The 57671-nt window shown below is 70.8% G+C and carries 47 protein-coding genes and 3 pseudogenes (2 of these 50 cut by a window edge); 17 read left to right on the forward strand and 33 right to left on the reverse strand.

Going from position 1 to position 57671, the window contains the following annotated elements; all coding sequences use genetic code 11:
• Together ku and Pflav_RS19940 are read right to left on the reverse strand one after the other, a co-directional pair.
• Positions 1-291, reverse strand: partial view of a non-homologous end joining protein Ku gene (gene ku / locus Pflav_RS19935; RefSeq protein ID WP_173037500.1) — the 5' portion only. It extends 600 nt beyond the left edge of the window; the window shows 291 of its 891 coding nt (coding positions 1-291); the start codon lies at positions 289-291; the stop codon falls past the left edge of the window.
• A 62-nt stretch (positions 292-353) separates the two neighbouring features.
• Positions 354-1211, reverse strand: a complete 858-nt coding sequence (locus tag Pflav_RS19940) for a winged helix-turn-helix transcriptional regulator (protein WP_232071653.1) — start codon at positions 1209-1211, stop codon at positions 354-356.
• A gap of 82 nt (positions 1212-1293) precedes the next feature.
• Here Pflav_RS19940 and Pflav_RS19945 point away from each other — a divergent pair, with 82 nt between their 5' ends.
• The 5 genes from Pflav_RS19945 to Pflav_RS19965 all read left to right on the forward strand — a co-directional run bounded on the left by Pflav_RS19945 (position 1294) and on the right by Pflav_RS19965 (position 7346).
• Positions 1294-2103 (forward strand): ABC transporter permease, encoded by an 810-nt coding sequence (locus Pflav_RS19945; RefSeq protein ID WP_173037502.1) that lies wholly within the window; start codon positions 1294-1296, stop codon positions 2101-2103.
• Positions 2100-3080, forward strand: a complete 981-nt coding sequence (locus tag Pflav_RS19950; protein WP_173037503.1) for an ABC transporter ATP-binding protein — start codon at positions 2100-2102, stop codon at positions 3078-3080. The genes Pflav_RS19945 and Pflav_RS19950 overlap by 4 nt, the downstream gene beginning before the upstream one ends.
• A complete protein-coding gene (locus Pflav_RS19955) occupies positions 3077-3898 on the forward strand; it encodes an ABC transporter permease (RefSeq protein WP_173037504.1) in 822 nt (273 codons plus the stop codon). The genes Pflav_RS19950 and Pflav_RS19955 overlap by 4 nt, the downstream gene beginning before the upstream one ends.
• Before the next feature lie 1425 nt (positions 3899-5323).
• A complete protein-coding gene (locus tag Pflav_RS19960) occupies positions 5324-6676 on the forward strand; it encodes an ATP-binding protein (protein WP_173037505.1) in 1353 nt (450 codons plus the stop codon).
• 121 nt (positions 6677-6797) lie between these two features.
• Positions 6798-7346 (forward strand): HdeD family acid-resistance protein, encoded by a 549-nt coding sequence (locus Pflav_RS19965; protein WP_173037506.1) that lies wholly within the window; start codon positions 6798-6800, stop codon positions 7344-7346.
• 54 nt (positions 7347-7400) lie between these two features.
• Here Pflav_RS19965 and Pflav_RS19970 read toward each other — a convergent pair whose 3' ends face one another.
• The 4 genes from Pflav_RS19970 to Pflav_RS19980 form a co-directional block, all read right to left on the reverse strand.
• A complete protein-coding gene (locus Pflav_RS19970) occupies positions 7401-8093 on the reverse strand; it encodes a DUF1996 domain-containing protein (RefSeq protein ID WP_332107878.1) in 693 nt (230 codons plus the stop codon).
• Entirely contained in the window at positions 8015-8494 is a 480-nt protein-coding gene (locus tag Pflav_RS45910) for a hypothetical protein (protein ID WP_232071654.1), read from the reverse strand. Before Pflav_RS45910 ends, Pflav_RS19970 begins: the two co-directional genes overlap by 79 nt.
• A 190-nt stretch (positions 8495-8684) precedes the next feature.
• Positions 8685-9926 carry a hypothetical protein gene (locus Pflav_RS19975; RefSeq protein WP_173037507.1) on the reverse strand — a complete coding sequence of 414 codons (1242 nt, stop codon included), beginning with the start codon at positions 9924-9926 and terminating at the stop codon, positions 8685-8687.
• 11 nt (positions 9927-9937) lie between these two features.
• A complete protein-coding gene (locus Pflav_RS19980; protein WP_173037508.1) occupies positions 9938-10462 on the reverse strand; it encodes a SigE family RNA polymerase sigma factor in 525 nt (174 codons plus the stop codon).
• A gap of 106 nt (positions 10463-10568) precedes the next feature.
• Between Pflav_RS19980 and Pflav_RS19985 the strand changes: the two genes are divergently transcribed.
• Positions 10569-11564 carry a magnesium transporter CorA family protein gene (locus Pflav_RS19985; RefSeq protein WP_173037509.1) on the forward strand — a complete coding sequence of 332 codons (996 nt, stop codon included), beginning with the start codon at positions 10569-10571 and terminating at the stop codon, positions 11562-11564.
• A 7-nt stretch (positions 11565-11571) separates the two neighbouring features.
• On the opposite strand, the gene Pflav_RS19990 is transcribed toward Pflav_RS19985, so the two are convergent.
• A complete protein-coding gene (locus Pflav_RS19990) occupies positions 11572-12381 on the reverse strand; it encodes an FHA domain-containing protein (RefSeq protein ID WP_173037510.1) in 810 nt (269 codons plus the stop codon).
• Positions 12382-12629: 248 nt separating this feature from the next.
• Positions 12630-13475 (reverse strand): SDR family NAD(P)-dependent oxidoreductase, encoded by an 846-nt coding sequence (locus Pflav_RS19995; RefSeq protein WP_173037511.1) that lies wholly within the window; start codon positions 13473-13475, stop codon positions 12630-12632.
• Positions 13476-13555: 80 nt separating this feature from the next.
• Between Pflav_RS19995 and Pflav_RS20000 the strand changes: the two genes are divergently transcribed.
• A complete protein-coding gene (locus Pflav_RS20000) occupies positions 13556-14104 on the forward strand; it encodes a TetR/AcrR family transcriptional regulator (protein WP_173037512.1) in 549 nt (182 codons plus the stop codon).
• Position 14105: 1 nt separating this feature from the next.
• Here Pflav_RS20000 and Pflav_RS20005 read toward each other — a convergent pair whose 3' ends face one another.
• Positions 14106-15416: a M20/M25/M40 family metallo-hydrolase gene (locus Pflav_RS20005; protein WP_173042538.1), complete on the reverse strand. Its 1311-nt coding sequence runs from the start codon at positions 15414-15416 to the stop codon at positions 14106-14108.
• 14 nt (positions 15417-15430) lie between these two features.
• Between Pflav_RS20005 and Pflav_RS20010 the strand changes: the two genes are divergently transcribed.
• Genes Pflav_RS20010 through Pflav_RS20020 form a run of 3 tightly spaced genes read left to right on the forward strand, consistent with a single transcriptional unit; the run spans position 15431 to position 18394 of the window.
• Positions 15431-15937, forward strand: coding sequence for a hypothetical protein (locus Pflav_RS20010; protein ID WP_173037513.1), 507 nt, complete (start codon positions 15431-15433; stop codon positions 15935-15937).
• Between the two features lie 50 nt (positions 15938-15987).
• Positions 15988-17457, forward strand: coding sequence for an HNH endonuclease signature motif containing protein (locus Pflav_RS20015; protein ID WP_332107775.1), 1470 nt, complete (start codon positions 15988-15990; stop codon positions 17455-17457).
• Positions 17458-17500: 43 nt separating this feature from the next.
• Positions 17501-18394, forward strand: a complete 894-nt coding sequence (locus Pflav_RS20020; RefSeq protein WP_173037514.1) for a TIGR04222 domain-containing membrane protein — start codon at positions 17501-17503, stop codon at positions 18392-18394.
• Between the two features lie 64 nt (positions 18395-18458).
• Here Pflav_RS20020 and Pflav_RS20025 read toward each other — a convergent pair whose 3' ends face one another.
• From Pflav_RS20025 to Pflav_RS20040, 4 genes are read right to left on the reverse strand one after another with little or no spacing between them, the layout of a single operon-like run.
• Positions 18459-19307, reverse strand: a complete 849-nt coding sequence (locus Pflav_RS20025; protein WP_173037515.1) for an ABC transporter permease — start codon at positions 19305-19307, stop codon at positions 18459-18461.
• Positions 19304-20272, reverse strand: a complete 969-nt coding sequence (locus Pflav_RS20030; RefSeq protein ID WP_173037516.1) for an ABC transporter ATP-binding protein — start codon at positions 20270-20272, stop codon at positions 19304-19306. Before Pflav_RS20030 ends, Pflav_RS20025 begins: the two co-directional genes overlap by 4 nt.
• The gene (locus Pflav_RS20035) at positions 20269-21351 is read right to left on the reverse strand and encodes a hypothetical protein (protein ID WP_173037517.1); all 1083 of its coding nucleotides are present in this window, start codon (positions 21349-21351) and stop codon (positions 20269-20271) included. The genes Pflav_RS20030 and Pflav_RS20035 overlap by 4 nt, the downstream gene beginning before the upstream one ends.
• Positions 21335-21979 carry a sigma-70 family RNA polymerase sigma factor gene (locus Pflav_RS20040; protein WP_232071656.1) on the reverse strand — a complete coding sequence of 215 codons (645 nt, stop codon included), beginning with the start codon at positions 21977-21979 and terminating at the stop codon, positions 21335-21337. Before Pflav_RS20040 ends, Pflav_RS20035 begins: the two co-directional genes overlap by 17 nt.
• A 58-nt stretch (positions 21980-22037) precedes the next feature.
• Here Pflav_RS20040 and Pflav_RS20045 point away from each other — a divergent pair, with 58 nt between their 5' ends.
• Positions 22038-22394: a YciI family protein gene (locus tag Pflav_RS20045; RefSeq protein WP_173037518.1), complete on the forward strand. Its 357-nt coding sequence runs from the start codon at positions 22038-22040 to the stop codon at positions 22392-22394.
• A gap of 6 nt (positions 22395-22400) precedes the next feature.
• On the opposite strand, the gene Pflav_RS20050 is transcribed toward Pflav_RS20045, so the two are convergent.
• Complete coding sequence (locus Pflav_RS20050; protein WP_173037519.1) at positions 22401-23855, reverse strand: glycoside hydrolase family 43 protein; 1455 nt, start codon at positions 23853-23855, stop codon at positions 22401-22403.
• Positions 23856-23968: 113 nt separating this feature from the next.
• On the opposite strand from Pflav_RS20050, the pseudogene Pflav_RS20055 reads away from it, so the two are divergent.
• The 4 genes and pseudogenes from Pflav_RS20055 to Pflav_RS20070 all read left to right on the forward strand — a co-directional run bounded on the left by Pflav_RS20055 (position 23969) and on the right by Pflav_RS20070 (position 30589).
• A pseudogene (locus Pflav_RS20055) lies at positions 23969-25395 on the forward strand (RICIN domain-containing protein).
• Positions 25374-27719, forward strand: coding sequence for a glycoside hydrolase domain-containing protein (locus Pflav_RS20060; RefSeq protein WP_232071662.1), 2346 nt, complete (start codon positions 25374-25376; stop codon positions 27717-27719). Before Pflav_RS20055 ends, Pflav_RS20060 begins: the two are co-directional and overlap by 22 nt.
• Positions 27720-27728: 9 nt before the next feature.
• Entirely contained in the window at positions 27729-29003 is a 1275-nt protein-coding gene (locus Pflav_RS20065; protein ID WP_173037520.1) for a glycosyltransferase, read from the forward strand.
• A 188-nt stretch (positions 29004-29191) separates the two neighbouring features.
• Positions 29192-30589 (forward strand): glycoside hydrolase family 30 protein, encoded by a 1398-nt coding sequence (locus tag Pflav_RS20070; protein WP_173037521.1) that lies wholly within the window; start codon positions 29192-29194, stop codon positions 30587-30589.
• Here Pflav_RS20070 and Pflav_RS20075 read toward each other — a convergent pair.
• The 5 genes from Pflav_RS20075 to Pflav_RS20095 form a co-directional block, all read right to left on the reverse strand.
• The gene (locus Pflav_RS20075; protein WP_173037522.1) at positions 30581-31906 is read right to left on the reverse strand and encodes a M1 family metallopeptidase; all 1326 of its coding nucleotides are present in this window, start codon (positions 31904-31906) and stop codon (positions 30581-30583) included. The two genes, Pflav_RS20070 and Pflav_RS20075, sit on opposite strands and share 9 nt — an antisense overlap.
• Positions 31903-35745 (reverse strand): Pls/PosA family non-ribosomal peptide synthetase, encoded by a 3843-nt coding sequence (locus tag Pflav_RS20080; RefSeq protein ID WP_173037523.1) that lies wholly within the window; start codon positions 35743-35745, stop codon positions 31903-31905. The genes Pflav_RS20075 and Pflav_RS20080 overlap by 4 nt, the downstream gene beginning before the upstream one ends.
• A gap of 144 nt (positions 35746-35889) precedes the next feature.
• Positions 35890-36276, reverse strand: coding sequence for a DoxX family protein (locus Pflav_RS20085; RefSeq protein ID WP_173037524.1), 387 nt, complete (start codon positions 36274-36276; stop codon positions 35890-35892).
• Positions 36273-37214, reverse strand: a complete 942-nt coding sequence (locus tag Pflav_RS20090; RefSeq protein WP_173037525.1) for an RNA polymerase sigma-70 factor — start codon at positions 37212-37214, stop codon at positions 36273-36275. Before Pflav_RS20090 ends, Pflav_RS20085 begins: the two co-directional genes overlap by 4 nt.
• A gap of 5 nt (positions 37215-37219) precedes the next feature.
• Positions 37220-38164 (reverse strand): NAD-dependent epimerase/dehydratase family protein, encoded by a 945-nt coding sequence (locus Pflav_RS20095; RefSeq protein WP_173037526.1) that lies wholly within the window; start codon positions 38162-38164, stop codon positions 37220-37222.
• 92 nt (positions 38165-38256) lie between these two features.
• Between Pflav_RS20095 and Pflav_RS20100 the strand changes: the two genes are divergently transcribed.
• Entirely contained in the window at positions 38257-38568 is a 312-nt protein-coding gene (locus tag Pflav_RS20100) for an NIPSNAP family protein (RefSeq protein ID WP_173037527.1), read from the forward strand.
• 61 nt (positions 38569-38629) lie between these two features.
• Here Pflav_RS20100 and Pflav_RS20105 read toward each other — a convergent pair whose 3' ends face one another.
• Both Pflav_RS20105 and Pflav_RS45920 read right to left on the reverse strand, forming a co-directional pair.
• On the reverse strand, positions 38630-39454 hold the full coding sequence (locus Pflav_RS20105) for a TIGR03560 family F420-dependent LLM class oxidoreductase (protein WP_232071664.1): 825 nt from the start codon (positions 39452-39454) through the stop codon (positions 38630-38632).
• A gap of 132 nt (positions 39455-39586) precedes the next feature.
• A complete protein-coding gene (locus tag Pflav_RS45920; protein ID WP_232071666.1) occupies positions 39587-39877 on the reverse strand; it encodes a hypothetical protein in 291 nt (96 codons plus the stop codon).
• 9 nt (positions 39878-39886) lie between these two features.
• Here Pflav_RS45920 and Pflav_RS45925 point away from each other — a divergent pair, with 9 nt between their 5' ends.
• Positions 39887-40081 (forward strand): hypothetical protein, encoded by a 195-nt coding sequence (locus tag Pflav_RS45925; protein WP_232071668.1) that lies wholly within the window; start codon positions 39887-39889, stop codon positions 40079-40081.
• Between the two features lie 109 nt (positions 40082-40190).
• On the opposite strand, the gene Pflav_RS45930 is transcribed toward Pflav_RS45925, so the two are convergent.
• The 12 genes and pseudogenes from Pflav_RS45930 to Pflav_RS20160 all read right to left on the reverse strand — a co-directional run.
• Positions 40191-40655 carry a DUF916 domain-containing protein gene (locus Pflav_RS45930; protein ID WP_232071670.1) on the reverse strand — a complete coding sequence of 155 codons (465 nt, stop codon included), beginning with the start codon at positions 40653-40655 and terminating at the stop codon, positions 40191-40193.
• Between the two features lie 62 nt (positions 40656-40717).
• Positions 40718-41230, reverse strand: a complete 513-nt coding sequence (locus Pflav_RS20115) for a hypothetical protein (protein ID WP_332107777.1) — start codon at positions 41228-41230, stop codon at positions 40718-40720.
• A gap of 159 nt (positions 41231-41389) precedes the next feature.
• Positions 41390-44488: an OmpL47-type beta-barrel domain-containing protein gene (locus Pflav_RS20120; RefSeq protein ID WP_173037528.1), complete on the reverse strand. Its 3099-nt coding sequence runs from the start codon at positions 44486-44488 to the stop codon at positions 41390-41392.
• A gap of 72 nt (positions 44489-44560) precedes the next feature.
• Positions 44561-49291, reverse strand: a complete 4731-nt coding sequence (locus Pflav_RS20125; RefSeq protein ID WP_173037529.1) for a galactose-binding domain-containing protein — start codon at positions 49289-49291, stop codon at positions 44561-44563.
• Between the two features lie 79 nt (positions 49292-49370).
• A complete protein-coding gene (locus Pflav_RS20130; RefSeq protein ID WP_173037530.1) occupies positions 49371-51290 on the reverse strand; it encodes a glycoside hydrolase family 127 protein in 1920 nt (639 codons plus the stop codon).
• Between the two features lie 2 nt (positions 51291-51292).
• The gene (locus Pflav_RS20135; protein WP_173037531.1) at positions 51293-52207 is read right to left on the reverse strand and encodes a carbohydrate ABC transporter permease; all 915 of its coding nucleotides are present in this window, start codon (positions 52205-52207) and stop codon (positions 51293-51295) included.
• Positions 52208-52210: 3 nt separating this feature from the next.
• Positions 52211-53107 (reverse strand): carbohydrate ABC transporter permease, encoded by an 897-nt coding sequence (locus Pflav_RS20140; RefSeq protein WP_173037532.1) that lies wholly within the window; start codon positions 53105-53107, stop codon positions 52211-52213.
• 81 nt (positions 53108-53188) lie between these two features.
• Positions 53189-54490 (reverse strand): ABC transporter substrate-binding protein, encoded by a 1302-nt coding sequence (locus tag Pflav_RS20145; protein WP_173037533.1) that lies wholly within the window; start codon positions 54488-54490, stop codon positions 53189-53191.
• Between the two features lie 52 nt (positions 54491-54542).
• Positions 54543-56044: pseudogene (araA, locus tag Pflav_RS20150) on the reverse strand (L-arabinose isomerase).
• Between the two features lie 223 nt (positions 56045-56267).
• Positions 56268-56615, reverse strand: a complete 348-nt coding sequence (locus Pflav_RS47520; RefSeq protein WP_269474520.1) for a substrate-binding domain-containing protein — start codon at positions 56613-56615, stop codon at positions 56268-56270.
• Positions 56616-56665: 50 nt separating this feature from the next.
• Positions 56666-57298, reverse strand: a pseudogene (locus Pflav_RS47525) (LacI family DNA-binding transcriptional regulator); the annotation flags it as partial.
• A 198-nt stretch (positions 57299-57496) separates the two neighbouring features.
• Positions 57497-57671, reverse strand: partial view of an acetamidase/formamidase family protein gene (locus Pflav_RS20160; protein ID WP_173037534.1) — the 3' portion only. The gene runs 1073 nt beyond the window's last position; only the last 175 of its 1248 coding nucleotides appear in the window; its start codon lies off the right edge, out of view — the gene reads right to left on this strand; its stop codon occupies positions 57497-57499.

Below are 57671 nucleotides of genomic sequence, written 5' to 3' on the forward strand. Positions count from 1 at the left end.
GACGAACGCGTGCACCTCGATGGACCGCGAGCGGCCCGGCGCGATCTGGTCGAGCTCGTCCGGCTCGACCATCACGTACTCGCCGCCGCCGACGTCCGCGCCCTTGACGATGTCCCCGAACTCGACCTCTTTCCCGGTGCGCTCGTTGACCCGCCGGTACCGGATCCGGTCACTCGTGCCTTTCTGGAACTGGTGGAACGACACCTCGTGTTCCTGCGTCGCCGAGTAGATCCGGACCGGTACCGACACCAGCCCGAAACTGATCACGCCACTCCAGATCGACCGCGCCACGGTTTCACCACCTCCTGGTCCGCTCATTCAGCGGTACCCGCCCAGCCCCGGCCCGAACCCGATCAGGCGAGCGCGGTGGCCGTGGTGAGCGCCTCCTCCACAGCGCCGGGGATGTCGGTGACCGGGAAGATGGCGTGCCGCACGGTACGGTCGCGGGCCACCACGAGCACCGCGCGCTTGAGCCGGGGCTGCTGGCCGATCCGGGCGGTGGGCAGGCGCAGCGCGGCCGCCAGCCGCAGGTCCACATCGGACATCAGCGGAAACGGCACGTCCTCGGCGGCGGCGAACGCGGCCTGCTCCTCCGGGCGCTGCGTGCTCACCCCGTGCACCGCGACACCAGCGGCGGTGAAGGCCGGCCAACGGTCACGGAAGAGGCGATTTTCCAACGTGCAGCCGATCGTGCCGGGGATCTGGTCCCAGCCGGCGGGCAGCGGGTTCGGGCGGCCGGTCGACGGGTAGGTGAACAGCACCGTGACGGCCGCGTCCGCCGCCACCGGATCCCGCCACCCACCGGCCGAGTCGGCGAGCGTGAGGCCGGCCGGGACGGTACCGCCGGGCAGTGACCGGGTGCGGAGCGCCTCGGCGCTGTCGGCGGCCGCGGTGGCGCTGAGCGTACCGTCGCCGAGCAGCCACCGGTCCGCCCAGTCCTGCATGCTCACCAGCACCGGGAGGAACGCCTGCCCGCGCGGGGTGAGGCGGTACTCGTACCGAGGCGGGCGGTCCTGGTACGGCATTTTCGCGACGACCTCGTGCTCGACGAGGTGGGCGAGCCGCTCGGTGAGCACCTTCCGGGAGACGCCCAGCTCACCGACGAGCTCGTCGAAGCGCATCCGGCCGCGGGCCACCTCGCGGAGCACCAGCAGGTTCCACCAGTCGCCCATGACGGCGGCGGCATTGGCGATGCCGCATGTCTCGTCCACGACACGACCTATGTACATCGAACCCCCTCGGGGGTAAGTTTCCATTCGAAACTCACTCTGTCCTCGCCAGGAAGGATACGACGTGCCGACCGCATTGCCCACGATGCGCCGCAACTGGCTGGTGACCCTGCGGGCGTATCCATGGACCTACTTCATCGGCACGGTCGCCACCGGTGTGCTCACGGTTGGCCTGGCCTATCTCGCCTTTCACGCGATCGGGGGTGGCCAGGTCAGCGCGGGTTTCCTGGCCGACGGCGGGACGGGCGACTACCTGGGCTACGTCACCGTGGGCGCGGCGGCGCTCATGTTCGCCACCCGGATGGTGTTGTGGGTCGCGAAGGCCCAGATCACCGAGCAGCGCGAGGGCACGCTCGAAAGCCAGCTGCTCGCGCCGGCGCGGCGCCTGCCGTACCTCGTCGGTGTGGGTTTGCAGGCCTTCACCACGACGGTGGCCGAGGTCGCGGTGATGCTCGCCTTCGCGATCGCCATCGGGGTGCGGCTGCCGGCCCCCGACCCGCTCGCGCTGCTCTGCGCGATCGCGGCGGTGGGGGTGGCCGTCTTCGGGCTGTCCGTGCCGCTCAGCGCCATCATGATCACGGTCGGCGAGGCGCACATCACGCAGAACACGCTCTTCGTCGGCATGGCGCTGCTCTGCGGGTTCACGTTTCCGCCGGCGATGCTCCCCGACCCGCTGCGGTGGCTCGGCGAGGCGCTCCCGCTCACCTCGGGGCTGCGCGCCCTGCGGGACGCCGCACTTCATCACGCCCCGGTCGGCGCGGTCCTCCCGGACCTGCTGATCTGCGCCGGCCTGGGCGCCGTGTACCTCGCCGCCGGCCTGCGCCTGCTGGGGCCGGCCGAGCGGATCGCCGTCCAGCGGGGCGGTGCGGCATGAGCGCCGGCATCGTCACGCACGGGCTGACCAAAGTCTTTCCGCCGCCGAGCCGCCTGTTTCGCAAGCGTCCGCCGGCCCCGGCGCCCGCCGTCGACGGGCTCTCGCTGGCGATCCCGCCCGGCGCGGTGACCGGCCTGCTGGGGCTCAACGGCGCCGGCAAGACCACCACCATCAAGATGCTGGCGACGCTGCTCCGCCCCACGACGGGTACGGCGACGGTCGACGGGCTCGACGTGGTCCGCGACGCCCGCGAGGTGCGCCGCCGGATCAACCTCATCGCGGGCGGCGAGCGGATGGTGTACGCGCGGATGACCGGCCGGGAGAACCTCTGGTACTTCGGGCAGCTCTACGACGTACCCCGGGCCGTGCTCAAGCGCCGGATCGACGAGCTGCTCGACCTCGTCGGACTGCGGGAGGCCGCGGGCACGCTCGTCGAGCGGTACTCCCGAGGGATGCGGCAGCGGCTCAGCATCGCCCGCGGCCTGATCAACGCGCCGGCGTACCTGCTGCTCGACGAGCCGACCCTCGGCCTGGACGCGCCGATCGCCCGCGACCTGCGGGGCGTCGTCGCCGACCTGGCCGAAAGCGGTGTCGGCGTGCTGCTGACCTCGCACTACCTGGCCGAGGTGGAGCAGCTGTGCCGGCACGTGCACGTCATCGACCGCGGCTCGCTCGTCGCGGCGGGCAGCCCGGCGCAGCTGACCGCCGGGACCCGCCTGCCGTACAGCGTCGAGCTCACCCTGACCGCCCCCGCGCCCGACGCGACGAAGGCGGTGGAGGAGCTCGCCGCGCGCGCCGGCGCCGAGGTGCGGCACGACACGGACCCCGAGGGCCGGCCGAGGGTCACCCTCCGCCATCCCGACGACCTCGCCGGTGAGTTGACCACCACTGTGGTACGCGCGGGTGGCGCGATAGCCCGCGTCGAGGTGGCGCCACCCACGCTCGAAGACGCGATCCTGGCGATGGCCGCCCGATGAGCGCCGCGTGGCGGGTGGTCGTGGCCGAGGCGTTCAAGCAGCACCGGCGCATCTTCGGTACCAAGCTCGTCGTCTTCTCGATGCTCGTCTGGCCGGTGCTCACGCTCGCCACGGCGTACTACACGATCCTCCCGGTGACCGCCGCGCCCGGCGCCGCCGCGCGCTGGCCGCTTGTCGCCGATCCCCAGCGGCTGGCGGCGTTCCTGGCGGCCGGCGCGCTGGCGTACACATTCTTCTTCTCGCTCGTCCAATCCGCGTGGCACTTCTCGTTCGAGCGGGTCAGCGGCACGCTGGAAGCGATCTTCCTCACCCCGGCCAGCCGCCTCGCCCTGGTGATCGCCAACGGCTCCGGCGCGCTGGTCCAGAACGCCTGGCTCTTCGGCGCCTTCGCCGTAGCCGCGGCCACCGCCACCGGCACGCTCCACGTAGCCCACCCCGGCATGTACCTAGTCGCGCTCGCCGCCCTGCTGGTGCCAGCGATCGCCTGGGGCGCCTTCCTCAACAGCCTGCTGATGTTCTCCCGCGACTCCGCATTCCTCTACACACTGCTGGACGATCCACTGTGGTTCGTCGCCGGCGTGAGGCTCCCGCTCTTCGCCCTGCCGCTGTGGGTCAAGGCGATCGGCCTAGCATTCCCCCTAACGACAAGCTTGGCCATACTCCGCGGCGCCCTCCTGGACGCCCGCGACGCCAGCGACCTCGGCGGCGAGCTGGCGCTGCTGGCCGCGCTGTCGGTGGTGCTGTTAGCCCTGACCGCGGTAACCCTCCGCATCGGCGAACGCCACGCCCAAAAAACCGGCTCGCTCCAGCTCTTCTAGTCTCAAATCTTCAATTCCAAGACAGAGATATGAGCTACCGCGATGTCCGCGGTGGTCCGGACCGCTGCTCCCGCGGCCTCACCCTCCGCGTCCCACAACCCAACCCGCCCGACACGGCCGCCGGGGACGCTTAGCCCGCGCGGATCGGGCAACCCAGCGCTTCTCTGTGGCCGCGCCGCCGGCATCACCAATTCCGAAGCTCGCGATTCGGTGTCAGGTCGTGGGTCGCTCTGTGGGCTCCGGTTTGCGGTTACCCCTTTCTTGCCTCCGGCGGGGATCTCCGGCCTCCGGGATGGGGGAAGTGCCGTCCCGTCGGCCCTCGATCCGTCAAGAGCAGAGCGGACCAACGCCCGGGGCGCCAGCGTTTGTGCTGTTTGTTCCGGCTCGTGGGTGGTGGCGCCCCGGGCGCTGGCCTGCTCCAAGAGCAAGCGGGTCGAGGACCGACGGGACGGCACTGCGGGTGGGGTGCGCGCCTGGTGTCGCACGCTGACCGTGGTCTCGGTGGTGATCGTTCGCCCGATACCTACACGACACGCCGACGGCACCGCGGATTCCGGGCGAACGATCACGGCGAGACTGACTCGTCGGGCTTTGGGAAGACTTATTGTCGCCAGGGCAACCATAAGTCCTCACAAAGGGGTTTGATGATCGCGAATGGCCGGCATTGTCGGAGGGGCGCGCCCTTGATCGTTGGGTGCACTGGCCGTCCGTGGCGATTTGTTGCCCCTGGAGGGGCAATTTTTCGCCACGATCGTGGCGCGCTACGACGCCGCTTACGCCGATCAAGGAATGCCGCGGCCATTGGCCATGATCAGCGTCCTTTGTGGAAATTCGATCCCATCAACGCGAAATCTGGGGCCTCCGGCCCCGACGACTCCGAAGCTTTCCTGGACGAGTTAGGGCTCGAATCTGATTCGGCCGGCTACGCACCCCGCGAAGCCCGATGCCTCGGCGCAGACGCCTCCTATAGGGAAGCAGAGCAAATGCGGCGGGCGACCAACCCCAGCCTGGTCTCGGCGCGGGGCAGGCCGGGCGAGCCGGGCCGGGCGGTCCGTCGGGGCACCCGGGCCGGGCGAGTCCGGGCCGGCCAGGCCAGTCGGGCCGGGCGGTCCGTCGGGACATCCGGGCCGGGCGAGCCGGCCGGGACGGGCGAGCCCGACCGGGGCGGGCCGGGCGAGTCGGGCCCGGCGGGCGGGCCAGGCCAGACGGGCCAAGCCAGACGAGCCGGGCGGGCCGGGGCGGGCGGGCCGGGGTTGGGGTGGGGTGTGAGGCGCGGAGGGTGAGGCTGCGGGAGCAGCGGTCTGGACCACCGCGGACGTCGCGGTAGCTCGGATCGTTCGGCTGCCGTAGGCAGATCGTAGGGTGGGGTTCGCGCGGCTGGTGGCCCATTGTGCGGGTGGGTCGGGGGATGAAAGCCTTCGTGGCATGTCGAGGCCGCCGTTCTGGGTCGAGGTGCTCCTGGCGACGGTGGCCGGGGCCGTGGCGTTTGTGCTTGTCGCGTTGGGCTGCGCCGCCGCCCGCGACCGGGTGCCCGGTGTGGTTGTCGGTCTGCTGCTCCTGTTGGTGGTGTTGGCGGTCGCGCGCTTCGCCGGCATCCTCTACGCGCTGCCGGTCGGCGTCGTGAGCGTGCAGGCGTTCGACTGGTACTTCCTGCCCCCGCTGCGCATCCTCAGCGCCGCCACGGTGTTCGTGCTCGTCCTGTTCCTGGCTGTGTCCGTGATTGTCGGCGCCTTCACGACCCGGGCGGTCCAGCGCGCGGTCGCCGCGGAGAAGGCGCGTGGGCTCCTGGCCGGCGAGCAGGCGGCCCTGCGCCGGGTGGCGACGCTTGTCGCGCGGGGCGTGGCTCCGGCGGAGGTCTTCGCGGCGGTGGCGGAGATCGGCCAGGTGTTGCACGCGCGGGCCGCCGCGGTGGTGCGGTACGAGCCGGACGGCGCCTCCACCGTCGTCGCGGCGTGGCCGGCGGGGGCGACCGTGCCGGTGGACGGCGGAGCACGAGCGCCGATCACGGTCGACGGGCGGCCGTGGGGAGTGGCCGTGGTGCACCTGGCGGGCGGGCCGGTCCCCGGCGCCCGCGACCTGATCGCGAACTTCACCGACCTCGTGGCGACCGCCATCTCGAACGCGCAGGTGCGGGCCGAGCTCACCGCTTCCCGGGCCCGCATCGTCACCTCGGCGGACGAGGCGCGGCGCCGGCTGGAGCGGGACCTGCACGACGGTATCCAGCAGCGCCTCGTCGCGCTCGCGCTCTCCGTACGCGCGGCCCAGCTCGACGGCGACGTGCCGGTACGCGCGATCCAGGGCGACCTGACGTACGTCGTCGACGGGCTCAACGAGGCGCTGGACGAGCTCCGGGTGATCGCCCGCGGCCTCCACCCGGCGATCCTGTCCGAAGCCGGGCTCGGGCCGGCCGTACGCGCCCTGGCCCGGCGCTCCCCCGTGCCGGTCGCGCTCGACGTCGACCTGGCCGAGCGGCCCGACGAGGCGATCGAGGCGGCGGCGTACTACGTGGTCTCGGAGATGCTGGCCAACGTCGCCAAGCACGCGCAGGCGTCGACGGCGGCGGTCCGGATCGAGCTGCTCGACGGCCACCTGGAGCTGCGGGTCAGCGACGACGGCGTGGGCGGCGCCGACCCGGGGCGCGGGTCGGGGATGGTGGGCCTCAACGACCGGGTCGAGGCGCTCGGCGGCCGGATGGTGGTGGTCAGCCCGGTGGGGTGCGGTACCGACGTGCACGTCCGGCTTCCGGTGCTCTCCCCCGTCGCGGTGCGGACCGGCTAGCCGCCACACGTGAATACCCGCTAGCACTACCGCCGAAGGCGTGCTGGCGGCGCAGACCGCCTACCCCTCCCGCTGCGAGGCTCTTCCACAGGAGAGCTCAACGATCCACTGTGGAGGAGACATGTTCAAGTCGGCAACGACCTCGCTGCTGTGGCGGGGCATCCTGGCCGCCGCCATCGGCCTCGTCTCGGTCGCCTGGCCGCAGGTCACCGTCGGCGCGCTGGTCATCCTGTTCGCCGTGTACGCGTTCGTGCACGGCGCCACCGACGCCGGCCGCGCGTTCAGCAGTGACCGCGTCGGCCCGGTCGCGGGCTACCTGGCGCTCGCCCTGATCTCGCTCGTGGCGGGCGTTGGCGCGCTTGTGTGGCCCGGCATCACCGCGCTCGTACTCACGATCTGGATCGGCGCCTGGGCCATCACGACCGGCGTGGTCGACCTCGTGGTGGCGTTCCGGGGCAACAAGATCGCTGGGCAGCGGGCCATGTGGGCGCTGACCGGCCTGGTCTCGATCGGGTTCGGCGTGGTCCTGTTTATCCGCCCGGACCTCGGTGCGCTCACGCTCGCCACGCTGTTCGGCCTGTTCGCGATCGTCTACGGCGTCGCCACGATCGTCAGCGCGATCCAGGCCCGGAAGGCCGACCACCAGGTCGGGCAGCTCGCGACCCGCTGAGCCAAGTCAGTGGAGGCCGTCCGCGGGGACGGCCTCCACTGTTTTTGGGGGGATTCAGAAGTTGCCTTGTGAGTTGCACTTCACGCCCTGGTTGAGGCAGTTGCGCACACGGGCCGCGAGCGGACTGTCCTCCCAGGCGTTGAAGAAGTCGGCGTGCATCGAGAAGGACGTGCCCGACGACAGCGTGATGCCGTTGGTGTTGGTGCTCAGCGGGTACGCGATGACGAACGAGACCGACGGCACCGGCACCGGGTGGCTCTTCGGGCAGGCGCCGGTGTGGTCGCCCATCGCCATGTGCGCCTTGTGGTCCGGGCTGTCCAGGTGCTTGCCGTCCCAGCAGTCGAAGAACGTCACCTGGCGGACAAGCTCGGCGGTCTTCGCGCAGACCGGGAAGAGCCCGTCGGCGGTCCGGCCGGTCTCGCCGCCGATGCCCGCGCACCAGAAGTGGTTGCCCTGCTTGTCCGGGGTGTCGGTCTGCTTCCTCGCGTCACCCGTGATCATCCGCAGCCCGGGCGGGAAGGGCTGTGTCTTGCTCGGGTCCTTGAGGCGCGATCCATAGTAGACGGTCACCTCCTTGGGATCGACAACCTTCCCCTTCTGTAGCAGCGTGGGGATCCAGTAGGCGGAGTGGTCGTCGGCCACGTTGCAGCTCGTCGCGGTGGCGCGCATCAGCGACTCGTACGTGGAGGACGCGTCGGTGGACTTGTTGCCGAAGAAGGTGTGGTTGTGCGAGGCGCCGGGCAGCAGGGGAAGACGATCGGGTCGTCGTCGTTGTGGTGGCTGACTTTGCAGCCGACGTTGAACTCCGGCACCTTGACCGGGTTGCCCGTGACCGTCTTGGGCTTACGGGCGAAGAACGCCTTGGTCCGGGCCGCCTGCGCCGCCTGGTCGATCTTTATCCAGCCGCCCTTGTTGACCGGCGGGCGGGCGCCGGCCGAGGGCGTGGGCGGCGCCGCTTTCGCGCTCGGGGAGGGCGACGGCGTGGTGGCCGCCGGCGTTCCCACGAGCTGCGCCGGCTCTACCGACTCCTCGGCGGTGGCCGGGGGTTGGTCGGCGGCAGCCGCGGGCGTGGGCTGGTCCTTGCAGCCACCGGCCAGCACCACGCTGAGCAGCAGGACGGCGGCGACCGGTCGAAGTCTTCTCGTCATCGGGGAACGCACCTTTCTTCCGCGCTGGGAAGAATACGATCAGGCGTTCTCCGGTACGAAGGGGAATTGTTTAGGGGCTCCTTAAAAGAAGCCCCACTGTGCGCTTTCTCAAACTTTCCAGAAATCCGTAATCGGGTACTCATTCGAGAGGGCCGGACCGGCGCGGGCCCGGCCCTCCCGGCGCGGTCGCCTACCGGCAGCGCCAGACGACTGCCTGGATCGTGTCGCTGTGGTCGTCGGACTGGCCGCCGATCGTACGGCCGTCGTCGCTGACCGTGTTGGGGATGTTGGACAAACCGTCCGGCGTCCGCACGTCCAGGGCCGGCAGCACCACCGCCTGGTCGTCGGCGACGAGCACCGCGCGGCCCTGCTTGTCGGTGCCGACCTGCCAGCCGTGCGCGTTCGTGGCGTTCGCGCCCATCTTCAGCCCGTCGAAGACACGGACCTCGCCGGTCCGGACGTTCCACCGGACCGCCACGACCTTGGCTGCCTCGGCGCCACTGGGGTCCTTGGCGGCGTCACCCTTGCGGCCGAGGCCGTTGGTGGCGGTGCCGGTCACCCAGCCGTTGCGGATGCTGGTGGCGGTGGCGGTCGCGGCCGGCTCGCCGTGGAGGGTCGGCATCGGGAGCTGGCGATGGGTGCCATCGGGGAGCCAGACGTACGGCAGCTGGTGGTCGAGGTTGCCGACGACCGTGCCGTCCTCGTCGATGTCGGCGGCCATCGCCCCGGACACGCCGGCGGGTACCGGCAGCCGGGTCGGCTGGGCGGTCACCGACGGCCAGCGCAGCGCGTGGCCCTCATCGTCGTCGCCCACGATCGCACCGGCGTCGTTGATCGCGGAGGCGGAGCCGCGCGTCACCCCGGGCAGCTTCGACACCTTGCCGCCGTGGTATGCGTACGGGACTGAGTAGGTGCCATCCGCGCCGCTGGTGTAGCTCCAGCCGACCGCGGTACCCGTGGAGTTGACGTCCCTCAGGGACTCTTCCACGTCGCCGGGGAGCATTACCTTCGTGGCCTTGCCGTCGTGCCAGATGACCGCCTGGTAGCCGCCGGGCCGGGGGTACGAGCGCCCCACCAGGTACTTGCCGGTCGGGTCGGCACCGGAGACGAGTGCCATCGGCGCGCCGTCCGGTGCGGGCAGCCGCTCGAGCACGCAGCTTGTCGGCGGGGTCGCCAGCGTCTCGATGGTGGTGGATGTGGTGGGCGGCGCACCTGTCGCCCCGGCCTGGGGTGGGGCGTCGCGGACCACCCCGGCCGCGACGACCGACGCACCGGCGACGGCGAGCACGGTGATCGCCGCGGCGCCCGTGTACCCGGCCGCTCGGCGGGCCCGGCGACGGCGACCTGTGGCGATCGCGCGCTGCACGTCCACAGTAGACGGCGTGCGCGGCTCGTCGTCCAGCGAACGCAACAGCTCGATTTCGGATGGCATCTATCGGCTCCTCAGTTCAAAGTCGGGGTAGCCCGCGAGTAGCCCACAAGCTCCCGCTCGCCGAGCAGGCGCCGGAGGGTGGCCAGCCCTCGGGCGGTCTGGCTCTTGACCGTGCCCGTCGAGCAGCCGAGCATCGCTGCCGCGTCCTCGACGGAGAGGTCGTAGAAGAAGCGCAGCACCAGCACGGCCTGCTGCCGCCGGGGCACCTGGCGCAGCGCCGCCCGGACGACCTGCCGGTCCTCGATCCCGTCGTGCTGGAACGCCGGTGGCTCGGGCGCCTCGCGGAACAGCCGGACCCGCGACCACCCAAGCCGCCGCTCGTCCACGTACGTACGGACCAGCATCGTCCGGACGTACCCGTCGAGGTTGTCGGCGGCCCGCGCGTGCCGCCACTTCACGTACAGCTTGGTGATGGTCTGTTGGACCAGGTCGTCGGCCCGGTGTTCGTCGCCGGCCAGGAGGAACGCCAGCCGCCGCAGCGCGGGGATCCGCGCCGTGACGTAGTCGACGTACTCCTGTTCCGAACCGTCCCGCATCGCTCTGCCCTTCCGTTGGGCTCATGTCACCCCTGAGACGGGCCCGGGTGATCGGCCGGTTGTCAGGGACGTGCCGAAAATCGGCGGCCGGTGCCATGGTTGTGAGGTGAATGCACCGTCCTGCCCCACCCAGACCCGGCTCTACGAGGATGGCAAGCTGATCGCCGAGGGCTTTCCCGCCGACCAGGTGCCGGAGAAGCTGGAGGCGCACCCCCGCGCCGTGCTCTGGCTCGACCTCGACGACCCGGGCATGGCCGACCTCGAGGCGATCGCCGAGCCGTTCCAGCTGCACCCTCTCGCGATCGAGGACGCGGTACAGGACCACGAGGCGCCCAAGCTCCAGCGGTATCCGGGGCACCTGTTCCTCAACGTGTACGCGATGGACATAGCGGACGGTAATCTGCTGCGCCTCACCAAGCACGAGATCAGCGCGTTCGTCACCGAGCGGGCGCTGATCACTGTGCGCAAGTCACCGAGCGACACGGAGTCCTTCGTCCAGCGGTGGGACGCCGACGCCGCGCTGATCGCCGCCGGCGGTGTCTCGTTCCTGCTGTACGGGCTGCTCGACGTCGTCGTGGACAGCCAGTTCGCGGCTGCCCTGCGCCTCGACGGTGCGATGGACGCCGTGGAGGACGCGCTGCTGGAGGAGGGTGCCGCGCCCCGGCCGGTACGGCTGCGCGGCATCGCGCTGCGCAAGCTCGTGGCCGCCGTCCGCCGGCCTGTCGCGCCGATGCCCGACCTGGTCGGCCAGGCGATGCGCATCAACGGAAACAGCGTCGACGAACGGGTCGAGCCGTACTACCGCGATGTCGAGGACCACGCCCGCCACACCGTCGACGAGGTGGAGCACCTGCGCGACCGGATCGAGGGGGTGCTCCAAGCCGACCTCGCCGAGCAGGGCAACGCGCTCAACGACACCACCCGCAAGCTCGCCGCCTGGGCCGCGGTCATCGCGGTGCCGACCGCGCTGACCGGCTACTTCGGCCAGAACCTCCCCTACCCCGGCTACCAGACCGAGTGGGGCTGGGTGGTGAGCACGCTGGTGATCGCTGGCTGCGCCTTCGGCCTGTACCTCTACCTGCGAAAGCGCGGGTGGCTGTAGCGCGCCGTCAGCTGGGCACGAACGTCAGCAGGTACCGCCCGATGCGGATCTCGTCGCCGGCGGTCAGCGCGGCGGTCTTGACCCGCTCGCCGTTGACATAAGTCCCGTTGAGGCTGTCGAGGTCCTCGATCGTGTACCCACTCCCCTGACGGTGGAAGTCGGCGTGCTTGCGCGACACGGTGGCGCCGTCGAGCACGATCTCGTTGTTGCCGTCGCGCCCGCAGGTGACCACGTCTCCGTCGAGCACGAACACCGCGCCGGACCCGGGACCCTGGCGGATCCGCAGCATGGCGGCACCTGCCGGCGGCCGGACCATGGGGGCGTCGCCGGCGTCGCCCATCTGGATCGCTTCCATCTGGGTGGTCGCGTCGAGGTCGACAAGCCGGTACGCCGAGGTGGGCGCCGGGTCGGCCACCCGCCAACGGGTGCTGGCGCTCTCCGCCTCTCCGGACGAGACACCTTCGGCGGCGAGCATCGCGTCGCCGCACCGGAAGGGCACCCCGGCGTCCAGCGCGAACGAGACCGCCTCCATCAGCCCAGCGGGGACCCGCACGCCGTCACCGACGACGATGTGGACCCGGTCGGTGCCCGCGGACGCCTCACCGATCTCCACGTGCCGGGCGGGCGCGCCCAAGGCGTCGAGCAGCTTCTTCACCAGGCCGGTGCTCACCCCGGCGGCCGACCGATCGCGTGTCGGCGCAGCCGTCGCACTGGCGGCAATCGGCAGGTAGCGGTCGCTAACCGCGTCCTTGAACAGCACGGTCGCCGGCTTGTGCCAGGCCTCCGCCCGCACACCCACCACGATCAGCTCTGCCATTTACGCCTCCAACCCCGGTCCATCCGCCCACACGAGAGTAGGGCCCTGCACCCACAAACGCACACCGGGCCTTTGGTCGGTATGGCCTCGGCCATCGTCCAGCGTCCCTGACCTCGCTCAAGCCTGCCTCCTGGATCTCGGTGGAGCCAGGCGAGGGGCGGACGAGGGCGAGCAGCTCGCCGGCCCGCAGGTCGAGGTCTACATCGGACAGCACGGTGGCGGTGCCGCGCCACAACGCTCAGGGCGCCTCACGGCCTGGCGCGCACGCCGCCGTCCGCGAGCAGTGACGTGGTGATCTCGTGCAGTCGGCGTGCGGCGGCCGGATCGAAGGCGCCGCGGTCGATCGGCAGCGCGCGCCTGCCCCAGTACGCGGCAAACGGTCCGGGCGGCGGCGTGTCAAGCAGGGCGACCATCGGGCGGATGGCGCGCCGAACCGGCGTCGCGGCGACGGCGAAGAAGGCGCGGGTCGGCACCCGCAGCGCCACGGGCAGCGCGCCGGGCATACCGGTGGCGACGACGCCGGGGTTGTACGACACGTAGCTGATCCTCGTGCCCGGATGCACCTGACCGTATCCGGCGGCGAGCAGGTCGTTGGCGCGGAACGCCTGGAGGACCGCCCGCACGCCGGAGTAGCGCCGGGTCAGCCCGATGTCGTCCCAGCGGACCCGGCCCAGCGGTACGCCGGGCGTGCCGACGTTCATGATGACGGGCCGGCTCGCGGCCTCGAGCGCGGGCCGCAGCGCGTGGCTGAGCAGGAAGCGGCTCAGATAGCCGAGGGCGAGGCCGTACTCGTGGCCTTCGGCCGTCGCGGTCCGGGAGCCGAGAAGGCGATAGCGCTGGGCGCACAGGACGAGCGCGTCGACCGGTGGCGCGATGGTGTCCGCGAGCCGCTGGGTCGCGTCGAGCGAGGTGAGGTCGGCGCGGACGAACCGCATGCGGTCGCCCCCGCCCAGCCGCTCGGCCTCGGCGCTGAGCATGTCGCCCTTGGCCTGGGTGCTGCCGACCGCGATCACGCGCTCGCCCTGGCCGAGATAGTGCAGCGCGAGACCGCGGCCGAGGCCGTCGGTGCCACCGGTGATGACGATCGTGCGCATTACCCCTCCCATAAGTGGATACTCTCTATCCACTTACGCTAGCACGAAACGGATACGACTCGTCCACTTACAATCGCGGGGTGGAGACTCGACCGCTGCGCCGTGACGCCGAGGAGAACCGCCGCCGTACCGTCGAGGCCGCCCGCGAGGTGTTCGCGGCGCGTGGCCTTTCGGCGACGCTCAACGACGTCGCGCACCACGCTGGCGTCGGTGTCGGGACGGTCTACCGGCGGTTTCCCGACAAGGAGGCGCTGGCCGTCGAGGTGTACGCCGCGGAGCTGGCCGAGATCCGGGCGATGGCGGAGCAGGCGGCCGGGGCGCCGGACCCGTTCGCCGCGCTCGCCGGTTTCCTGGAGGCGGCGCTGGGCCGGGCGGCCGCCAACCGCGGGCTGCTGGAGCTGATGCGGGCCAACCCGTTCGACGCCGGCGCGCTCGCCGCCGCCCGGACCGGCATCACCGAGGCGGTAGGCGAGCTGATCCGGCGGGCGCGGCGCGACGGCACGCTCCGCGCCGACTTCACGGTGGACGACCTGCCCGCGGTCGCCGCGATGGTGCACGCGTTGATCGTCACCGACGCGGACTGGCGCCGGTTTCTCGCCATCGTCGTCGACGGCCTGCGCGCGCGGTGAGTTAGCTGGTACGCAGGAAGCGGTCGAGCACGCGGGTGCCGAACCGCAGGGCGTCGACAGGTACCCGCTCGTCCACGCCGTGGAAAAGCGCGGCGAAGTCGAGGTCGGGCGGGAGCCGCAGCGGGGCGAACCCGAAGTGGCGGATGCCCAGCCGGGCGAAGGACTTGGCGTCGGTGCTGGCGGAGACCATGTACGGCAGCACGGCCGCACCGGGGTCCTCCGCGGCGATCGCCGCCGCCATCGCGTCGACAAGCGCGCCGTCGAACGTCGTGGCCACCGGCGGCAGCGTGTCCCACAGCAGCTCGACGTCGGGGCCGAGCACCTCGGCCAGCTCCACCTCGAAGGCCGCCTCCCGGCCCGGCAGCATCCGGCCGTCGACCGTGGCCCGCGCGACCGAGGGCACCACGTTCGACTTGTAGCCGGCCTCGAACATCGTCACGTTGGCGGTGTCCCGGAGGGTCGCACCGATCATCCGGGCGAGGTTGCCCAGCCTGGCCACCGCCGCCTCCGGGTCGTCCAGGTCGAACGCCATGCCGGTGATCTCCGCGACGCCGGCCAGGAAGTCGCGTACCGGATCGGTCAGCACCACCGGGAAGCGGTGTGCCTGGAGCCGTGCCACGGCCGCGCCCAGCGTGGCGATCGCGCTGTCCTCGTACATCATCGAGCCGTGGCCGGCGGTACCGGTCGCCTTCAGCCGCAGCCACATCGCGCCCTTCTCGGCGGTCTGCACGAGATAGGCGCGGACGTCGTCGGCGAGCGTCACCGAGAAGCCGCCGACCTCACCGATCGCCTCGGTGGCACCGTCGAACAGCTCCGGGCGGTTGTCGACGAGCCAGCGGGCGCCGGCGAAGCCACCCGCCTCCTCGTCCGCGACGAACGCGAAGATGAGGTCCCGCGGCGGCACGACACCGTCGCGCTTGAACCGCCGGGCGGTCGCCACCGTCATCGCGACCATGCCCTTCATGTCGACGGCCCCACGCCCCCAGACGTACCCGTCGCGCACCTCGCCGGAGAAGGGGTGCACCGACCACTCGGTGGCGTCCGCCGGCACCACGTCGAGGTGGCCGTGCACGAGCAGCGCGCCACGGCCCGGGTCGGCGCCTTCGAGGCGGACCACCACGTTTCCCTTGCCGGGCGCGCCGGACTCCACATAGGTCGGTGCGTAGCCGACCTCGGCGAGCTTCTCCGCCACGTACTCGGCGGCCACCCGCTCCCGGCCCGCGGCGGCGGTATCGGCGCTGTTCGTCGTGTCGAGGGCGATCAGCTCACTCGCGAACGCGACAACCTCGTCCGCCGGATCAGCCACAGCAATACGATACGACGGCGGTGGTCCTGACACTGGCAGCCGTCCGAGACGAGAGTGCGGTGGCAGGGCGCATGACCTGGACGAGACGTGGGTTGCAGACCGCCACGACGTGGGTGGCCATCGGCGCGTACCTGGCCGTCGTGCTCACGCTGGCACTGATCGCGTTCTGGCCCGGGAGCGACCACTACGGCGCGTACATCTCCCTGTGGGTGCTATGCCTGCCGACGAGCCTCTTGCTGGGACCCTTCTGGTTCATCGCGGCCGGCCTCGCAGATTTCGTACTGGACGAACCGATTTGGCTTTTCCACGTTGCTTGGTGGTGCCTCGTAGCCGCGTTACAAATCATCGTCGTTTCTCTGCTGGCCAGACTCTGGTCGGGTCTTGGGGCTTGTGCGGATGATGTCGCGGAAGCCTTTGCTCTGCTTCCCTACAGGAGGCGGCAACCGGCCATTTGTCGCCGTTCGCGCTACGTAATTGCGCGGCGCACGGCGATACCCTCGCAAGGTTGCAAATTCGAATATCCCTAGATCGACGAATATAACTGGTGGTCTTGGTGTTGATACGAGACAATTAGCGGGTGTCCAGGGATGCGTTAGAGCAGCTGCGCGAGGTAGCCGGAAAGTGCGCTACCGCGTCGGTCTGGACCCTGAGTGATGACGAGTTGGTCGATTCTCTGGACGCTATCCACCAGGCTCTGCAAACGCTTACCGCAGCCCAGCTGCATCTGATCCGGGAGATCGACGGGCGCGGCCTGCCGATCGCGCACCACGCTTCCAGCACGGCTGTGTGGTTGCGGGAGCGTCACCGGATCAGCATCCACGCCGCGAAACGGCTGGTCGACCTGGCGAGAGCGGTTGATGAGCGGCCCGCCCTAGACGGCGCCCTTGTCGCGGGTGCGGTCAACGCCGAGCAGGCGGGGGTCATCGCCACCACGGTCCGGGATCTACCGGACGACCTTGGCCCTGATCTCGTTGACGAGGCGGAGGCGGTGCTGATCGGTCAGGCCGAACAGTTCGAACCCGCCATCCTGCGCAAAGCCGGCGAGCGGATCCTCGCCCACGTGGCACCGGAGATCGCCGACGCCCGCGACACCGCCGCCTTGCAGCGGCAGGAGGCCCGCGCCTGGCAGACCCGCGCGTTCCAGCTCACCCGCCTCGGCGACGGCCGCGTAAGGCTCACAGGCTGGCTCGACGAGACCGGCGCCGCCACCGTCAACGCCGCCCTCGACCCACTCTGCGCACCCCGCCACGACAACGACGAACCCCGCACGCCGGCCCAGCGCCGGGCGGACGCGCTGGTCGAGGTATGCGACCTAGCCACGCGGACGGAGCGGTTGCCGGACAACGGTGGGCAGCGGCCGCACGTGGTGGTCACGATGCCGTTCGACGTGCTAGAGCAGCAGTTCGGCGTCGGCGTGCTGGACACCGGCGGGCGGCTCAGCCCCACCCAGGTCCGTCAGATGGCTTGCGACGCGCAGGTGATTCCGGCCGTACTCGGCGGCGACGGGCAGGTCCTGGACCTGGGCCGGACCCGCCGCCTCATCACCGGGGCGCTGCGGCGAGCACTGGAGCTACGCGACCGCGGATGCGCCTTCCCCGGCTGCGACCGACCACCGCGCTGGTGCCACGGGCACCACATCCGGTCCTGGGCGGACGGCGGATCCACCAGTCTCGACAACAGCGTGCTGTTATGCGGCTATCACCACCGGATCATCCACGGTGGACAGTGGAGCGTCCGACTCTGCCCGAGGACGGCAGGCCGGAGTTCATCCCGCCCGCATACGTTGACCCGCGGCAGCGACCACGTCGCAACCTCTACACCACCCGCTCCTGACGGCCACCGTGCGATGGCGGGCTCAACCAGGCAGGCCGCGCTGGTTCGCCCGCGGGGTGACCCGGTTGCTCTTATTAGGTCGGGGATCTCGGCGAGCGCCAGCGAGCCGCCGGGCTCCGCGGTGCCCGCGGGGGCATACGGTCTGGGACTGGCGCGGACCGGGGAAAATGTCCGCCTCTCGTTAGATGGATGGCGGGTCGCGTCGGGTTTTTGACAAGGACGCGACCTGCCTGGCCGTTCGCTCGACAATCTGGCGCATGATCGCTGCTGGCGAGGACCCGTGGGGCATCAACGGTCCCGACTTCCTCCTCTACTACGGCATCGCGCTCGCCGTGGTGTTCCTCATCGGCCTGCTGCTGCCCCGGTTAGTCGCGGGGACGCCGGACCCCATGCCGGGGCGGAGCCCGTCGGCGCCCGTGCTGGCGCTGCTCACCGGTGGGCGGGCTCGGGTCGTGTACGCCAGCCTCGCCGCACTCCGCTCGGCCGGCGCGGTGGCCGCTGGCCCCGGCGGTGTGCTGGTGGTCGCCGGGCCGCGGCCGTCGGGACTGTCGCGTGTGGACTACGCCGTGTACGACGCGGCGGAGCGGCGAGTGCGGACCCGCGTGGTCGTCCAGGATCCGCAGGTGGCCGCCGAGCTGGACGCGCTGGAGGCCGAAGCGCTGCGCGCCGGGTGGTACGTGCCGGACGGCCGGCGCCGGCTCGTCCGGCTGGGCGCTCTGCTCTTCCTCCTGCTCGGCGGCGTCGGCATCGTCCGGATCGTGGTGGGCTCGGCGGCCGGCTTCCCGGTCGGATACCTCATCGTGCTGACCGTCGTCGGCATCCTCTTCGGCTTGCTGCTGCTGGCCGCCCCGCGGGTGAGCCCGACCGGCCGCAAGGAACTCCAACGCGCCCGGTCGAAGCACAGCTTCCTCGCGCCCAGCTACGGACCGTCCTGGTCCACGTACGGCTCGAACGACGCCGCGATGGGCGTGGCGCTGTTCGGCTCGGCGTCGCTGATCGCCGCCGACCCCGGGTTCGCCTCGGACGCGGGCATCCCGAGCGACTCGGGCTTCGGAAGCGGTGGCTCCAGCGGGGGCGACTCCGGCGGGGGCGACTCCGGCGGCGGCAGCTCCTGTGGCGGCGGCGGTGGATGCGGCGGCGGCAGCTCCTGACTCAAAGACCCACGCGCGGCTCACAGGTCGCCGCGCGTGGCTCAGAGAGATCCCGACGCGCGGCTCACATGTCGCGGCGCTGGAAGGACAGCGCCGCGAGGGCGAGGACGAGGAAGACCCAGAGGCCGGCCCAGCCGATGTACGTGCCGGTGAGCCCGGTCGGGCTCAGGAACGGGTGCCCCTTGAACGCCTCGCTGAACTGCGTCAGCAGGGTTGGGTCCTGGAACGAGTTCATCGCGCCGCGCCACAGCCCGTCGGTCGGCAGCAGCATCCGGGAGACCGTGCCGACCCGTTCCACGCTCTCGTTGTTCAGGGCCCGGCCGACGCCGCCGACCACGCCGGCGATCCAGGTCGAGCCGAAGAGGCCGACCGCGACGATGCCGGACGCCATCGGGGAGACCGCGGTGGACAGCAGCAGGCCCAGGGTGAGCAGCACGGCGGCCTGCCCGGCGAGCAGTGCCAGGCCGGTAACCGGGTCCGGCGGCCAGTAGCCGGTGGTGGTCTGGACGATGAGGAGCTGGGCGAGCCCGGCCACGACCACGAAGCCGCTGCCGAAGGCGACCAGCCCGAGCCACTTGCCCAGCACCACCGCCCAGCGGCGGACCGGGCGGGCCAGCACGGCAAGCGCGATCCCGGACTCGGTCTCGCCGGCCATGGTGGGGCCGGCGAGGAATGCCGTACCGAGCGCGGCGATCAGGCTCAGGCCGAACATCACCAGGTTAAGCACGAGGGCGGCGGTCAGCTTGGCCTCGCCGCTGGTCATCCCGCCGAACTCGGAGTCGATCCGGGAGAAGCCCCACGCGCTGAGCCCGAGCAGTACGACCGTCAGGACGGCGAGCGAGCGCAGCACCCGCCGGCGGGCTGCCTCCTGGAGGGTGAGGGCGGCGATCGTGAGTACGGTGCGGGCGGTCATCGGTGCTCCTCGCTGTGACCGGTACGGAGGATGTCGAGCAGCCGCTCCTCGAGGCTGATCCGCCCCGGCTCGACGGCGTGTACGCGTACCCCGAGGCCGACCAGATCGGCCACGATATCCGGGATCACCGCGTCGTCCTGGAGCGCGACGGTGTACGCGTCCCCGCCGCTGGTGACCTGGCCCGCGGCGGCCAGCCGGGCCGCCGCCGCCGGGCCCACCTCGTCCAGCCGCAGCCGCAGCTCGCGCTGGCCGAGCAGCTCCGCGAGCGTGCCGGAGGCGGCGACCCGGCCCTTGTCGAGGATCACGACCCGGTCGCAGACCCGCTCGACCTCGCCGATGAGGTGCGAGTTGAGCAGGACGGCGACGCCCCGGTCCTTGAGCGAGAGCAGCAGGTCCCGTACGTCGGCGCGGCCGAGCGGGTCGAGCGCGCTGGTCGGCTCGTCGAGGATGACCAGCTCCGGGCCGGCCACCAGCGCGACGGCCAGGCCGAGGCGCTGCTGCATGCCCTTGGAGAAGCCGCCCACCCGGTCGCCGGCGCGGTCGGCGAGACCGACCATGGCCAGGTATTCGCGCCGCCGCTCGTCCGGCACCGTGGCGCCGGCGAGCCGGACGTGCAGCTTCAGGACCTCGGCGGCGGTGAGCCACGGCTGGTACCGGAACAGCTCGGGCAGGTAGCCGACGCGGGTCCGGGCGAACGGATCGCTACCCGGCCGCCCGAGCAGCAGCACCTCGCCGGCGTCCGGCCGGACCAGGCCGAGCAGCATCTTGATGACGCTGGTCTTGCCGGCTCCGTTGGGACCGAGCAGGCCCATCACCTCGCCACGCTCGACAGTGAAGGACACGCCGTCGACCGCGGTCCGCCGCCGGTACCGCTTGCGCAGCCCCGAGCACCACACCGCGGGCGAGGGCGGCAGGTCGGCGAACGACTCCCCGGCGGCGTCCGGCCGGGCGGTGGTGGCGCTCACCGGTCCCACCGCAGTCCGCGCGCCACCGACAGCACCTCGTCGGCGCTCAGCGAGCCGGCCACCGCCGTGATCACACCGCTGTCCACCCAGACCACGGCGCCCAGCGTGCCGTCGCGCGAGGTGAGGACCGTCGCCGGTACCCCGTTGACGTCGGCGGGTGAGCTCGCCATGTTCTCGATCGCCGTGAAGAGAGGCAGCGTCGTCCCGTCGGCGGAGAACGCGCGCAGCTGCGCCGCGATGTTCTCCGGCAGTACCGGCAGTGACAGCAGGTAGTCGCGGGCCGTCTCGAACGGGACGCCCGAGGAGAACGCGGTGGGCGCGACCGCGCGGCCCAGCATCATCGCCGGTACCGGACGGTTTTCCGCCCAGACCGCGGCGACGCCCGGACCGCCGTTCAGCCGGAACTGGCTGCCGTCCAGGCCCGGCGGTGGCGGCGGCAGCGTATGGCCGGCCGCCGCGGCGAACCGCGCGGCCTTCTGGGCCGAAAACGTGAACGTCGCGCTGACCGGATCGAAAACCTGGTACGTGGGCTCGCCGGTCACGCCACGGGGCAGCTCGCCGACCCTCGGGACGGAAAGCCCGGTGGCCTCCTTCGCGGCGGCGGCGTCGGCGACCTGGCGTACGTCGAGGTCCTTGACCACCTTGACGTCGCCGAAGTCGTCGAGTTCGGGGAGTTTGACCAGCTCGGCCTCTCGTGCGGTGACCGGGGTGATCTGCTCGGCGTGGAAGATCGGCAGCCAGTTCGCGGCGGCCGCGGCGGTGGCCCCGAGCAGCAGGGTGAGGACGCCGACCGCGGCGACCACCGGGCTGCGCAGCGCCGTACGCCCTCGGCGGGTCCGAGCGGCCAACCCCCGGCGCCCCTCGCCCTCGGCCGCGCGCGACAGCCGCTGCCACCCCGCGTCCACGTCCGTGGTGACCTCGACGGCCAGCGCCGCGCCGGCGGCCTCCGCGTCCTTCCGGGCGGCCGCCAGCCCGGACAGGCACACCGGGCAGCCCGCCACGTGCGCGCGATCGGCGTCGGCGACACCGGCTGGCTCGTCCACGAGCCGGCGCAGCGTGCCGTCAGTCGGATGACGCATGACGGTTCAACTCCTCGCGTAGGGCGGACTCGGCGCGGCGCACGGTGGTGCCCACGCTGCCCGGAGACATGTCGAGAGCGGCCGCGACCTCGGCGTAGCTGAGGCCGCTGTGCCGCAGGACCAGCGCGATGGCCTGCTTGCGGGGCAGCCGCGCCAGCGCCGCGCGGACGCGGCGGCGTTCGTCGAGGGTCACGACCGCGTCGGCGACATCCGGGTACACGGAGTCGCCACCGCCGGCCGCCTCTTCCCGGGACGCGCGGCGGCGGCCGGTGCGGATGTGGTTCAGGGCGGTGTGCGCCGCGGCGACGGAGAGCCAGCCGGCCGCCTCCCCCGCCGGCACCGCGGACCGCCCGAACGTCAGGAAGACCTCCTGGGCCACGTCCTCGGCCTCGTGCCGCGAGCCGAGCACGCGCGCGGCGACCGCGACGACGCGCGGGTAGGCCGAGCGGAACACCTGTTCGAGATCGGGACGGACGGCCGCTCGTCCCCGAGGAGTCGACACGGCCACGCCGCCCTTCCGCTCGGCTCGCCCGGCCGCCCGGCGGCGGCCGTCCCAGGACAGCAGCGCCTCCACGACGGCGGCCGGCGCGGTCTCACCCCGCCTCGCGAGCTCTACATCTTCCTCCACATCTTGAAAGCACCGCCAGAGCCCCGGATGTGACACGCGCTGGTACTACGCTCGCGAGATGAGGTTCGACCAGCACACCCTCGTCCTGCTGGTACGCCCGCCGGACGCGCCCGAGCTGAGCGAGGCGGAGGCCGACGCGCTGCAGGACGCCCACCTCGCCTACCGCGCGGACCTGCGCGACCAGGGGTACCTCATCGGCGGCGGACCGCTGCTGGACCAGGACGACGAGCGCCTGCGCGGGATCTCGGTGATGGCGGTCGACCCGGCGACCGCCCGCGAGCTGTGCTCCGCCGACCCGGCGGTCCAGGCCGGCCGGCTCGCGGTGCAGGTGATGACCTGGATGGTGCCGGCCGGCAACATAAGGTTTCAGGACGTCCGCGCGCCGCGCTCGATGCGCGAGGCAAACGCCGACTGACCTCCGTCAGCTCACGAGGCGGAAGGTGGCGTCGCCGCGTCCCTGGGCGTCGGTGATCGGGTCGAGCCGCAGCACGTAGTTGTAGTGCCGGATGTACCGGTCTGGGTAGTTGTAGGACTGGAATGACGCCCACGAGCCGCTGGCCAGCCCGGCGACCTGGCGGAACGTGGCGTCACCGGCGAACGTGCTCGTGCCGTCGTTGGCCGCGAGCTGGAAGTCGAAGCCGTAGTGCCGCAGGTAGTACCCGGGGAAGTTGACCGACTCGAACGAGACGGTGCCGGAGGCGCCGGCGAGGCCCGGCCGGATCCGGAACTGGGCGTCCTGGGCCGGGCTGACGTTGGGGTCGATCCGCACGTCGAAGTTGGCGTGCCGCACGTAGCGGTCCTGGACGTTGTACGACTGGATCCGATTGACCGGCAGGGTGCTCCCCCACCGGCCCAGGACCCGGCTCTCCTCGGCCGCGGTCAGGTTGAGGATCGAGCCGTGCCGCTTGCGGCTGCCGCCCATCGCGTAGTCGGAGTGGGTCCGGAAGTTTCGCGTGCTGCCCAGGTTGGTGGAGAGGATCGGCATGTAGCCGCGCCCGGTGGCGAACTGGTCCAGCCACAGCGCCCACTCGTTGCGCCCGTTGAACTGTGCCCACATCGGACCCTCGACAACGTTTCCGCCGCCGGTGCCGTTGGAGATGCCCATGTGCGACAGGTTGCCGAGCGTGGTCCACGAGCCCAGCACCGAGTTGCTCGCCTCGACCGTGATGTGCCCGTCCGCCGAGGCCCGGTAGTACCGGTACCCGCCCACGCTGCCCGCCACCTCGACGATCTGGGTGTCGATGATGCCCTGGCTCCCGCCGCGCTCGATGTACAGCTGGGGCGCGGTGAACGTGCGGAAGTCGCTCGTGCGCGCGTACCAGATGCGGTGTTTGGTCACGCCGTTGCGGGCCGAGTTGGTCGCCCAGTAGACGACGTAGTCGTTTGTCGCCGGGTTCCAGATCGCCTCGGGCGCCCACGCGTTGCCGGCGCCGGAGATGCCGGCCGCGACGTTGACGAGGCGTGGCGCGGACCAGTTGACGAGGTCGGTCGACTCCCACACGACAAGGGAGGTGCTGCCCCGGTTTGCCGCGTCGCTCCACGAGGTGCCGCTGGCGATCCGCAGGTCGGTCGCGACGATCCAGTAGCGGTCGCCGGCGGGCGAGCGGACCAGGGCGGGGTCGCGGACGCCCCGGGTGCCGACGGTGGAGAGTAGGACCGGACCGCCGTTGTTCAGATCAGTCCAATGTAGACCATCGCGGCTGTGCGCCAGGTAGATCTGCTCGCCGGTGGCCGACTCGCCGGTGAAATGCGCCATCAGGTAACCGGTGAACGGGTCCAACGCCGCCGCCTCCTTGGGCGTGACGGCCGCCCACGAAGCGAACAGCACGCAGGCGATCGCGAGCAGCGAGCCGGCCCGGGAAAGCGCTCGGGACATGACGCCTCCTCCAATGTGGTGCCACGAATGTTAGCGATAACATCTATAGCCGTCAACACCCGGTCGTGGTAGCAATATATAGCTATCGATGTTTGGTGCGGGAGGGACGCGAGATGAGGAAGATCAGCCGGCTCCTGGCGCTCGCCGTGACCGTGGGCGCGGCGGTGCTCGTGGCACCCGCTCCCGCGCAGGCGGCACCGGTCACCGTCACCAACGGCACGCAGTTCACCGACACCGGCGGCAACGTCCTGCACGCGCACGGCAGCGGCGTCCTCAAGGTCGGCGCCTACTACTACTGGTTCGGCGAAAACCGCAACGCGAACAGCACGTTCCGGGCGGTCTCCGTGTACCGCTCGACCGACCTGCGCAACTGGGAGTTTCGCAACAACGTGCTGACCCAGTCGTCGGCCGCCGAGCTACAGGTCGCCAACATCGAGCGGCCCAAGGTCGTCTACAACGCGAGCACCGGCCGGTACGTGATGTGGATGCACAAGGAGAACGGGTCGAACTACAGCGAGGCCCGGGCCGCGGTCGCCTCGTCCGCGACCGTGGACGGCGCCTACACGTACCACGGCAGCTTCCGGCCGCTCGGCCAGCACATGTCCCGGGACATCACGCTCTACAACGACGGCGGTACGGCGTACATGATCTCGGCCGCGGACGAAAACTACGACCTGCACATCTACCGGCTCACCGCCGACTACCTCAACGTGGCCAGCCTGGTCGGCAACTTCTGGGACGGCGCGCACCGCGAGGCACCGGCGATGTTCAAGCGCGGCAGCACGTACTTTCTGCTCACCTCGGGGCGACCGGCTGGAACCCGAACCAGGCGCAGTACGCCACCGCGTCGAGTGTCTCCGGCCCGTGGACCGGCTGGACGAACGTCGGCAACGGCACGACCTTCAGCTCGCAGCCGACGTACGTGCTGCCGGTCCAGGGCACCTCGACCACCAGCTACCTCTACCTGGGCGACCGCTGGGCCGGCGCCTGGGGTGGGCCGGTCAACGACTCCCAGTACGTCTGGCTGCCGATCACCTTCCCGTCCAGCACCAGCATGAGCCTGAGCTGGTACCCGTCGATCACCATCGACGCGGCCACCGGCACGATCACCGGCAACTCCCCCACGTACTACCGCGTCACCGCTCGGCACAGCGGCCGGGTGATGGACGTGGTCAGCAACTCCACGGCCAACAACGCCGAGGTCAAGCAGTACGCGTGGAACGGCGGCGGCAACCAGAGGTGGGAGTTCCAGGACGCCGGCGGCGGTTACGTACGGCTGGTGAACCAGAACAGTGGCAAATGCCTCGACGTGGTGAGCGGGTCGACCGCGGACGGCGCGAACGTCATCCAGTACACATGTGGTGGCGGGACCAACCAGCAGTGGCAGTGGGTGGCGACCGGTAGCTACTTCCAGCTGCGGGCCCGGCACAGCGGCAAGTGCCTGGACGTGGTCAACGCGGGTACCGGCGACGGCGCGGACATCCAGCAGTATGCCTGCGGCACCGGCACCAACCAGCAGTGGACGCGCACCCAGTCCTGACCGCGACCTTGGGGAGGCCACGACCCTGGGAAGGCACGGCGAGGATTTCACCTGAACGAAACCTAAGAAGATCGGTTTGCAGGTACCGTCCCTCCATCCTCGACGACATCGACCCGTTCATCGGCACCGCCGCGACCGATCTGCCCCGGGCAGGCGGCCTGGCCGCCACCTGGTGGTGGCCGAAACCCCAGGTGGGCAACACGCACCCGGGCGCCACCTCGCCACTGGGCATGGTCTCCGCGTGCGCCTATTCGGGCGCCTACCCGACCGGTTACGGACGGTTCACCAAGAACACCGAGGGATTACCCGAGGAGATGTTCGGCCAGCTCCAGGCGTCCGGGTTCACCCACTTCCAGCAGTCCGGCACGGGCGCGATCCGCAAGTACTACAACTACGTCCGGGTCACCCCGATGGTGGAGCCGCTGGATGTGCTCGGGCAGGCGTGGCCGCTGCACGACGAGGTCGCGGAGGCGGGCTACTACGCGGCGACCGTGGACACCGGCGTGCGCTGCGAGCTCACCGTCGGCGCGAAGGTGGCCGTGCACCGGTACACCTTCCCCGAGCACCGTAGCGCCCGCATCGTGGTCGACCTGTCCTGTGGCGGCCTGGACATCGAGCTCGGCCGTACCGTGCCGCTGCGCGCCCAGGTGGAGAGCATGGGGCACGGCCGGGCGCAGGGCACGGTGGTGATGGAGGGCGTGCCGCTGTCGGTCTACCTGGAGGTGGACAGCCCGGGCTGGCGGCAGATGCTCTGGTACGACCGGCGGCTCATCGACGGCGGTACCCGCCTCGACTTCGAGAGCATCCGGCACACCACGCTGCGCCCGTTCGGCATGCTCTTCATGGGGCCGGCCAGGGCGGGGCAGACCATCGAGGTACGGCTCGGGTTCTCGCTGCGCGGGTGCGACCAGGCGCGGCAGAACCTCGAACGCGAGTGCTGGCCGGCGCAGCCCGCGTTCGACGAGGTGCGCGCCTCGACCCGGACCCGCTGGGCAAGCCACGTCGACCGCGTCCAGGTCGAGGGTGGTACCCCGGCGCGGCGCTCGGTGATGGCGACGGCGCTGTACCACTCGCTGATCAAGCCGTGCTTCGCCGACGACGAGAGCCCGTTCTGGCCGACGTCGGGGCCGTACGCGTTCGACATCTGCACGATGTGGGACATCTACAAGACCCAGCTGCCGCTGCTCGCCGCCATCGTTCCCGATCGCTTCACGGACCTGCTGGAGTCGCTCATCCGGGTGTGCGAAGAGGAGGGCAACTTCCCGAACGGGTACCGGATGGCGCGCGGCGCCGACAGGTTCTTCCGCCAGGGCAGCGCGCTCGCGCACACCGCGCTGGCCGACGCGCACGCGCTCGGCGGGCCCGGCGTCGACTGGAGCTGGGCACTCGCGCACATGGTCGACGACCTGCGCCGGCTGTACGGCGAGGACTTCTTCGAGCACGGCCTTGTGCACCCGATCAGCCACACCCTCGACCTCGCGTACGCGCACTACTGCACCGCCCAGGTGGCCCGCGCGTTGAACGACCGGCGCCTCGCCGACGACCTCGAGTGGCGCAGCCGGCAGTGGTTCAACGCGTTCGACCCGGGCACCGGCCTGCTGCGTGAGTCGGACTTCTACGAGGGCGGCAAGTGGAACTACTCGTTCCGCCTGATGCACGACATGGCCGCCCGCATCGGCCTGGCCGGCGGGGACGCGGCGTTCATCGGCATGCTGGACCGCTTCTTCGGCTTCGGGGCGGACCCGGTGAAGCAGCCCGGACTGCGCCCGTCACCCGCGGAGATGGCCGCCGGGTTCGCGCTCAACCGCTTCGAGGGGTTGAACAACGAACCCGACATGGAGGTGCCCTGGGCGTACCACTACGCCGGCCGGCCGGACCGCACCGCCGAGGTGGTGCAGGCGGCGCTGACGTGGCAGTTCGGCACCGGTCCTGGCGGGCTGCCGGGCAACGACGACTCGGGCGCGCTCAGCTCCTGGTACGTGTGGGCGTCCCTGGGTCTGTTCCCGGTCGCCGGGCAGAGCATGTTCCTGGTCAACGCCCCCGCGTTCGCGCGTTCCACACTGCTGATCGGCGACGAGGAGTTCGTCATCGAGACAAGCGGACACCGCGAGACAAAGATCAGTGTCGAAGGCGTGGACAGCGAACCGCCGACACAGTACGTTCAGTCGGCCACCCTCAATGGCAAGCCCCTGCACACGACCCACCTGAGTGCCGCCGACCTGCACCGTGGCGGCCGGCTGCACCTTCGGCTGGGCCCACAGCCGTCGTCCTGGGGATGCGAGACCCGACCACCGTCCCACTCCGCGCCACGCGCCATCCCTTGAGGAAGCCCCATGATCCAACCACCCCGCCGTCTCGTCATCGTGGTCAGAGCAGACCCGGTCATCTGCGGCCACTCCGGCGAGGCTCGCAATCTCGCCGAGGTCGCACTGACTCGCGGGTTCTCCGACGTACGGCTGCTGACCTGGCCGATACCGGCACTACAGGCCGCCGGCCTCCCCCTCAAGCCGCTGGACCGGCTGCTGCCGTACAGCCCGGGGATCACCGTCGAGCGGCCCGAGGCGGTCGGCGACTACCGGGTGCCGGACGGGCGGCACATCGCCGGCCTCACCGGTCGCCTTGTCGAGCTGCTCGCCGAGCCGATACCCACCACCTGCCTGTCCATGTACCTGGTGCCGCACACCACGGTCGTCACGGACGCGGTCACGGCGGCGCGGGCGGCCGGCTTCGCGCCGGACGTGCGTACCGTCGCCAAGGCTGTCGGCTCCGACGTCACCAACGTGATCATGTCCTGCCTGCGGGAGGGCCGGTTCGGCGCGGCGACGGTGCTGTTCACGACGTTCCTGGCCAACGACGAGGTGGTCGCCGTCTCGGAGTACACGCGGGACGAGATCGTGCACGCCGCCGAGCAGGTCGACGCGCAGTGCGGTACCCGGTTCGCCGAGGAGTGCCGGCGCCGGGTGACCGTCAGCTATCCCCCGATCGACGCGGCGGCGTTCCTCGACCCGGACCCGGTGGAGGTGGACGAGGCGCTCGCCCGGCGTGGCCTGAAGCGCGGTGGCTACCTGCTCTTCCTGTCCCGGGTGGCCCGCGCCAAGGGCATCTACGACCTTGTCATCGCGTACGGGCAGATGCGCTGCCGGGACGACCTGCCGCTGGTCGTCGCGGGTACCGGCCCGGCGCTGGAGCACGTGCAGGCGATGTCCAAAGAGGACGAACAGATCACGTTCCTCACCGATGTGGACGATCGCGAGAAGGTGTTGCTCATGGCGGGCTGCGCGGCGTACGTGCTGCCCACCAAGCCCGAGCCCGACTTCGTCGAGACGTTCGGCATCGCGCTGGCGGAGAAGATGCTCGCCGGCGGCGGCCCCATCGTGACCACCCTGACCGGCGGTACCGGCGAGGCGGTCGGTGACACCGCGATCTTCGTCGAGCCGGGCGACATCGCCGCCCTGGCCGAGACGGTGGACCGGGTGGTGCTGGAGATGCCGGACGCCGAAAAGCTCGACCTGGAGAAGCGCGCCCGGGCGCGGGCCCTGCTGTTCGACCGCGGCGCCGTCTTCGACGGGCTCTTCCCAGCCACGGAGCCCCTCGCCGCGATCAGCTGAGCCGCCAGCGTCGGGACAGTGGGCAATGTCCCCCGACATTGCCCACTGTGGGTTGTGAAGCGCGGAGGGTGAGGCCGCGGGAGCAGCGGTCCGGACCACCGCGGACGTCGCGGTAGCTCAGATCTGTCTTGGGATCGATGTTCGTTGATTGCTTCCGTCGTGCTGCATCGATCACTATCGTTGTGTTCATGTTCCGGCTACCCACCGTCGCGGCCGTTGTCGTCGCCGCGACCGCCCTCACGACCACGCCCGTCCACGCCGCCGCCCGGCCCGGCATCGACCTCGACCGCGCGCAGCGGCACCAGGTGGTCGACGGGTTCGGCTACTCCATCGCGTTCCAGCGCTCCTCCCTCGTGCACAACCTGTCGCAGGCCAAGCGCGAAGAGGCGCTCGACCTGCTCCTCGGCCGGGAGAACGGCGCGGCGCCGAGCATCCTGCGGCTCGGCATCGGCTCGTCGGCGACGAACGAGTACGACAAGATGCTCTCCATCCAGCCGACCGACCCCGGCGGACCGGCGGCCACGCCCAACTACACCTGGGACGGCTGGGACGGCGGCCAGGTGTGGTACGCCAAGGAGGCCCGCGAGCGCGGCATCGACAGGTTCTACGCCGACGCCTGGAGTGCCCCGGGCTACATGAAGGACAACGGCACCGACACCAACGGCGGCGCGCTCTGCGGCCTGCAAGGTGTCAGCTGCGCCAGCGGTGACTGGCGCGAGGCGTACGCGCGCTACCTCGTCCAGTTCGCGCGGTTCTACCGGCAAGAGGGCATCCGGCTCGACGAGATCGGCTTCACCAACGAGCCGGACTGGACCGCCTCGTACGCCTCGATGCGGTTCACCCCGGCACAGGCCGCCGAGTTCGTGAAGGTCCTCGGCCCGATCGCCCGCCGCGCCGGTTTGGACGTGGCCTGCTGCGACTCGTTCGGATGGCAGCAGTCGGACCCGTACGTCCAGGCGATCGAGGCGGATCCGCAGGCCCGCAGGTATGTGGACCTCGTGACCGGGCACGGCTACGCCAGCCCGGCGGACCGTCCACTGTCGACCACGAAGACCACGTGGATGTCGGAGTGGGCGCCCTCCAGCACCGTCGACGGCTGGAACGAGGCCTGGGACAGCGGCAAGGGCACCGACGGTATCGCCATCGCCCAGCGGATCCACGACACCCTCGCGCTCGCCGGCAGCAGCGCCTTCCTCTTCTGGCTCGGCTCCTCGCGCGGCGGTACCGCGGCGCTCATGCAGATCGACGACGCCAACGACGCGTACCGCGTGTCGTCGCGCCTTTACGCGTTCGCGGCCTACAGCCGGTTCATCCGGCCGGGCGCCGTCCGGATCGGTGTCGACAGCGCGCACGACGGCCTGAAGGTGTCGGCCTACCGCAACGCCGACGGCACCGAGGTCGTGGAGATCATCAACACCACCGACGCGGCCATCACCACCGGCGTCGACGTCAAGCGACCCACGGCGTACCTCACCGACAACACCCATCGGCTGGAGAAGGTCCCGGGGCTCGTGTCGCGGCACGGTCACCGCACGACGGTCGAGCTGGCGCCGCGCTCGCTGACGACGCTGGTGACCTCAGGCTGAAGGCAGGGGTGGCAGCGGGGCGGCGTAGAGCCAGGCGCCGAAGAGGTCGGTCAGCGGCCGCCCCGCGTGCCGCTCGGCGAGGGCGGTGAAGTCCGGCGTCGTCACCGAGCCGTGGCGGTGCTCGGCCACCCAGCCGCGCATGAGCCGGAAGAACACCTCGTCGCCCACCTCGCGGCGCAGCGCGTGCAGGGTCAGCCCGCCACGCTTGTACAGCCGCTCGTCGAACATCCGGTCCACGCCGGGGTCGGCGATCCGCAGGTCGGCGGGGCGGGTCTTGAGCCGCGCGTACCACATCCGGGCGAGCGCCTCGACCGGCGGCCCGCCGGACACGCCCGACCACAGCCACTCCGCGTACGTCGCGAAGCCCTCGTTGAGCCAGATGTGTCGCCAGTCGGCCACCGTCAGGCTGTTGCCGAACCACTGGTGGGCGAGCTCGTGCGCGACGAGCCGCTCGTGCGTGCGCCGCCCGTCCACGTGGTTGGCGCCGAAGATGGACATGGCCTGGGCCTCGATCGGGTCGTCCAGGTCGTCGTCGGTGACGACCACGGCGTACTCGGCGAACGGGTACGGGCCGAAGAACCGTTGCAGCGCCTGCATCATCTCGCTCTGCCGGCCGAAGTCGTGCGCGAACCGCTGGCGCAGCCTGGTCGGCACCGCGGCGCGCTGCGGCGGCTGCCCACTGTAGAGGTTCACCCGGTCGTACCGTCCGATCTGGACACTCACGAGGTAGGACGGGGTCGGCTCGGGCAGTTCGTACACCCAGGTCGTCGTGCTCGCGCTCCGCTTGCGGTCGCTGAGCCGGCCCGTGGCGACGACGGTGTACGGCGTCGCCGCCGTCACCGCGATGCGGTAGCTGGCCTTGTCTGCCGGGTGGTCGTCGCACGGAAACCAGGACGGCGCGCCCACGGGCTGGCTGGCCACGAGTACGCCGTCGGTCAGCTCGTCCCACCCGATGTCGCCCCACCGCCCGGTGACCGGGCTGGGCCGCCCGCTGTACCGGACCTCGACCCGGAACTCCGCGCCCGCCGGCACCGCGCGGGCCGGCCGGACGTGCAGCTTGTGCCGCACGTGGGCGAACTTCGCGGGCGCGCCGTCCACGAGCACCTGGGCGACCCGGAGCCCGGCCAGGTCGAGGCTCAGCCGGGACAGCCCGTGGGTGGCGACCGCGATGATCGTCGCGTGGCCGGTGAGCCGGTTGGTCGCGATCCGGTAGTCCAGGTCGAGGTCGTAGTGGCGGGTCCGGTAGCCGCCGTTGCCGTGCTCCGGCAGGTACGGGTCGCCGGAACGATCCGCACCCGGCCGGACGGTGTCGCTCATTCCCCTTGTCGGGCCGGCCAGGCCGCGATCGGGTTGCCCAGCCACCGCGAGTCGGCCGGCACCGTGTCGCCGCGGGTCACCAGGGAGCCGGGCCCGACCGTCGTCCGCGCGCCGATCGTCGCGCCCGGCAGCACGATCCCGTGCGGGCCGAGCGTCGCGCCCGGGGCCAGCGTCACCTCGTCCATGCTCATGATCCGATCATGGAACAGGTGGGTCTGCACAACACACCCCCGGTTGACCGTCGCCCCGTCACCCAGCCGGACGAGGTCGAACTCCGGCAGCCAGTACGTCTCCAGCCACACGCCACGGCCGATCTTCGCGCCCATCGTGCGCAGCCAGCCGGTGAGCACCGGCGTGCCGTTGGCCGCGCCGAGCAGCCACGGTACCGCGAGCACCTCCACGAACGTGTCGGCGAGCTCGTTGCGCCACACGAACGGGTCCCACAGTGGACGGTCGCCGGCCCGGAACGCCCCGACCAGCAGCCACTTCGCCGCGGTGGCCGTCGCCGCGGCGAGTACGCCGGCCGCGAGCAGCACGACTCCGGACAGCGCTCCGGCGGCGACCGGCCCGGACGCGTTCCACAGTGCGGCGAGCGCGGCCAGGACGAGCACCGCGAGGGCCCCGCCGAGCACCACCGGCACCAGGCGGAACAGCTCGACGAGGGCGCGGGCGGCCTTCAGCCGCAGCGGCGGCCGGTACGTACGGCTGCTGTCCGCGGCCTCCGGTGACCGGCGCAGCGGCATGGGCGGCATGCCCAGCCACGACGAGCCCTTCTTGGCCTTGCGCGGCGCGGAGGAGAGCACGCCCACCAGGCCCCGCTTCGGCACCGAGTGCCCGGGCGCGGCCATCCCGGAGTTGCCGAGGAACGCCTGCTTGCCGATCCGGGTGGGCGCCACGTGCAGCCAGCCCTGCCGCAGCTCGTACGTGGCCACCATCGTGTCGTCGGCGAGGAACGCGCCGTCGGCGACGGTCGTCATCTTCGGCAGCGCGAGCACGGTGGAGGCTTCCACGCCCCGCCCCACCTTCGCGCCGAGCAGCCGCAGCCAGGCCGGCGTCAGCACGCTCGCGTACAGCGGGAAGAGCCCGACCCGCGCCATGCCCATCAGCCGCTCGGTCGCCCACACCTGCCACGCGACCCGGCTGTGCACCGGGTGGTAGCCGGCGCGCAGCCCCACGCTCAGCGCCCGCACGGCGAGCACGACAAGCACCGCATAGCCGGCGAGGTACGCCAGCGCGGCCAGCGGCATGACGACGAGCGCCGCGGTCACGGCGCCGCCGAGCGTCGCCGCGCCCGCGGTCGCCCAGGCCAGGACCGCGATCCCGGGCAGGGCGGCGATGGCCGGCAGCATGCCGAGCAGGACAGAGGCCACACCGTACCCGGCGACCCACCGCCGCAGGCGGCGCGGGCGCTGCTCCGGCCAGGTGTGCGCGCTCTTGCCGGCCGGGACGGCCGGGGCGCCTACCCAGCGCTCGCCCGCGGGCACCTCCCCGCGCACTGTCGAGCCGGGCCCGATCTCGGCACCCTTGCCGACCCGTACGTTCGGCAGCAACGTGCTGCGCGCGCCGACCCGCGCACCGGCACCGATCCGGGTGTATCCGATGTGGACGGTGTCGCCGTCGACCCAGTACCCGGACAGGTCGACCTCCGGCTCCACGGCCGCGCCCCGGCCGAGCTTCAGCAGCCCGGTGACCGGTGGCGCCGAGTGCAGGTCGACATCACGGCCGACCTCGGCGCCGAGCGCCCGCGCGTACCGGTTCATCCACGACGCGCCGGCCACGCTGGCGGCGCCACTGAGGTCGGCGAGCCGCTCGGCGGTCCACAGTCGCAAGTGGACGCCGCCGCCGCGGGGATAGCTGCCCGGCCGCACGCCGGCCAGGAGAAGTCGTGCCCCGCCGGCCGAGATGGCGATCCGGCCGACCGGGCTGAACAGCACGAACCAGCCCAGCGCCACCCACCACCAGGAGACCGCCGGGGCCCAGGGTGTACCCAGCAGCTTGGCGACCGCGGCCAGGACGGTCAGCCAGCGCAGCCCGACGACGGTGAGCAGGGGCGCCATGAGCAGGGTCTGGACGATCCCGGCCCGGCGCGGCGTGGGCGCGATCTCCCGCTTTGTCGTGGCGCTGGCGCCCAGCGCGTCGAGCATCGCCGCCAGGCCGCCGAGCCGGGGGTTCTGGTAGAGGTCGCCGACGGAGACCTGGGGGTGACGCTGCCGGATCCAGGCGACGAGCTGCGCGGCGCCGAGGCTGCTCCCGCCGTGGCGGAAGAAGTCCGCGCCCGGCCCGGTGACCCGTACGCCGAGGATCTCGGCCCAGCCGTCGGCGAGCCACGCCTCGGTCGGTGACATCGCCGGCGTGCCGGTGTCCACTGTGGGCAGTGGCCACGGCAGGGCGGCCCGGTCGACCTTCCCGGAGGTACGGGTGGGCAGCGCGGCGACGGCGGCCAGCAGCGGCACAAGCGCGGCGGGCAGCTGCTCGCGCAGCCGGGCGGCGGCCGCGTCCGGGTCGAACGCCGCGCCGCCCCGCACGGTCACGTAGCCGACCAGGACCTGGTTTCCGGCGTTGGTACGGCGGATCGCCGCGGCCGCACCTGCGACGCCGGGCAGCGCCTGGAGGGCGGCGTCCACCTCGCCCAGCTCGATCCGCCGGCCGCCGAGCTTCACCTGCTCGTCGTTACGGCCGACGAAGACAAGCCCTTCCGGCTCGGCGCGCACGATGTCGCCGCTGCGGTAGGCGCGGTCCCAGCCGAGCGAGGGCAGCGGCGCGAACCGTTCCGCGTCCTTGGCCGCGTCCAGGTAGCGGGCAAGCCCCACCCCGCCGATCACCAGCTCGCCCGTGTCGCCCATCCCCACCGGGTCGCCGGCCGGGTCGACGACGGCGAGCTGCCAGCCGGACAGCGGCAGCCCGATCCGGACCGGCCCTTCGCCGGTCAGCCGGGCGGCGCAGGCCACGACGGTCGCCTCGGTCGGCCCGTACGTGTTCCAGACCTCGCGGCCCGGCACGGCGAGGCGCTCGGCGAGCTCGGGCGGGCACGCCTCGCCGCCGAAGATGAGTAGCCGTACGCCGTCCAGCGCCTCCGCCGGCCACAGCGCGGCGAGCGTCGGGACGGTCGAGACAACCGTGATGCCCCGCTCCGCGAGCCACGGGCCGAGGTCGACGCCGCTGCGCACAAGGGATCGCGCGGCCGGTACCAGGCAGGCGCCGTACCGCCAGGCGAGCCACATCTCCTCGCACGACGCGTCGAACGCCACCGACAGCCCGGCGAGCACCCGGTCGCCGGGCCCGATCGGCGCCGCGCGCAGGAAGAGGCCCGCCTCGGCGTCCACGAACGCCGCCGCCGACGCGTGGCTGACCGCGACGCCCTTGGGCCGGCCGGTCGAACCAGAGGTGAAGATGATCCACGCGTCGTCGTCCGGGCGGGGCTCGTTGTCCGCCGCCCGGATGCCTATCGCACCGCCGTCGCCGAGCACCGCGCAGACGCCGGCCTCCGCGAACACCAGCGCGGCGCGCTCGTCCGGGTCGTCGGCGTCCACGGGTACGTACGCCGCGCCGGCCGCGAGTACGCCGAGGATCGCGACGTACAGCTCGGCCGTACCGGAGGAGATCCTGATCCCGACCCGGTCGCCGGCGCCGATGCCCAGCCCGTTGAGCTTCTGGGCCAGAGCCGCGACCTCGGCGGCCAGTCGCCGGTAGTCGTACACCTCGGCGCCGTCGTCGATGGCCGGTGCGTCCGGATGCCGGGCGACCGTCTCGGTGAAGATGTCCAGCAGCGTACGGCGCGCCGGGGCGCGCTCCGATCCGAAGACGGCGGGGGCGGCGGGCAGTACCGGGGTCAGGGTCATCGGGCGCCTTCCTGGCCGGGCGCCAGGGGGCGAACGGCCGACCGTCTACCCTACGGCAGTTGAACGGCGCGTAACGATCAAATGTCACATTCGTGTCCGCCGCCACATGCCACCCCCGGCAGCGGCGGCCGGCGCCGCGCCGGGTCAGCCGGTTAGGGACTCGGGACCGAAGCGGCCCCAGGCCACGAAAACGGCCATGGCGAAATAGACCACGTCGCCGATGGCCGTGGCCCTTTCGCCGCGGCGGAGCCGCATGATGATCGCGCCGGCGAACAGCAACGCCACGCAAGTGGCGGTCACCGGTACCAGGATCGGCGCGATGTCGAGCACGGCTGGCAGGATCAGGCCCGCCGCCGCCAGGATTTCGAGGGTCCCGATGACTTTGAGAGAGGCGGGGCTGAAGTCCAGGATCCATTGCCCAGAGCGGCCACCCTTGGCGGCCAGCGTCTCCCTCGGTACGAACATTTTCATGGTGCTGAACAGCAGGATGAAGGCCAGCAGTCCGGTGACGATCCACAGAGCGACATTCACTGCTGTTCCTCACTGTTCCGCTGTCGCCGGGGGCGGCGGCTGGCGCGTACCAGGGCGTTCAGGTCGCCGACCCGGTCGAAGTGCCGCAGCTTGTCGGGGTTGACGATGGAGTGGATCGTCTGGATCTGGCCTTCGTCGATGTCGAGCCCCATGACCGCGACAAGCCGATCGTCCGCGTCGAACGCCATCGCCCCGGGCTGGCCGTTGACCTCGGTGAGCTGGACACGCACGCCGATGTTCGGCAGCACGGACATCCCGAACGTCAGGGCCCGTGCCACCCGCTCCCGGCCGTTGATCGGCTGGCTCTGCGCGGGCACCTTGCCGCCACCGTCGGCGTGCAGCGTCACGTCCTGCGCCAAGAGCGCCTCCAATGCCGCCAGGTCGCCCCGCTCGGCGGCGGCGAAGAAGCGCTCGGCCAACTCCTCCCGCTCCTGCCGGGTGGCGTGGTAACGCGGTCGCCGCTCCCGGACGTTGGCGCGAGCCCGCGCGACGAGGTGCCGCACACTGTCCACGTCGCCACCGATGATCTCGGCGACCTCCGCGTACGGGTAGTCGAACACCTCGCGCAGGAGGAACGCGGCCCGCTGCTTCGGCGACAAGCTCTCTAGCAGCACCAGAAACGCGAGCGACAGCGAGTCGGCGATCTCCGCCTGCTCGGCCGGCGTCGGATCGGTCACCAGGGGCTCCGGCAGCCACTCGCCGACGTACTGCTCCCGCCGCACCCGCGCCGACCGAAGCTGATCGATGGCCAGCCGGGTGACGAGCGTGGCCACGTACGCCCGCGGGGACATGATCGGCTCGTCCCGCCCCAGGGTCTGGTGTACGCGCAGGAACGCCTCCTGCACCACGTCCTCGGCCTCGCTCACGCTGCCGAGCATCTGGTACGCGATGGCGAACGCCCGCGGCCGCAGCTCGTCGTACAGGTCCGAAGTGGACATACGAGTCACCTCAATCCCTCGGCGAAGCCGGTACGCCAGCTCGGGTACTCCAGCGTCCAGCCCAGCTCCCGCTTGGCCTTCTCGCTGGAAATCCCGCGGGCCCGCGTCATCATGTCCACCGGACCCTTGCCGGCCACCAGGCGGACGATCCAGCCCGGTATGCGGCGCGGCGGCTTCGCGCCGAGCGCCCGAGCCAGCACCGGAAGCCAGACGTGCACGGGCGCCGGATCGTCGTCAGCGACGTGGTAGATGCCAGGCCGGCCGCGTTCGATCGCCGCGACCGTGGCCGACGCGGCATCGACGATGTGTACGAACGACCACACCCCAGTGCCACCGCCGACGATGGGAAATCTTCGCTTGAGGAGCAGCCCGGCCATGACGGCGTCCGGAGCGATCTCGATGCCGGTCCGTGGGCCGTAGAAGCCGCCGTAGCGGATCGCGATGCCGTCGCCCCAGCCGATGCCGGTCACCGCTTCCTCCAGGTGGCGCAGCGCGGCCACCGCCGTCGCCGTGTCCGCGGGCGGGTTCGGCTCGATCCGGCCGTTCTCGTCGGCGACCGGCCCGCCGACGCGTTCCATCCAGCCGCAGTTGCTCTGCGCCACGACCTTGCGCACCCCGGCCGCGCGCCCAGCCGCGAGGAGGTGATCGGTGCCCTCGGTGCGCAGGCGGTTGGTCGCCGCCACCATCCGCTTCACGTGCCGGAAATCGGGCGGCCCGGCCAGCGCCGTCAACTGGTGCACGATCACCTCGGGCTCGGCCTTGGCCACGGCATCGGCCACCGCATCCGGGTCCAGCGCGTCGACGACGACCGGCTCGGCGCCCAACGCGCGCAACGCCTCGGTCTTGGCCGCCGAGCGGGTGGTACCCACCACCACGTGACCGCGCGCCACAAGCTGCGGAACAAGTTGGCTGCCGATCGCGCCGGATGCCCCCGCAACGAAGATCTTCATTTCGCCTCCGCTCGTCGTGCTCACCAGCAGAGACGAGACGCATCGACGCCCTATGACATTTAGTTACCCATGTCACAAAGTAGGGTGGCGAGATGATCACCTGCGTCGTGGAGTACGTCGTCGATCCCGCGAAGATCGATGAGTTCGAGCGGTTCGCGCGGCGGTGGATGGAGTTGGTCGACCAGCACGGCGGCAGCCATCACGGGTACTTCCTGCCGTCCGAGGGCGCCAGCGACAAGGCGCTGGCGCTCTTCAGCTTTCCGAGCCTCGCCGCGTACGAGGTGTACCGGGCGCGGTTCGGCGCGGATCCGGACTTCGTCGCCGCCGACCGGATCCGCGAGGAGAGCGGCTGCGTGCTCCGCTACGAGCGCACCTTCATGCGGCCGCTGCTCCCGGAGCGCTGACCCTCAGAGCTTGGCCGGCTCGATCTCCCCAGCCGCAGCTGGACCGTCTCCGCGACGCGGGTCACGAAGCCGACCGGGTCGGGCTGCTGTATCCGCAGGTGCACGTGCCGCACGCCGAGCGCGGCCAGCTCCTCGGCGCGGCGCAGGAAGCCGTCCGGGTCCTGGATCGGGTCGACAGAGCCCTGCACGGTGATCCGGATGTCGCCGATGTCGCGGCCCTCCCGGTCACAGTGGCTCCGCAGTACGCCGATCTTGTGGCGGATCTCGTCGACGTCGCTGATCGTGAAGTTGCAGGCGTCCGCGTACTTCGCGACGAGCCGCAGCGTCTTCTGCTCGCCGTTGCCCCGACGAGGATCTGCGGCCGGGGGCGCTGTAGCGACCGGGGCCGGTTGAGGGTCTCGGCGAGCGTGTAGTGCCGGCCGGCGTACGCCCCGTCGTCGTCACTCCACATCTGGAGGCAGATCCGCAGCGTCTCTTCGAGCCGCTCGAACCGCTCCTTCAGCGGCGGGAACGGCACGCCCAGCCCGTTGTGCTCGCGCTCGTACCAGGCCGCGCCGAGGCCGAGGATGGCCCGCCCGCCGGAGAGCACGTCGAGGGTGGTCACGGTCTTGGCCAGCAGCCCCGGATGGCGATACGTCACGCCGGTCACCAGCGTCGCCAGCTCGATGCGCGAGGTGAGGGCGGCGACATACCCGAGCGCGGTATACCCCTCGAGCATCGGGTTCTCAGCCGGCCACACCCGCTCCATCTGGAAGAAGTGGTCCATGACCGTGAAGAGCGCGAAGCCCGCGTCGTCGGCGGCCTTCGCGGTGTCAGCCAGCAGCGGCGCGATGACCGCGTCGCCGCCGGGGTTGGTGAAGTTCAGGAAATGGATGCCTACGTCCATCGACGCTCCTTCCGCCTGCGGCAAACCCTAGACGATCTCAAAGACAAAGCCTTGAGCTACCGCGACGTCCGCGGTGGTCCAGACCGCCGCTCCCGCAGCCTCACCCTCCGCGCTTCACACCCAACCCGAGCCTTATTCGGTGGGGTCCTTCGTGGTGCCGACGAGGGTGGATTCGCGGGCTTCGGCGCGGCCTTCGTCGCGGGCTTGGGCGAGCAGGTCGGCGAGGCGGCGCTTGCGGCGGCGGATGGCGGTCCGGGCGGCTAGGGCGAGCGCGACGAGGAGGGCTATCAGGATCAGCTGGGCCCAGGGCAGCGTCCATACCGTGACCGTCGCGGACGCCGGGCGGATCTCGGCGCCGGACGCGTCGCCGTCGAGCAGTGCGGGGTCAGCTCCACGGTCGTCTTGAGCGGTCCGAGCGCCCACAGGCCGCCGATGCTGACGTCGACCACGCGGTTGCCGCCTGGAAGGGTCTCCGCGACGTCGGCCCGCGCGCTGTGCCCGGACGCGCCGAACAGCTCGGCAGTCCTCACCTGCGCGGTGCCGGTGACGCCGACGCTGCCGTTGTTCGTCGCGGTGTACCTGACGTCGATGGTGCCGGGCGAGAAGGGGTTCCACGAGCGGTGGTAGGTCGCCGTGAGGTCGCCGACCGCCAGCGAGGCCGTGACCGTGCCGCTGACCCGCATCATGACCCGGAAGCCGACCCGGCTCTCGACCGCGACAGTGCCCCCGGTCGCGGTCACCGTCGCGGCGATGCCGGCGGGGTGGTCGCCCGGTTTGGCGTCGCGGGAACCGTGATGGTGAACGGTACGACCGTCGTACCCTTTGCCCCGACCGTCACCTTCTCCTGGATTTTGATCCAGGTGCCGCCGTCCACCGACTTGCGGCTGGACGGGAGCATGTTGAAGCGGCCCTTGTCGGTGAGGTAGCCGTCGGCCGCCTTCAGCGAGAAGACCGCGGGGCGGTTACTGAAGTTGCGGACCGCCAGGCGCTCGTTTACCACCTGGCCCGGGTCGAGCGTGTGCTCCACCCACCGGCGGCCGTCCGGGCCCTGCTGGTTGGCGGGCTGGACCGACCACGTGAGCGCGGGTGGCGTCGGCGTCGGCTCCGCCATGGCGCCTGTGGGCGCGACCGGCACGGCGACGAGTGCCGCGGCCAGTACAGCGAGCAGCCGCGGCAGTGCCCGCGGCCGGCGTCGGATCATGGCGAGGTCCTTCGGCCCGGAGGTGTGGTGGGGGCCGCGGTGCCGCGGCCCCCACCTGTACCTCATTCGAACAGCGACAGGGTCAACGTCGAGTTGTACGAGCCCGCCGCGACATCCGCCGGGGCGCGCAGGAACAGGTTGGCGTTGACGGAGTAGGAGTCGCCGGCGACGGCCTCGGAGTCGAAGGTCGACACCAGCAGCTCCTGGTCCACAAGACCGACATTGTTGCCCGGCTGGGTCGGCTCGTCCAGGACGGTCACGACCTCCTCACCCTCCGAGACGAGGCCGCTCTCGCCGCCGTCGATCAGGTTCGGGCTCCAGCCGAGGTGGCCGGCGCTGATCGGCGCCTGGCCCGCGTCACCGGCGAAGTCGGTCGCGCTGCCCAGCACCGCCCACGCCGCGCCGTCCGGCACCTCTTCCGCGATACGCGTGTCGGTGACCGTGACCGTGGGCAGGGTGCCGGTGAACTGGCGGACCAGCAGGGTCGACCCGTTCTCGGCCAGGGCGACCGAGTCAGCCGCGATGGACATGGCGAGCACACCCGGCTCCCGGATCTCCTCGATGTCCACCGTCACCCGGACGTCGTCGCTGTCGCCGGGGCGGCGACGGCGGGCGACTGAAGCGCGATCGGCCCGGCGAGGACGGCTGCCGCGGCGCCTGCCGCGACGAGTCCCTTGCGTCTTTTGCTCATGTGATGCTCCGTTGTCTTTCGTGGGTTGGTGGGGATAGTGCGATCAGGCGCAGGCCACGCCGGGGTGGTCCGCTGTGTAAACAGTCGTCACCTCCTTGCCGTCCACCGTCCCGGTGGCGCCGACTGTCGCCGAGCCGGCCGGGACCGAGGCCGAACGCGTGGCGAACGACTGGTACGCGTTGGCATCCGGAGCGACGCTCGCGAAGGTGCGGTCGCCGTACCCGGTGTCGAAGGTGATCTTGACTGGCGTGTCGTGGTCGTTGCGAGCCTGCACGGCGACGTACGCCTTGCCGGCGACGCATCGCGCCTGGACGGTGACCGTGACCGGCACCTTGGCCGGTTGGGTGCCCGGGTCGTCGGCGAAGACCCGCCATTCGGTGATCGCGACCGCCGAATAGGTGGTGCCGTTGCCGTTGGCCCGGATCGTGGCCCGTACCCGTGGTGTGGTGACCGGGTCGAACGTGACGTTGTTGAACGCCGTGGTGCTCGTCCCGTACGGGGACGCGCCCGTCACGTCACGCCAGGCCGAGGTGGCCTCGTCCCAGTACTGGAGGACCCACCCGTCGGGCTGGGCGACGCCGTCGCCGGTGCCCTGGTTGGAATCCCGCCAGAACTTCAGCTCCGTCCCGGTGATGCGCACCGGGCGGGACCAGTCGTACTGGACCCACTGGGTCGCCGGGCGGGTACCGGACCAGGTGCCCCAGATCTGGGCCTGGCTCGGGTTGTTCGGGTCGGCGCCGTCGTTGAGCGCGATGACGCTGTTCCAGCCGGCGGTGTACGAGGCGGTCGGGGTGCCGATCGGCCCGATGTTGCCGGTGAGCGGGCCGGACAGGTCCGCCAGGATGGTGGCGGACTTGGCGGTCTCCAGGTTTCCGGCCGCGTCGAGCGCCCGGAAGGACACCGTGTGCCGGTTGCTGTCGGGTGCCGCGATGGCGCCGGTGTAGGCGGTCCACGGACCCGTGTCGATGGAGTACTCGATCAGCGCGACCCCCGAGGTGGCGTCGGTCGACGTCACTGTGACCGTCCGCCGTGCACTGTCCACAGTGGCGGTACTGGCCGGAGCCGTGGCGTCGATCCGCACCGGCAGGCTCGCCGGCGACGAGACGTTGCCGGCCCGGTCGGTCGCGGTCACGGTGACGGTGTGCTGGCCGTCCCCGGTGACGTTGACGTCGGCGTATCGCGCGTCCCGCGTCACCACCGGCGCGCCGCTGTCCACCTTGGACTCGATGGTCAGCCGGCCACCCCGGTCGTCGACACCGGCCGCCCGGACCCGTACCGCGGAGCGGTACCAGCCGGCGCTGCCCGCGCTGCCGCTCGGCGTGAGCGTCAGCGTCGGAGCTGTCACGTCGCCCTCGGTGTCGCCGGGCGAGATGACCCGGACCTGCGCGGAGATCCGGCCGGCGGCGTACCCGAGCACGGTGCCCTGGATGGTGAACGTGCCGGGCGCCGCAACCTGCTCGGCCGTCACCGGGTCCCAGAAGACCGGCACCTGAAGCGTCTCAGAGCCAAACGACACCGCTACCGTGCCGGGCAGCTCCCGCTCCCCCACCTCGACCGTCAGCGCCGGCGGCGTGACGGACGAAGGCTGCGCGGCGAGGATCTTCCACTCCTCGACCGCCACCGCCGAGTACGTGCTGCCGTTCGTCGACCCGTCGAAGGTCGCCCGCACCTGAGTCGTCGTGACCGGGTCGAACGTGGTGTTCTGGAAGCCCTGCGTGCTCGTCGGGTAGCCGCTCGCGTTGGGCAGGTCGGCCCACTGTCCACTGTCGAGGTTCCAGTACTGGATGCGCCAGCGGGCCGGTGCCGCGACGCCCACGCCGGTACCCTGCGGCTGGTCGTTCCAGAAGTCGATCTGGGAACCGGAGATCCGCATCGGCTGGTCCCAGGTGTACTGGGCCCACTGCTGGGGCGGGTTGTTGCCGGTCCAGGTGCCCCACATGTCCGGCGGGAGCGGGTTGGACCGGACGATCTCGTCGTTGAGCGCTTTGATCCAGTACTGCGTGGGCACCGGCTCGTTGGAGACCGTCGACTTCGCCTCCTGAGCGATGTTCGGCCGCGGCGTGAGGTCACGCCCCTTGGCGGGGGTCGGCGTGATGAGCTTCATCCGCGGCGGGGTCTGCGCGTCGTCCCACTCGACCTTGTCGATCGCCACCGAGCGGCGGAAGTGGCCGCCACCCACCGCGTCGGCGGTGTGGTAAGCGATGTACCACTGGCCGTTGAACTCCAGGATGCCCGGGTGGCTGGTCGTGGAGGAGACCGGGCGCAGGATCGTGCCCCGGTAGGTCCACGGGCCCTCGGGCGCCGCCGCCGTCGCGTAGGCGATGCAGGCGTGGTAGTTCGCCGGGGTGCACTGCGAGGTCGGTCCGGCGTTGTTGCCCGCGTACGCCATGTAGTAGGTGGCGCCGCGCTTGAAGATCCAGGCCGCCTCGAAGAACCCGGTCAGGCCGGTGACGGTGCGCTGGGTGCCCACCGGCGTCTTCATGTCCGGCTGGAACTCGAGCATCCGCAGGTTGCTGAACGAGCCCCACCACAGGAACACCCGCTGGCCCTCGACAAGGATCGTCGGGTCGATGTTGTGGATGTTGTTGGTGGCCGGCACCCGCTGGGAGATGATCGGGCCGCCCGCGTGGTCGGTCCAGGGGCCGGTCGGGCTGTCCGAGACGGCCACGCCGATCGCGAACTTGTCGCTCGCCGGGCTGTCCCGCTCGTTGATCGGTACGTACCAGTAGTAGCGCCCGTCGACGCCCCGGACCACCTGGCCGGCGTACGCCCGTCCCGGCGTCGCCCAGGCGAAGACCTGCTCGGGGCGCATCAGCGACGGGTAGTGAGTCCACTGTCCAGCTTGGACATCCGTGGTGCGGAAGGCGCCCCACTCGTTCATGATGAAGTCGTTTGTGGACGGTCCGGCCTGGTCGTGGCCGGTGTAGATGTACAGCTCGTCGCGGCCGCTGCTGTTTCCGGGGGCGCCAGCCGGGACGACGAGGGGCGCCGGGTCGGCGGAGTAGTACGTGCCGTCGCCGAGGATCGGGTTCGTGGTGTTGGTGAACGTGTACGAGTCGGCGGCGTGGGCGGGCGCCGGGGCCGCGACGAGCACGCCGGCCAGAAGCCCGGCGGCCGCCACGCGGCTAAGAAGGGTCTTCACGGTGCGATCTCCTGCTCTTCGGGGTGGGGGAAGGTGGCGGCGCCGGTGCCGACGCCGCCACCCCCGGAAGGGCTAGCCGCAGGTGAGTGCGCCGTAAGGCGCGGGGAACGTTGCGGTAACCGGCTGGCCGTCGACCGTGCCGGTGACCTTGACCGTCGCCGTACCGGCCGGGACCGTCTTCAGGCGCGAGTTGAACGCCTGGTAGGCGGACTTGCCGGGAGCGACACCGTTAACCGTCTTCGACCCGTACGGCGTGACCAGCTCGATGTTGAGCGGGCCGTCGTCGTCGTTGCGGGCGGTGACCGCCACGTAGGCGTTGGTACCGGTGCACTGGCTACGGGCCGTGACCGTGACATCCCACGCGGGCGGGTCGCCCACGGTGAGGGTCAGTGTGGTCTTGGTGGTACCGGCCTCGCTGACGTAGTCGGGCAGGATGAGGTTGCCGATGACGGTGTACCGACCCGGGGTGTTGACGATGTTCGGGTCGAACTGCCAGTCGACACCGATCGCCTGGTTGTCCCGGGACCCGTCGTTGTACGAGACCTCCACCTTCTCCGGCAGGTACGGCTGCTGGCCCACCTCGACCTTCTGCTGGAAGGTCTCGGCACCCTGGATCGAGATGCCGTCCTGTGCCGTCTCCGGCCGCACGTAGACGCGTGCCTCGGCGATCAGGCCGTACGCGTCGTTGGTGCCGTAGACCACGAACGGTTCGACGTTGGTCTCAGCCACCATGTCCGCCGTGATCGGCTGCCACTTGAACGCGACCTTGCCGCGGGCACCGCTGGCGTACACCCCGTCGAGCTCGCTCGGCAGGGTGGGCACCTCGCCCACGGGCGTCCGGATCAGCACCGGCGAGCGCACCGAGTCGACGGTCTCGCCGTTGGCCCGCCAGCGCAGCACACCCGTGCCAGCGCCGCCGGTCATCAGGCCGAAGATCCGGATGCGCAGGTAGCTGGCCGTGATCGGTTCGAAGTTGAAGTGGTTGTACGCGTTGGTGGCCAGGCCGTTGGCGTACGTCGAGCCGCCCGAGAGGGTGACCGGAGTCCAGGTAGTGCCGTCGTTCGAGGACTCGATGACGTACGTCGTGGCAGTCGGCCGCCGGGTGCCGCCGTTGTCGTCGTACCAGTAGATGTCGGTCGAGGAGAGCCGCACCGGCGAGGTCCACCGGTACTGGATCCACGCCTGGTTCGCCTGGCTGGTGCCGTTGGCCGGCTGGCCCCAGTTGCCCCAGCCGTTGCCGCTGCCCGGGTTCGAGCTGTTCGGCGTGGTGGCCTCGTTGACCCGGTTGTGGTTCTCCCACGAGGCGGTACCGGTGGTGCTGATCGTCGCCGAGGAGCCGAACTCCGCGGTGACCTCCCGCTCGGCGAGCGTCACCGCCACCGTCGCCTCGGTCCGCTTCTCGCCGTCGTTCGCGAAGAACCGGAACACGTAGTCGCCGGCGACAGTACCGGTGACCCGGGTGGCGAGCGCCTTCGAGTCGGCGAAGATGACGCCCGCGCCTGCCGGCTTCGACACGGTCTCCCAGCCGAAGCTGAGCTCGCTGTCGTACGGGATGCCGTCGTCGGAAGCCGTACCGACGAGCCGGGTGGACAGGTTGCCGTCCTGCGAGCCGTCCCGCGTGGCGGTGACCACCGGGGCCAGGTTCGAGACCGGCGGCACGTCACGACCCGAGTTGAACACCTGGATCTCGGAGATCGCGGTGAAGAACGTCGGGTTGTTCGTGAACGCGACCCGCACCTTGCCCGCCGAGACGGTGTTGAAGAGCGCCTCGTTGAACTTCGCCGCCGGCACGGTCGGGTTCTTGGCCTGGTTCGGTACTTCCTTCCAGCCACCGTTGCCGTCCGGCACCTGGATCCACCAGCGCGCCGGCTCGCGGTACCCGCCGGCCTGGCGGTCGCTGACGAAGGTCACCTTGACGTTGTCGAAGGACTTGGCCGAACCCAGGTCGAGCTCGACGTAGCCGTTCTTCTCCGCCGTGCCGTAGTTGCCCCAGTAGGGCTCGTTGGCGGTGACCCCGTCGTTCACGGCGGCCAGCGACACCGGCCGCTCGGTCTCCTTGATGGCACCCGGCGTGTAGTTCATCGAGGTGGTGCTGTAGCCGGGCGTGTGGAACTGCCGCCACGGCGTCGGGCGGATGCCCTGCTGGGTGTACGACGAGCCGAGCGTCGCGCCCTTCGCCAGGTTCGGGGCGTCCTCGGTCAGGTCGATGCCGGCCGTCTTGAGGTAGTCGACGACCCGGTTGTCCTGGATCGGCGTGTCCACCGCGCTCGGGAAGTCGCTCCCGGCGGCCGCGGTGAAGGTGACGTTCAGCCCGGCCTCGGCCTGGACCTGGTTGGTCTTCGGGTCGTAGGTGAACTTGCCGAGCTTGTCGGTGCTGACCTTCTTCTGGCCGTTGATGAACAGGCTGTAGCCCGCGCCGAGGCCGTAGTTGCTGCCGTCCGGGTCCCAGACGATCGTGACGTCCTGGCCGTGGTACCGCAGGTTGTTCGCCATGAAGTGGTCGTAGCCGAACTTGATCGGCCACAGCTCGATCTTGTCATCGGAACGCGGCTGGATACCGGCCATGTCCTCGATGAAGATGTAGTTCATGTTGCCCAACATCACGTGGTTGGGGTTGTTGCGGTTGTACGTCTTCGCGGTCGGGTTCCAGTTGGAGTAGTACTCCGCCTGGTTCGGGGCCCGCAGGTCCGCGTTCGGGTAGATGCTCCAGGCCATCCAGTCCAGCAGGCGCTTGGCGTAGGCCGGGTTGATGTACTTCTGCTCGGGGTCGTAGTGGCGCAGAGCCGAGCGGACACCGCGGTACTGCACGGTGAAGTTGATGTTCGAGAAGTTGTTCGAGCCACCGATCCCGTAGGCGGCCCGGTCGTACTGGTTCGCGGTGTAGAACGGGAAGATCGGGAAGTTGTCGCCGTAGGTCAGGAACCGGAAGCCGTCGACGTACTTCTGGTACTGGTCGAACGGGATGAGGTTCTGGGCGTACACGTCGTAGAGGTTCGACTCCTTCGACGGGATCAGCCCACGGGCCTCCAGCGGCAGCGGGTTGGCCCGGCCGTTGGAGCTGGCCCCGCTGGTGGCGCCGTGCGACGTGCCGGCCAGGAACATCCGCATGTCCGGGCTCCACAGCCGGTTCAGCACCGCGTCGCGGATGCCGTTGGCGCTGGCCGCCATCTGGTCGACCTTTGCCTGGTCGGCGCCGGCGATCTGGTACAGCTGGCGGGCGGCGTCGAAGTCGCCCCACACGTACGCCGACTCGGGACGCTCGATGGTCCGCGCACCGGGCGCGCCGCCGTTCGCCTTCGGGAAGCCGAAGGTGATGGCGTCGGCGTCGTTGCCCGGCATGTAGTTGGTGTCGTACGCGATCAGGTTGTCGTCGTTGCCGTCGTAGTGCTCGAGCTGGCCGACGCCGTCGCCCTCGAAGTACTTGGCGAACTTGGTGGCGACCTCCGTGCCGCCGCCGTGCACGTTGTACGCCTCGAGCCCGGCCGTACCGATGTACTGCGAGTAGTGGTTGTTCCAGCTCGTGTGGCCGGGGCTGTCCAGGAACGCCGAGGAGCCGGAAAGCTCACCGATGTTGAGGATCTGCCCGTACGGCAGGTATGGCGTGCGCAGCCACTTGGTGTCCTGCAGGTGCATCGGCTGGGTCAGCGCCACGGCGTTCTGGTAGAGGTTCACCCCCTCGATCGTCGTGGGGTACTGGTAGGCGTAGCCGGACGCGTTCGCGTCGAGGCTGTTGTAGCGCTCGCCCCACCAGCGGTAGACGATCGCCTTCTCCAGGGCCGGGTCGGGGACGTCGATGTACGGGACGTCCTGCGCCCACTGGCGGTTGAACGCGGTGATGCCGGTGCGGACCGCCTCGGCGGGCGACAGCGCGGCGTAGCTGTTGTACGCCTCCACGGTCTTCGGGAGCGTGGCCGAGGAGACCGCGCCGACGACCGAGAGGGACAGCGAGCCACCGGCCGGGACGGTGACCTCGCGGTCGAGGTTGGTACCGGTACGGGTGAACCCGCCACCGGTGAGGCTCGTCCGGATCGTGTCCCATGCGGTGTCGACGAGCCCGTTGTTGGAGCCGCTGGTGATGGTGCGGGTCCCGGTGAGCTCGGCCGTGCCCTGGCCGGCCTGGGTGGCCAGCGGGGAGGCGGCCCGCACGGTGAAGGTCGCCGCGGCCTCGCCCGGGTTGTTGAACGTGATGGCGGTGACCGCGACGTTGTCGTACGTCATGAACTTCGTCAGGTCAGCGGTGACACCGGTCGTGCCGATGTTGTAGCGGCTCTTCGCGTGGCTTGGCGCGTTGAACCGGTTCGCGTTGACCTCGCTGACCGTCTGCCCAGGAACGGTCACGGTGTACAGGTTGCCGAGGTTGTTGGGGCCACCCACGTACGCGCTGCCGGCGAAGCCCATGGTGGTGAAGTTGTTGTTGCTCGCGCCCCGCATGTAGAGGGAACGGCCGCGGGTCATCAGCACCGCCGACCCGATCGCGCCCTGTACGCCGAGAACGCGGTCAAGGTAGTAGTCGGTGCCGCCGGCCGCCAGGTCCTTCTCGAAGATGGACTGCTGCATGCTCGACGCGGTGAATGGCACGCCGGGCTTGAGCTGGTTGACGACGTCGCCGGTGTTGCTGTAGGTCGGGTCTCCGATGTCCATCACGTGGTTCAACCCGTCGGTGTAGACCCCGACGTCGCCCTCGTTGCCGGGGATGATGGGGCTGGCGGCCTGCGCGGAGGACGGCAGACCAACAGCTCCTCCCACGACCAGCGCGGTTAGAGCGACCCAGACGGTCCCTCTCCTCACGCGTCTACGACTCATGTCGTTTCCTTCCTCATATCGGTGGGGTGAGTGAAGCTAGCTGGGAGTACGCGTGTGAGCGCTAACACGAGGCCGCCGATCATTGGGCGGCGAGCCATACGCGCATCGTCGAGGGGCCGCGGTTGGCCCACGCGTGGTACTCCACAAGCGGCACCTCGGCGAGCTGCTCTCCCCGGACCGGGGTGGCCTCGCTCAGGTCGGTGCGATACGGCCAGTCGTTCTCGTGCGGGTGCACGTGCCAGCCGCGGACGGTGACCCGGCCGTCGACGAGGCGGGGCGGCTGACTGGTGTCGACCCGCAGCGCCTCGACATTCTCGACGCCCGGTACGTCCACGGACTCCAGGGCGAACACGACCGGGCCGCGCTCGACCGCGACGCAGCCGCGGACGGCGTCGATGCGCGGATCGGGGTACGTGAACCGCGGCGCCAGCGGCAGTGAGAGGACGACCTCGTCGCCGCGCCGCCAGGTCCGGCGCTCGGTGACCACGCCCGGGGCGACCGGCCGGGGCTGCCCGTCCACGGTCAGCGTCGCGCCCTCGGCCGCCCAGCCGGGTACCCGCAGCGACAGCGCCCAAGGGGTCTCGTCGTCGCTGTCGACGCGCACCCGGATCTCGCCGTCGCGCGGGTAGTCGGTCTCCACCGTCACGCACAGCCGCCGCCCGTCGGCACGGCTGTGCTCCACGGGCCCCGGCACGTACTGGTGCAGCTGAAGGCCCTCGTCGTCGACCGTCGCGACGTACGCGGTCAGGCTGGCGAGCGTCCGGGCCACGTTCGTCGGGCAGCAGGAGACCTCGAACCAGGGCGCCCGCAGCGAGGCGGCGGCGCGCAGGCTCGGCCGGTCGGCGTCGGGGACGGCACCCAGCTCCCGTCGGTGCAGTGTGTTGGCGTAGAAGAAGCTCCGCCCGTCCGCCGCGGGCGAGGTCGACACGACGTTGAAGAGCGTCCGCTCGATGAGGTCGGCGTACCGGGGGTCGCCGTCGGCGAGCAGCAGCCGCCAGGCGAGCATCACCGAGCCGATACCGGCGCAGGTCTCCGAGTAGGCGCGGTCGGGCGGCAGCACCCAGTCGGGGCCGAACGCCTCGTCCTGGTGGCGGGAGCCCTGCCCGCCGGTGACGTAGGTCCGCCGCCGCACCGCGTTCGTCCACTGGTTGCGGATGGCGTCGAGCAGGCTGGCGTCCTTCAGCTCGACCGCGACGTCGACCGCGCCGGCCGCTAGGTAGTTCGCGCGCACCGCGTGTCCACGTAGGACAGTCGCCTGCCGGACCGGCATCTCGTCCTGGAAGTACTCCCGGCCGTACTCCACGTCACTGAGCCGGCCGTGGCCGCGCCGGTCGACGAAGAGCGCGGCCTGGGCGAGGTAGCGGTCGTCCTCGGTGACCCGGCCGAGCTCCACCAGCGCGGTCTCGATCACCGGGTGCCCGCAGATGCCGTCGATGCCTTCCGGACCGAACGTGTCGCAGATGTTGTCCGCGGCCCGGCGAGCGACCTCCAGCAGCCCGTCGTCGGCGCCGGGACGGGTCCGGGCACGGGCCACGCCGGCCTGGAGCAGGTGCCCGATGCAGTAGATCTCGTGGCCCCACTCAAGGTCGGACCAGCGCGGTGCCTGCCCCGGCCGGCCGAACTTCGTGTTGAGGTATCCGTCGGACGCCTGCGCCGCGGCCACCCGGGCCACGATCGCCCGGAACCGCGATTCCAGAGCCTCGTCGTCGCTCCGGCCGATCTCCCACGCCAGCGCTTCGAGAAACTTGTAGATCTCGGAGTCGGAGAACTCGCGCCCGCGGCGCTCGGCGGCCAGGTCGCCGCCGGTCGCGACGAGGTCGAAGTTGCGGATCCAACCTTCGCGCTCCAGCCAGTGCTCGATGTGCGCGAGGCTCGCGACGGCGTTGACCGACTGCCGCTCGGCCCAGTATCCGCCGGTGATCCGTACGTCGCCCAATCCGAGCGGCCGGAGCCGCCCGCGGATCGGCAGGACAGGTGCCGCGGGTGCGGTGGCTTTCATGCTCAGCCTTTCAGCGCGCCGGACATGAAGCCGCGCACGTAGTGACGTTGAAGCAGGAGGAACAGGATGATGCACGGCAGGGCGAGGATGACGACGCCCGCTTCGGTGGCCCCGTAGTCGACGACACCTTGGACCTGGCCGCGCAGGTTCGACACGGCGAGCGGGAGGGTCATGCGCTCGGTGTCGTTGATGAGGATGAGCGGTGCCATGAAGTCGTTCCACGCGGCGAGGAAGGAGAACAGGCCGACGGTGATCAGGCCGGGCTTCACCGCGGGCAGGAGGATCCGCCACAGCAGGCCCCACGTCGAGCAACCGTCCACTGTGGCCGCCTCGTCCAGCTCGCGCGGTACCGCCTCGAAGGAGATGCGCATCAGGAACGTGGAGAACGGCAGCTGGAACATCGTGAGCACGAGCGCCACGCCGACCAGCGAATTTTCCAGGCCCACCTCGTTCAGCAGCACGTAGAGCGGGATCAGCAGCGTCGCGTACGGCACCATCAGGATCGCGAGCGTGAGCAGGAAGAGGAAGTTCCGGCCCGGAAACTTGAAGCGCGCGAAGGCGTACCCGCCGAGGAGCGAGATCGCCAGCGTCAGCGCGACCGTGAGCAGGGAGACGAACGCCGAGTTGAACAGGTACCGCCAGATGCCGGCCTGGTAGTTGGCGAGCGTCTCGTAGTTGCCGAAGCCCCAGCCGTCCACCTGGTTGGTGGCGGCCTGCGGAGAGACCGAGGCGACCGCGGTCCAGACGAGTGGGGCCACGAAGATCAGGCCCACCGCTCCGCTGAACACCCAGTAGGGCATGCGCAGCGCGATGCCGGCGAAGGTGACACCGGGCTTCCGTTTGCGGCTGGCCGGGGCTCGACCGGCTTTCTGCGCTCCGCCGGTGGCGGTCTGGGTGGAACGGGACATGACGGCCATGCGTCAGCTCTCCTCGGACCGGAAGGCGCGCAGTTGGAACGCGTTGATGATGATCAGGGCGACCAGCACGATGACGGAGATGGCCGCCGCGACGCCGAGGTCGTTCTGGCCCTGGAACGCCACCGAGTAGATGAGCTGCACCACGGTGATCGTGCTGTTGTCCGGGCCGCCCTTGGTCAGGATGTAGAACTGCTCGAAGGCCAGCAGCGAGCCGGTCACGCAGAGCACGGTGGTCAGCGCGAGCGTGGGGCGCAGCAGCGGCAGGGTCACCCGCCAGAAGGTCTGCCAGCGGCTGGCGCCGTCCGAGCGGGCCGCCTCGAAGACGTCCGCCGGGATGCCTTGCAGGCCGACGAGCATGAGGACCATGTAGAAGCCGGCGTACCGCCACACGATCAGGAAGGTCGTCGACAGCAGTGCCGCCGTCGGCGAGCCGAGGAAGTCGAAGCCCCAGCTCTCCATCAGCGGCGCGAGCGGGCTCGCGTACGGCGAGTAGAACACGTAGAACAGCAGCGACGCCGAGGCCAGCCCGAGTGCGCTGGGGATCAGGAACGACGCGCGGAGCAGGTTGTTCCACCGGCTCGACTCCTGCACCAGCAGGGCCAAACCCAACCCCAGGACCAGCAGCAGTACGGTCGCGAGCACCGTGTACTTGACGGTGAACACCACGGAGTCGGTGAAGAAGCGGTGGTCGACCGCCTTCACGAAGTTGTCCGGAGCGTTGAACCCCTGGTCGCCGGTGAGCAGCGGCCATCTCGACACCGACATCTTCACGACGAGCCCCAGCGGCACGACGAACAGCGCCACCACGAAGACGGCCGTCGGTGTCGCGTAGAGCCAGCCGAGCAGGGCATGCCGGCCACGGGGTCGCGCACGGCCCCGCGTGGCCGTATTGGCGCTCATGGGAACCTCTCGTTCGTTCGGCGGAAGGGCTATTGGGGTGCGGGCGGGTGCCGGGCATCGGGCACCCGCCCGCACGTTGGTCTACTGCTGAAGTACCGCGGTGATCTCTTCGTTGTCCTTCTGCAGATCGCCCTTGCCGTTCAGCACCTGGTTGCGCACGAGCGTCAGCCACGGGCTGTTCGGCGCGTTGAACGCCTGCTGGAAGTTCAGCGCGACAGGGGTGTCACCCTGGCCGGCCACCTGGTTGATGGTCACCAGCCGCGGGTCCGCCGTGGCGTACTTGTTGCTCGCCAGGTCGGCACGGGACACCACGTCCTTGTTCTTCGCCAGCACCTCGACCTGGGCGTCCTCGGACATCATCCAGCTCAGGAAGTTCCAGGCCTGAGCCGCCTTCTTCGAGTCCTTGGAGACACCGATGCCGTCACCACCGACGAAGGTGGAGGCACCGCCGCCGGGGCCGGGGATGCCGGAAACGCCGGCCTCGAACGGGGTCGAGGAGAGCAGCGTCGCCGGGTAGAACATCAGACCGACCTTGCCCTCGGTGAACGCGGCCGTCCACGTAGGACCGGTCTCGCCCGCCGAGGAGGGCAGCACCGCGCCGGACTTCCACAGGTCAGCCCAGGTGCTGTACACCTTCTGGGCGGTGTCGTCGGCGAGCTTGGACTCCTTGCCGTCCGGGCTCATCACCTCGGCGCCGCCGGCCCACATGGACGGGAACCAGGTGAAGACCAGGCACCCACCGCAGTTCAGGCCGGCCGCGGTGCCGTAGACGCCGTCCTTCTTCAGGGCCTGGATCTTCTTGGCCGCGTCGGCGTACTCCTCGAGCGTCGTCGGGCCCTTCTCCGGGTCCAGTCCGGCGTCCTTGAAGAGCTGCTTGTTCCAGAACAGCATCGACAGGTCCAGCACGAACGGCAGTACGTGCGGCTTGCCGTCCAGCGTGCCGGCCGACAGGTGGCCCTTGTTGATCTGGTCCTTGAACGACAGGCCGTTGATGTTCGAGCTGAGGTCCTGGAACAGGCCCTGGCTCACCCAGTTCGGCACGTACACGATGTCCGCGGCGAACAGGTCCGGCAGGCCGCCGGAGCCGGCCGCCGCACCCACCTTGGCCACGTAGTCGTCGTTGGGTACCACGGTCAGGCTGACCTTGTTCTGGTGGCTCGCGTTGTACGCGTCCACCAGCAGCTTCGCCTGCTTCTCCAGCGGTGCGCGGGTCCACAGGGTCAGCTCGCTGCCGTCGTCGACCCCGTTGGGGCCGGCCTGGGCCGCGTCCGTACCGCCGCCTCCGTCGTCGCCGCCGCACGCCGCCACGGCGAGCACAAGCGTCGCCGCGAGGGCCCCGGCCAGCGACCGCAGGGCGGACCGCCTGCCCAAGGTTCTTCTCATTTGGTTGTCCTCCTCAGGTTTATGGGTCTTCGTTTCGTTTCGATCGGGCTGCCTACAGCCGCTGTGCCAGCCGGTGGTAGGCGCTGTTCCAGCGGAGGCGGTCGGCGAACGAGCGGTGTTCGGTCGTCGAGTCGATCATGGCAAGCTCGATCCCGGCCATCTCGGCGAAGTCGGCGAGTGCCTCTCGGCCGACCGCGGTGCTGAGCACGGTGTGGTGCGGCCCGCCAGCGAGCAGCCAGCACTCGGCCGACGTGGCGAGGTCGGGGCGGGGCTTCCAGACCGCGCGGGCCACGGGCAGCCGCGGCAGCGGCTCGTCCGGCTCCACGAGGTCGATCTCGTTGGCGGTCAGGCGGAGGCGGCCACCAAGGTCGGCGAGGCCAACCACGATCCCTGGGCCGGGCGCCGCGGTGAAGACCAGGCGGACCGGGTCTTCGCGGTCGCCGATCGACAGCGGGTGGATCTGGAGGCTCGGCCGGTCGCCGGCGATGCTCGGGCAGACCTCGAGCATGTGCGCGCCGAGGACCTTCGGCTCGCCGGGCCCGAAGTGGTAGGTGTAGTCCTCCATGAACGACGTGCCGCCGGGCGCGTCGCCGGCCACCACCTTGAGGATCCGCAGCAGTGCCGCGGTCTTCCAGTCGCCCTCGCCGCCGAACCCGTAGCCGTCGGCCATCAGGTTCTGCACGGCGAGGCCGGGAAGCTGCCGCAGCCCGCCCAGGTCCTCGAAGTTCGTGGTGAAGGCCCCGAAGCCGCCGTCTTCGAGGAACTGCCGGAGGCCGATCTCGATCCGTGCGCCGTACCGCAGGGACTCGTGCCGCTCGCCGCCACGCCGCAGCTCCGGGGCTACGTCGTAGCGCTCTTCGTACTCGCCGACCAGCTTGTTCACGTTAACGTCCGCAACCTCGTCAACGCTCGCGACCAGCGCGTTTACCCCGTACCCGTTGACCGAGACGCCGAGGGTCGCCTGCGCGCCGACCTTGTCGCCTTCGGTCACCGCGACGTCGCGCATGTTGTCGCCGAAGCGCGCCAGCTTCAGGGACCGGGCGGCTCGCCAGCCGGTCGCCGCGCGGGCCCAGATGCTGATCCGCTCGCGCACGGCCGGGTCGCCGGCGAAGCCGACCACGGTCTTGCGGGCCACGCCCAGCCGCGACTGCACGTACCCGAACTCGCGGTCGCCGTGCGCGGCCTGGTTGAGGTTCATGAAGTCCATGTCCAACTCGGACCAGGGCAACGAGCGGTTGGCCTGCGTGTGCAGGTGCAGCAACGGCTTGCCCAGCGCCGACAGCCCGGCGATCCACGCCTTCGCCGGGGAGAACGTGTGCATCCAGGCGATGACGCCGACGACCGCGTCGTCAGTGGTGGCGTCGAGCAGGGTGCGGCGGATCGCCTCGGCCGTGGTGAGGACCGGCTTCCACACCAGACGCGGCCCCGCCCCAAGCCGGCCGCGACCGACTGGCACACGTCGCGCGACTGCTCCGCGACCTGTTCGAGCACCTTCTCCCCGTACAGCGACTGGCTTCCGGTCAGAAACCAGATCTCCGCCGGCTCTTCCGCGATGCCCACGACGGCCCACCCGCCTCTTCCTCGTTCCGAAAACCTTTTCGGAGGATTCTGGCCGGCTGTTACGGTCGTGTCAACAGTTGATTTCCACGCCCTGGTGAAGATCCATCGACTCGCTTCACCTCACGCCGGTTGCGGGCCGAAACATCGAAATGTTTTCGATGATCACGGAGAGTCAGCAAGATCCAGCCGCGGCCTGCGCGCGGCCGCGCGGCGCGACTCAGCCGACGGGCGCGGTCGAGTCGCGCATCACGACGCGGCCCGGATACTGCTCCGACGTGGGCGGATCCCCGCCGTCGATAGCGGCGAAGAGATGCCGGCCGGCGACCGCGCCGAGGCGTTCGAGATTCATGTCGATGCTCGTCAGGCGCGGCCGGGAGTGGGCGGCGATGGCGTCCCAGTTGTCGAACCCGATCACGGAGATCGCATGGGGCACATCGCGCCCGAGGTCACGCAGGGTCTCCAGGACGCCCCGCGCGATCTGGTCGCTGCCGCAGAAAATGGCGTCCACCTCGGGGTGCTGCTCGACCACGATGTGCGCCGCGGCCCTCCCCAGGTCTCGTCCCACGACCCGTAGTACGGCTTGCCGCCGAGCATGGTCAGGCCCGCGTCGGTGAGCGCGGCGGCCGCACCCTCGGCTCGGTCCCGGGCCGCCGCGAAGCCGGGCTCGCCGGTGACGTGGGCGATGTTGCGCCGGCCGCAGGCCAGGAGGTGGTCGATGGCGAGCCGGCCGCCGCCAACGTTGTCGACGGTGATGGAGATGTCGCCCGGGTCGGCCGAGGGGGCGTAGACGTATACGACGGGTACCGGGATGGTGCCAGCCAGTGGCGGCCGGGGGTCGGTGTCGGACCCCACGACGATCAAGCCGTCGACGCGCCGGGAGAGCAGGGCACGGACGTGGTACGCCTCGCGGATCGCGTCGCCGCGCGCGTCGCAAAGGAAGACCGAGACCTGCCCGGCCCCGAAGGCGTCCTCCGCGCCCATCAGGATGGGGATCGAGAACCGGCCCTCCAGGTCGCTCGTGAGCAGGCCGACCGTGCCGGTACGGCCGCCGAGCAGGGCGCGGGCGAGGGCGTTCGGCGCGAAGGAGAGCAGCTCGGCGGCCTTGAGCACGCGGGCCCGGGTGGCCGCCTTGACCTCGTCCCGGCCGTTGATGGCCTTGGACGCGGTGGCCACCGACACCCCGGCGAGCTTCGCGACATCGGTCAGCGTAGGTGCCCGGTTGGCGGGCACCTCTGGCTCAGTACTCATCTGACGCTCCCCTCAGCGACCGACCCCCGGCCGCTCCCGGTAGCGCCTTGACGATCACCTCCTACGACAGTACCGTCCTGAAAACCTTTTCGCCGAAGCCCCACCGCCGGCCTCCGGCCGTCACGCAGCGCCAGTCAGGTCCACAGTGGAAGCGGACACCGGTGACCGGCGCGGGCCGGAGCCCGCGCCGGGGTCGGCTCAGCGGCGGCGCTTGAAGACGCTCTTGGGGATGTGGCCGGTCACGACCTGGGTACGGTCGACGACCTCGGCGTTGTGGTAGTTGACCGCGATCGAGGCGAACGAGTACGCCTTGGGGACGGTCAGGCCCTGGGTCGTGACGAGGAAGTCGACGGTCTTCTCGACCGCGAACCGC

Origin of the sequence: Phytohabitans flavus (assembly GCF_011764545.1) — a bacterium.
GTDB lineage: Bacteria > Actinomycetota > Actinomycetes > Mycobacteriales > Micromonosporaceae > Phytohabitans > Phytohabitans flavus.

Excerpts from the sequence above, each read along its gene's own strand:
- Pflav_RS19950 (WP_173037503.1), top strand. The coding sequence starts at position 2,100 with ATGAGCGCCGGCATCGTCACGCACGGGCTGACCAAAGTCTTTCCGCCG.
- Pflav_RS19955 (WP_173037504.1), top strand. The coding sequence starts at position 3,077 with ATGAGCGCCGCGTGGCGGGTGGTCGTGGCCGAGGCGTTCAAGCAGCAC.
- Pflav_RS19960 (WP_173037505.1), top strand. The coding sequence starts at position 5,324 with ATGTCGAGGCCGCCGTTCTGGGTCGAGGTGCTCCTGGCGACGGTGGCC.
- Pflav_RS19965 (WP_173037506.1), top strand. The coding sequence starts at position 6,798 with ATGTTCAAGTCGGCAACGACCTCGCTGCTGTGGCGGGGCATCCTGGCC.
- Pflav_RS45910 (WP_232071654.1), bottom strand. The coding sequence starts at position 8,494 with ATGACGAGAAGACTTCGACCGGTCGCCGCCGTCCTGCTGCTCAGCGTG.
- Pflav_RS19975 (WP_173037507.1), bottom strand. The coding sequence starts at position 9,926 with ATGCCATCCGAAATCGAGCTGTTGCGTTCGCTGGACGACGAGCCGCGC.
- Pflav_RS19980 (WP_173037508.1), bottom strand. The coding sequence starts at position 10,462 with ATGCGGGACGGTTCGGAACAGGAGTACGTCGACTACGTCACGGCGCGG.
- Pflav_RS19990 (WP_173037510.1), bottom strand. The coding sequence starts at position 12,381 with ATGGCAGAGCTGATCGTGGTGGGTGTGCGGGCGGAGGCCTGGCACAAG.
- Pflav_RS19995 (WP_173037511.1), bottom strand. The coding sequence starts at position 13,475 with ATGCGCACGATCGTCATCACCGGTGGCACCGACGGCCTCGGCCGCGGT.
- Pflav_RS20020 (WP_173037514.1), top strand. The coding sequence starts at position 17,501 with ATGATCGCTGCTGGCGAGGACCCGTGGGGCATCAACGGTCCCGACTTC.
- Pflav_RS20025 (WP_173037515.1), bottom strand. The coding sequence starts at position 19,307 with ATGACCGCCCGCACCGTACTCACGATCGCCGCCCTCACCCTCCAGGAG.
- Pflav_RS20035 (WP_173037517.1), bottom strand. The coding sequence starts at position 21,351 with ATGCGTCATCCGACTGACGGCACGCTGCGCCGGCTCGTGGACGAGCCA.
- Pflav_RS20045 (WP_173037518.1), top strand. The coding sequence starts at position 22,038 with ATGAGGTTCGACCAGCACACCCTCGTCCTGCTGGTACGCCCGCCGGAC.
- Pflav_RS20050 (WP_173037519.1), bottom strand. The coding sequence starts at position 23,855 with ATGTCCCGAGCGCTTTCCCGGGCCGGCTCGCTGCTCGCGATCGCCTGC.
- Pflav_RS20065 (WP_173037520.1), top strand. The coding sequence starts at position 27,729 with ATGATCCAACCACCCCGCCGTCTCGTCATCGTGGTCAGAGCAGACCCG.
- Pflav_RS20070 (WP_173037521.1), top strand. The coding sequence starts at position 29,192 with ATGTTCCGGCTACCCACCGTCGCGGCCGTTGTCGTCGCCGCGACCGCC.
- Pflav_RS20075 (WP_173037522.1), bottom strand. The coding sequence starts at position 31,906 with ATGAGCGACACCGTCCGGCCGGGTGCGGATCGTTCCGGCGACCCGTAC.
- Pflav_RS20080 (WP_173037523.1), bottom strand. The coding sequence starts at position 35,745 with ATGACCCTGACCCCGGTACTGCCCGCCGCCCCCGCCGTCTTCGGATCG.
- Pflav_RS20090 (WP_173037525.1), bottom strand. The coding sequence starts at position 37,214 with ATGTCCACTTCGGACCTGTACGACGAGCTGCGGCCGCGGGCGTTCGCC.
- Pflav_RS20095 (WP_173037526.1), bottom strand. The coding sequence starts at position 38,164 with ATGAAGATCTTCGTTGCGGGGGCATCCGGCGCGATCGGCAGCCAACTT.
- Pflav_RS20100 (WP_173037527.1), top strand. The coding sequence starts at position 38,257 with ATGATCACCTGCGTCGTGGAGTACGTCGTCGATCCCGCGAAGATCGAT.
- Pflav_RS20105 (WP_232071664.1), bottom strand. The coding sequence starts at position 39,454 with ATGGACGTAGGCATCCATTTCCTGAACTTCACCAACCCCGGCGGCGAC.
- Pflav_RS45925 (WP_232071668.1), top strand. The coding sequence starts at position 39,887 with ATGCTGACGTCGACCACGCGGTTGCCGCCTGGAAGGGTCTCCGCGACG.
- Pflav_RS45930 (WP_232071670.1), bottom strand. The coding sequence starts at position 40,655 with ATGATCCGACGCCGGCCGCGGGCACTGCCGCGGCTGCTCGCTGTACTG.
- Pflav_RS20125 (WP_173037529.1), bottom strand. The coding sequence starts at position 49,291 with ATGAGTCGTAGACGCGTGAGGAGAGGGACCGTCTGGGTCGCTCTAACC.
- Pflav_RS20130 (WP_173037530.1), bottom strand. The coding sequence starts at position 51,290 with ATGAAAGCCACCGCACCCGCGGCACCTGTCCTGCCGATCCGCGGGCGG.
- Pflav_RS20135 (WP_173037531.1), bottom strand. The coding sequence starts at position 52,207 with ATGGCCGTCATGTCCCGTTCCACCCAGACCGCCACCGGCGGAGCGCAG.
- Pflav_RS20140 (WP_173037532.1), bottom strand. The coding sequence starts at position 53,107 with ATGAGCGCCAATACGGCCACGCGGGGCCGTGCGCGACCCCGTGGCCGG.
- Pflav_RS20145 (WP_173037533.1), bottom strand. The coding sequence starts at position 54,490 with ATGAGAAGAACCTTGGGCAGGCGGTCCGCCCTGCGGTCGCTGGCCGGG.